Source organism: Zestomonas carbonaria (assembly GCF_904061905.1).
Classification (GTDB): domain Bacteria; phylum Pseudomonadota; class Gammaproteobacteria; order Pseudomonadales; family Pseudomonadaceae; genus Aquipseudomonas; species Aquipseudomonas carbonaria.
In genome coordinates, this window is record NZ_CAJFCI010000032.1 from 1 (window position 1) to 56,950 (window position 56,950).

The 56,950-nt window shown below is 67.4% G+C and carries 47 protein-coding genes (1 of these 47 cut by a window edge); 26 read left to right on the top strand and 21 right to left on the bottom strand.

What is annotated here, in order from left to right; all coding sequences use genetic code 11:
* Nucleotides 1–303: 303 nt before the first annotated feature.
* Entirely contained in the window at nt 304–1,707 is a 1,404-nt protein-coding gene (gene glnA / locus PSEWESI4_RS07850) for a glutamate--ammonia ligase (RefSeq protein WP_187670641.1), read from the bottom strand.
* Nucleotides 1,708–2,038: 331 nt separating this feature from the next.
* On the opposite strand from glnA, the gene thiI reads away from it, so the two are divergent.
* The 10 genes from thiI to PSEWESI4_RS07900 all read left to right on the top strand — a co-directional run bounded on the left by thiI (nt 2,039) and on the right by PSEWESI4_RS07900 (nt 16,248).
* A complete protein-coding gene (gene thiI / locus PSEWESI4_RS07855; RefSeq protein WP_187670642.1) occupies nt 2,039–3,493 on the top strand; it encodes a tRNA uracil 4-sulfurtransferase ThiI in 1,455 nt (484 codons plus the stop codon).
* A gap of 132 nt (nt 3,494–3,625) precedes the next feature.
* A complete protein-coding gene (typA, locus tag PSEWESI4_RS07860) occupies nt 3,626–5,443 on the top strand; it encodes a translational GTPase TypA (RefSeq protein WP_187670643.1) in 1,818 nt (605 codons plus the stop codon).
* A gap of 239 nt (nt 5,444–5,682) precedes the next feature.
* Entirely contained in the window at nt 5,683–7,743 is a 2,061-nt protein-coding gene (locus tag PSEWESI4_RS25535; RefSeq protein WP_187670644.1) for a methyl-accepting chemotaxis protein, read from the top strand.
* 129 nt (nt 7,744–7,872) lie between these two features.
* Complete coding sequence (locus PSEWESI4_RS07870; RefSeq protein WP_187670645.1) at nt 7,873–8,379, top strand: sigma-70 family RNA polymerase sigma factor; 507 nt, start codon at nt 7,873–7,875, stop codon at nt 8,377–8,379.
* Complete coding sequence (locus PSEWESI4_RS07875) at nt 8,376–9,329, top strand: FecR domain-containing protein (RefSeq protein ID WP_187670646.1); 954 nt, start codon at nt 8,376–8,378, stop codon at nt 9,327–9,329. Before PSEWESI4_RS07870 ends, PSEWESI4_RS07875 begins: the two co-directional genes overlap by 4 nt.
* 294 nt (nt 9,330–9,623) lie before the next feature.
* Nucleotides 9,624–12,044, top strand: a complete 2,421-nt coding sequence (locus PSEWESI4_RS07880; RefSeq protein WP_187670700.1) for a TonB-dependent siderophore receptor — start codon at nt 9,624–9,626, stop codon at nt 12,042–12,044.
* Nucleotides 12,045–12,064: 20 nt separating this feature from the next.
* Nucleotides 12,065–13,210 (top strand): PepSY-associated TM helix domain-containing protein, encoded by a 1,146-nt coding sequence (locus PSEWESI4_RS07885; protein WP_187670647.1) that lies wholly within the window; start codon nt 12,065–12,067, stop codon nt 13,208–13,210.
* Nucleotides 13,207–13,392, top strand: coding sequence for a hypothetical protein (locus tag PSEWESI4_RS07890; RefSeq protein WP_187670648.1), 186 nt, complete (start codon nt 13,207–13,209; stop codon nt 13,390–13,392). The genes PSEWESI4_RS07885 and PSEWESI4_RS07890 overlap by 4 nt, the downstream gene beginning before the upstream one ends.
* A 10-nt stretch (nt 13,393–13,402) precedes the next feature.
* The gene (locus PSEWESI4_RS07895; RefSeq protein ID WP_187670701.1) at nt 13,403–14,602 is read left to right on the top strand and encodes an MFS transporter; all 1,200 of its coding nucleotides are present in this window, start codon (nt 13,403–13,405) and stop codon (nt 14,600–14,602) included.
* A complete protein-coding gene (locus PSEWESI4_RS07900; RefSeq protein ID WP_187670649.1) occupies nt 14,599–16,248 on the top strand; it encodes an alpha/beta hydrolase family protein in 1,650 nt (549 codons plus the stop codon). Before PSEWESI4_RS07895 ends, PSEWESI4_RS07900 begins: the two co-directional genes overlap by 4 nt.
* A gap of 541 nt (nt 16,249–16,789) precedes the next feature.
* Here PSEWESI4_RS07900 and PSEWESI4_RS07905 read toward each other — a convergent pair.
* The 13 genes from PSEWESI4_RS07905 to PSEWESI4_RS07965 form a co-directional block, all read right to left on the bottom strand.
* Nucleotides 16,790–18,280 (bottom strand): right-handed parallel beta-helix repeat-containing protein, encoded by a 1,491-nt coding sequence (locus PSEWESI4_RS07905; protein WP_187670650.1) that lies wholly within the window; start codon nt 18,278–18,280, stop codon nt 16,790–16,792.
* A 4-nt stretch (nt 18,281–18,284) separates the two neighbouring features.
* Nucleotides 18,285–19,406, bottom strand: coding sequence for an alginate lyase family protein (locus PSEWESI4_RS07910; RefSeq protein WP_187670651.1), 1,122 nt, complete (start codon nt 19,404–19,406; stop codon nt 18,285–18,287).
* The gene (locus PSEWESI4_RS07915; protein WP_187670652.1) at nt 19,397–20,794 is read right to left on the bottom strand and encodes an alginate O-acetyltransferase AlgX-related protein; all 1,398 of its coding nucleotides are present in this window, start codon (nt 20,792–20,794) and stop codon (nt 19,397–19,399) included. Before PSEWESI4_RS07915 ends, PSEWESI4_RS07910 begins: the two co-directional genes overlap by 10 nt.
* Before the next feature lie 24 nt (nt 20,795–20,818).
* Entirely contained in the window at nt 20,819–21,460 is a 642-nt protein-coding gene (locus tag PSEWESI4_RS07920; protein ID WP_187670653.1) for an alginate O-acetyltransferase AlgF, read from the bottom strand.
* Nucleotides 21,461–21,478: 18 nt separating this feature from the next.
* The gene (locus tag PSEWESI4_RS07925; RefSeq protein WP_187670654.1) at nt 21,479–22,579 is read right to left on the bottom strand and encodes an alginate O-acetyltransferase; all 1,101 of its coding nucleotides are present in this window, start codon (nt 22,577–22,579) and stop codon (nt 21,479–21,481) included.
* 13 nt (nt 22,580–22,592) lie between these two features.
* Entirely contained in the window at nt 22,593–24,020 is a 1,428-nt protein-coding gene (locus tag PSEWESI4_RS07930; RefSeq protein ID WP_187670655.1) for an MBOAT family O-acyltransferase, read from the bottom strand.
* Nucleotides 24,021–24,035: 15 nt separating this feature from the next.
* A complete protein-coding gene (locus PSEWESI4_RS07935; RefSeq protein ID WP_187670656.1) occupies nt 24,036–25,499 on the bottom strand; it encodes an alginate export family protein in 1,464 nt (487 codons plus the stop codon).
* An 11-nt stretch (nt 25,500–25,510) separates the two neighbouring features.
* Complete coding sequence (locus tag PSEWESI4_RS07940) at nt 25,511–26,851, bottom strand: sel1 repeat family protein (RefSeq protein ID WP_187670657.1); 1,341 nt, start codon at nt 26,849–26,851, stop codon at nt 25,511–25,513.
* A gap of 5 nt (nt 26,852–26,856) precedes the next feature.
* Complete coding sequence (locus PSEWESI4_RS25280) at nt 26,857–28,020, bottom strand: PilZ domain-containing protein (RefSeq protein ID WP_187670658.1); 1,164 nt, start codon at nt 28,018–28,020, stop codon at nt 26,857–26,859.
* A gap of 17 nt (nt 28,021–28,037) precedes the next feature.
* Nucleotides 28,038–29,585 (bottom strand): glycosyltransferase, encoded by a 1,548-nt coding sequence (locus tag PSEWESI4_RS07950; RefSeq protein WP_187670659.1) that lies wholly within the window; start codon nt 29,583–29,585, stop codon nt 28,038–28,040.
* A gap of 175 nt (nt 29,586–29,760) precedes the next feature.
* Nucleotides 29,761–31,206 (bottom strand): mannose-1-phosphate guanylyltransferase/mannose-6-phosphate isomerase, encoded by a 1,446-nt coding sequence (locus PSEWESI4_RS07955; RefSeq protein WP_187670660.1) that lies wholly within the window; start codon nt 31,204–31,206, stop codon nt 29,761–29,763.
* A gap of 34 nt (nt 31,207–31,240) precedes the next feature.
* Nucleotides 31,241–32,551: a GDP-mannose 6-dehydrogenase gene (gene algD / locus PSEWESI4_RS07960; protein ID WP_187670661.1), complete on the bottom strand. Its 1,311-nt coding sequence runs from the start codon at nt 32,549–32,551 to the stop codon at nt 31,241–31,243.
* Between the two features lie 642 nt (nt 32,552–33,193).
* Entirely contained in the window at nt 33,194–33,595 is a 402-nt protein-coding gene (locus PSEWESI4_RS07965; protein ID WP_187670662.1) for a YkgJ family cysteine cluster protein, read from the bottom strand.
* A gap of 176 nt (nt 33,596–33,771) precedes the next feature.
* Between PSEWESI4_RS07965 and estP the strand changes: the two genes are divergently transcribed.
* The 5 genes from estP (at nt 33,772) to PSEWESI4_RS07990 (ending at nt 38,364) form a co-directional block, all read left to right on the top strand.
* The gene (gene estP / locus PSEWESI4_RS07970; protein WP_187670663.1) at nt 33,772–35,679 is read left to right on the top strand and encodes an esterase EstP; all 1,908 of its coding nucleotides are present in this window, start codon (nt 33,772–33,774) and stop codon (nt 35,677–35,679) included.
* Between the two features lie 149 nt (nt 35,680–35,828).
* The gene (locus PSEWESI4_RS07975; protein WP_187670664.1) at nt 35,829–36,839 is read left to right on the top strand and encodes a class 1 fructose-bisphosphatase; all 1,011 of its coding nucleotides are present in this window, start codon (nt 35,829–35,831) and stop codon (nt 36,837–36,839) included.
* A gap of 3 nt (nt 36,840–36,842) precedes the next feature.
* Nucleotides 36,843–37,445, top strand: a complete 603-nt coding sequence (locus PSEWESI4_RS07980) for a DUF924 family protein (protein ID WP_187670665.1) — start codon at nt 36,843–36,845, stop codon at nt 37,443–37,445.
* 110 nt (nt 37,446–37,555) lie between these two features.
* A complete protein-coding gene (gene bamE, locus PSEWESI4_RS07985; protein ID WP_187670666.1) occupies nt 37,556–37,810 on the top strand; it encodes an outer membrane protein assembly factor BamE domain-containing protein in 255 nt (84 codons plus the stop codon).
* Nucleotides 37,810–38,364 (top strand): lipocalin family protein, encoded by a 555-nt coding sequence (locus PSEWESI4_RS07990; RefSeq protein WP_187670667.1) that lies wholly within the window; start codon nt 37,810–37,812, stop codon nt 38,362–38,364. The genes bamE and PSEWESI4_RS07990 overlap by 1 nt, the downstream gene beginning before the upstream one ends.
* Before the next feature lie 58 nt (nt 38,365–38,422).
* Here PSEWESI4_RS07990 and PSEWESI4_RS07995 read toward each other — a convergent pair whose 3' ends face one another.
* On the bottom strand, nt 38,423–39,790 hold the full coding sequence (locus PSEWESI4_RS07995) for a formimidoylglutamate deiminase (protein WP_187670668.1): 1,368 nt from the start codon (nt 39,788–39,790) through the stop codon (nt 38,423–38,425).
* Between the two features lie 101 nt (nt 39,791–39,891).
* Here PSEWESI4_RS07995 and hutC point away from each other — a divergent pair, with 101 nt between their 5' ends.
* The 3 genes from hutC to PSEWESI4_RS08010 all read left to right on the top strand — a co-directional run bounded on the left by hutC (nt 39,892) and on the right by PSEWESI4_RS08010 (nt 41,753).
* Nucleotides 39,892–40,638: a histidine utilization repressor gene (hutC, locus tag PSEWESI4_RS08000; protein WP_187670669.1), complete on the top strand. Its 747-nt coding sequence runs from the start codon at nt 39,892–39,894 to the stop codon at nt 40,636–40,638.
* Nucleotides 40,635–41,222 carry a HutD/Ves family protein gene (locus PSEWESI4_RS08005; protein ID WP_187670670.1) on the top strand — a complete coding sequence of 196 codons (588 nt, stop codon included), beginning with the start codon at nt 40,635–40,637 and terminating at the stop codon, nt 41,220–41,222. Before hutC ends, PSEWESI4_RS08005 begins: the two co-directional genes overlap by 4 nt.
* A gap of 81 nt (nt 41,223–41,303) precedes the next feature.
* A complete protein-coding gene (locus PSEWESI4_RS08010) occupies nt 41,304–41,753 on the top strand; it encodes a c-type cytochrome (protein WP_187670671.1) in 450 nt (149 codons plus the stop codon).
* A gap of 494 nt (nt 41,754–42,247) precedes the next feature.
* Here the strand turns inward: PSEWESI4_RS08010 and PSEWESI4_RS08015 are convergent, their stop codons facing one another.
* Together PSEWESI4_RS08015 and PSEWESI4_RS08020 are read right to left on the bottom strand one after the other, a co-directional pair.
* Nucleotides 42,248–42,640: a DUF1090 domain-containing protein gene (locus PSEWESI4_RS08015; RefSeq protein ID WP_187670672.1), complete on the bottom strand. Its 393-nt coding sequence runs from the start codon at nt 42,638–42,640 to the stop codon at nt 42,248–42,250.
* A 74-nt stretch (nt 42,641–42,714) separates the two neighbouring features.
* A complete protein-coding gene (locus PSEWESI4_RS08020; RefSeq protein ID WP_187670673.1) occupies nt 42,715–43,059 on the bottom strand; it encodes a winged helix-turn-helix transcriptional regulator in 345 nt (114 codons plus the stop codon).
* Between the two features lie 133 nt (nt 43,060–43,192).
* On the opposite strand from PSEWESI4_RS08020, the gene PSEWESI4_RS08025 reads away from it, so the two are divergent.
* Nucleotides 43,193–43,432, top strand: a complete 240-nt coding sequence (locus PSEWESI4_RS08025) for a thioredoxin family protein (protein WP_187670674.1) — start codon at nt 43,193–43,195, stop codon at nt 43,430–43,432.
* Nucleotides 43,433–43,547: 115 nt separating this feature from the next.
* Here PSEWESI4_RS08025 and metK read toward each other — a convergent pair whose 3' ends face one another.
* A complete protein-coding gene (metK, locus tag PSEWESI4_RS08030; protein WP_187670675.1) occupies nt 43,548–44,738 on the bottom strand; it encodes a methionine adenosyltransferase in 1,191 nt (396 codons plus the stop codon).
* Nucleotides 44,739–44,754: 16 nt separating this feature from the next.
* A complete protein-coding gene (locus tag PSEWESI4_RS08035) occupies nt 44,755–45,768 on the bottom strand; it encodes an ArsR/SmtB family transcription factor (RefSeq protein ID WP_187670676.1) in 1,014 nt (337 codons plus the stop codon).
* Nucleotides 45,769–46,034: 266 nt separating this feature from the next.
* Between PSEWESI4_RS08035 and tkt the strand changes: the two genes are divergently transcribed.
* The 6 genes from tkt (at nt 46,035) to PSEWESI4_RS08065 (ending at nt 52,755) form a co-directional block, all read left to right on the top strand.
* On the top strand, nt 46,035–48,035 hold the full coding sequence (gene tkt / locus PSEWESI4_RS08040) for a transketolase (RefSeq protein WP_187670677.1): 2,001 nt from the start codon (nt 46,035–46,037) through the stop codon (nt 48,033–48,035).
* A 111-nt stretch (nt 48,036–48,146) separates the two neighbouring features.
* Nucleotides 48,147–49,220 (top strand): erythrose-4-phosphate dehydrogenase, encoded by a 1,074-nt coding sequence (epd, locus tag PSEWESI4_RS08045; RefSeq protein ID WP_187670678.1) that lies wholly within the window; start codon nt 48,147–48,149, stop codon nt 49,218–49,220.
* Nucleotides 49,221–49,224: 4 nt separating this feature from the next.
* Complete coding sequence (locus PSEWESI4_RS08050; protein ID WP_187670679.1) at nt 49,225–50,388, top strand: phosphoglycerate kinase; 1,164 nt, start codon at nt 49,225–49,227, stop codon at nt 50,386–50,388.
* Nucleotides 50,389–50,426: 38 nt separating this feature from the next.
* Nucleotides 50,427–50,756, top strand: coding sequence for an MliC family protein (locus PSEWESI4_RS08055; RefSeq protein WP_187670680.1), 330 nt, complete (start codon nt 50,427–50,429; stop codon nt 50,754–50,756).
* 157 nt (nt 50,757–50,913) lie between these two features.
* Entirely contained in the window at nt 50,914–51,978 is a 1,065-nt protein-coding gene (gene fba, locus PSEWESI4_RS08060; protein WP_187670681.1) for a class II fructose-bisphosphate aldolase, read from the top strand.
* Nucleotides 51,979–52,260: 282 nt separating this feature from the next.
* A complete protein-coding gene (locus PSEWESI4_RS08065; RefSeq protein WP_187670682.1) occupies nt 52,261–52,755 on the top strand; it encodes a M48 metallopeptidase family protein in 495 nt (164 codons plus the stop codon).
* A 7-nt stretch (nt 52,756–52,762) separates the two neighbouring features.
* Here the strand turns inward: PSEWESI4_RS08065 and PSEWESI4_RS08070 are convergent, their stop codons facing one another.
* Nucleotides 52,763–53,245: a GreA/GreB family elongation factor gene (locus PSEWESI4_RS08070; protein ID WP_187670683.1), complete on the bottom strand. Its 483-nt coding sequence runs from the start codon at nt 53,243–53,245 to the stop codon at nt 52,763–52,765.
* Between the two features lie 368 nt (nt 53,246–53,613).
* Here PSEWESI4_RS08070 and PSEWESI4_RS08075 point away from each other — a divergent pair, with 368 nt between their 5' ends.
* Complete coding sequence (locus tag PSEWESI4_RS08075; protein ID WP_187670684.1) at nt 53,614–55,005, top strand: amino acid permease; 1,392 nt, start codon at nt 53,614–53,616, stop codon at nt 55,003–55,005.
* Nucleotides 55,006–55,262: 257 nt separating this feature from the next.
* Here the strand turns inward: PSEWESI4_RS08075 and yccS are convergent, their stop codons facing one another.
* Nucleotides 55,263–56,950, bottom strand: the 3' portion of a protein-coding gene (gene yccS, locus PSEWESI4_RS08080) for a YccS family putative transporter (RefSeq protein ID WP_187670685.1). It continues 484 nt past the right edge of the window; the window shows 1,688 of its 2,172 coding nt (coding positions 485–2,172); its start codon lies off the right edge, out of view; its stop codon occupies nt 55,263–55,265.

The following is a 56,950-nucleotide window of genomic DNA, read 5'->3' on the forward strand; positions in this document are numbered from 1 at the left end:
CTCCCCTCTCCCATTTATGGGAGAGGGGCCGGGGGAGAGGGGACGTTCGTGTGGATGGATGGTGCCGTAGAAACGTAGCCCGGATGCAATCCGGGCTACTCGGGGTGCTCTGCTCGTAGGATGGGTTGAGCGAAGCGATACCCATCGGCATGGGTTCGATGGGTATCGTCGCTGCGCTCCTCGACCCATCCTGCGGAGAGTCGTTGTTTTTGGATTCCCACGTTCGCGGGAATGACGGGGCGGCCGCTGGAGCGCCCATGAAAAAGGCCACCCGAAGGTGGCCTCATTTTCAGCGGGGCTGGATCAGACGCTGTAGTACAGGTCGTATTCCAGCGGGTGCACGAAGGTGCGCACCTTGATTTCTTCTTCGCTCTTCAGCTCGATGTAGGCATCGATGAAGTCGTCGCTGAACACGCCGCCCTTGGTCAGGAACGCGCGGTCGGCGTCCAGGGACTCCAGGGCTTCCTTCAGGCTGCCGCAAACCTGCGGGATTTCCTTGGCCTCTTCCGGCGGCAGGTCGTACAGGTTCTTGTCGGCGGCGTCGCCGGGGTGGATCTTGTTCTGGATGCCGTCCAGGCCGGCCATCAGCAGGGCGGCGAAGGCCAGGTAGGGGTTGGCGGCCGGGTCCGGGAAGCGCGCTTCGATGCGGCGGGCTTTCGGGCTGTTGACGTACGGGATACGGATCGAGGCGGAACGGTTGCGGGCGGAGTAGGCCAGCATCACCGGCGCTTCGAAGCCTGGCACCAGACGCTTGTAGGAGTTGGTGGACGGGTTGGTGAAGCCGTTCAGCGCCTTGCCGTGCTTGATGATGCCGCCGATGAAGTACAGGGCGGTCTCGGACAGGCCGGCATAGCCTTCGCCGGCGAAGGTGTTCTTGCCGTCCTTGGAGATCGACAGGTGCACGTGCATGCCCGAGCCGTTGTCGCCGTACAGCGGCTTCGGCATGAAGGTCACGGTCTTGCCGTAGGCGTCGGCGACGTTGTGCACGCAGTACTTCAGGGTCTGCACTTCGTCGGCCTTGGCGACCAGGGTGTTGAACTTGACGCCGATCTCGTTCTGGCCGGCGGTCGCCACTTCGTGGTGGTGGACTTCGACCACCAGGCCCATTTCTTCCAGGGCGTTGCACATGGCGGTGCGGATTTCATGGTCGTGGTCGACCGGCGGTACCGGGAAGTAGCCGCCCTTCACGCCCGGACGGTGGCCCTTGTTGCCGCTTTCGATGTCGGCGTCGGTGTTCCAGGAAGCCTGCTCGGAGAAGATCTTGAACATCGAGCCGGAGATGTCGGACTTGAACTTCACTTCGTCGAAGATGAAGAACTCCGGCTCCGGGCCGACGAACACGCTGTCACCGATGCCGGTGGACTTCAGGTATTCCTCGGCGCGCTTGGCGATGGCGCGCGGGTCGCGGTCGTAGCCCTGCATGGTGCTCGGCTCGATGACGTCGCAGACCAGGATCAGGGTCGGCTCTTCGGTGAACGGGTCGAGCACGGCAGTGCTGTCGTCCGGCAGGAGGATCATGTCGGAGGCTTCGATGCCTTTCCAGCCGGCGATCGACGAGCCGTCGAACATCTTGCCGTGCTCGAAGAAATCGTCGTCAGCGTCACGGGCCGGCATGGTCACGTGCTGCTGCTTGCCTTTGGTATCGGTGAAGCGCAGGTCAATCCACTTCACGTCGTGTTCTTTAATCAGTTGAAGCGCCTTCGACATGGTGTCCTCCAGAAGATGAGGGCCTGTTTGGGCGGCCCCCTGAATAACGGTTGAAGCCGGGGCGGATACTCCGCCAAGGCAACCTGCCTCACAAGGGAGCAAATTGCGTGCCAGTGCTCCAGATTGGGTTTGCCCCCTGAAACGCAGCACTGACGGGGGCTGTGGCGGTGCGAGAGGGTTCAAGACTGCACGGTTTTGGTGCTGATTGTTTTGAGCGTGATTCTTTTTGGTGCGCTCGCATGTTCGTTGCACGTGCCTGATTAAACCTTGAGCAATTTCCGCTATAATCCGCGCCCCTGTTTTTCGGCCCCGCCCTCGCGCGCTCTTTTTCATGAAGCTGATCGTCAAAGTCTTTCCGGAAATCACCATCAAGAGCCGGCCGGTGCGCAAGCATTTCATCCGCCAGTTGGCCAGGAACATCCGTGCGGTGCTGCGCGACCTCGATCCGCAACTGGTGGTGAGCGGTGCCTGGGACAACCTGGAAGTGCAGACCGGGCAGCAGGAGCCGAAGCTGCTGCGCGAGATGATCGAGCGGCTGCGCTGCACGCCGGGCATCGGCCAGTTCCTGGAAGTGCACGAATACCCGCTGGGCGACCTCGACGACATCGTCGAGAAATGCCGGCTGCACTACGCCGACCAGCTTCCCGGCAAGATCTTCGCGGTGCGCTGCAAGCGCGCCGGCAAGCATTCCTTCACCTCCATGGACGTCGAGCGCCATGTCGGCAGCCAGTTGCGCCAGCAGTGCGGCGCCGCCGGCGTCTCGCTGAAGCACCCGGAAGTCGAGGTGCGCATGGAGATCCGCGACCAGCGCCTGTTCGTCGTGCATCGCCAGCACGACTGCATCGGCGGCTACCCGCTGGGCACCATCGAGCAGTGCCTGGTGCTGATGTCCGGCGGTTTCGATTCCACCGTGGCGGCCTACCAGATGATGCGCCGCGGCCTAGTCAGCCACTTCTGCTTCTTCAACCTCGGCGGCCGCGCCCATGAGCTGGGGGTGATGGAGGTCGCCCACCACCTGTGGAGCCGGTACGGCCGTTCGCACCGCGTGCTGTTCGTCAGCGTGCCCTTCGAGGAAGTGGTCGGCGAGATTCTCGGCAAGGTCGACGACAGCCACATGGGAGTGATCCTCAAGCGCATGATGCTGCGCGCCGCGAGCAGCATCGCCGAGCGCCTGCAGATCGACGCGCTGGTCACCGGCGAGGCGATTTCCCAGGTGTCCAGCCAGACCCTGCCGAACCTCGCGGTGATCGACTCGGCCACCGACAGGCTGGTGCTGCGCCCGCTGATCGCCGCGCACAAGCAGGACATCATCGACACCGCCTACGAGATCGGCACCGCCGAGTTCGCCAAGCACATGCCCGAATACTGCGGCGTCATCTCGGTCAACCCGACCACCCGCGCCAAGCGCGACCGCGTCGAATACGAGGAGCGCCAGTTCGACATGGCGGTGCTCGAACGCGCCCTGGAGCGCGCGCGGCTGGTGGCCATCGACCGGGTGATCGACGAACTGGGCGAGGACGTGCAGGTCGAGGAAGTGAGCGAGGCGCTGCCGGGGCACATCGTCCTCGACATCCGCCACCCGGACGCCGTCGAGGACGAGCCGCTGGAACTGCCCGGCATCGAGGTACAGGCCCTGCCGTTCTTCGCCCTCAACAACAAGTTCAAGCACCTCGACGACACCCGCCAGTACCTGCTGTATTGCGACAAGGGCGTCATGAGTCGTCTGCATGCCCATCATCTATTGAGCGAGGGGCATACCAATGTGCGCGTTTACCGTCCGGCTTAAGCAGCCCGGGCTGTTCGGCGGCAGCATCCGCCATCGCCCTCCCGATCGTGGGTACCGCTGAGCCCTGCTTATTGCTTTTCATATTGGCCGCACAGACTGGCGGCAAACCGAATCCCTAATCGAGACGAACCCGTGATCGAAAATCTCCGCAACATCGCCATCATCGCCCACGTCGACCATGGCAAGACCACCCTGGTGGACAAGCTGCTCAAGCTGTCCGGCACCCTCGACCGCAAAGAAGCGGAAAGCGAGCGCGTGATGGACTCCAACGACCAGGAAAAAGAGCGCGGCATCACCATCCTGGCGAAGAACACCGCCATCAACTGGAACGGCCACCACATCAACATCGTCGACACCCCCGGCCACGCCGACTTCGGTGGCGAGGTGGAGCGCGTGATGAGCATGGTCGACTCCGTGCTGCTGGTGGTCGACGCCCAGGACGGCCCCATGCCGCAGACCCGCTTCGTGACCCAGAAGGCGTTCAAGGCCGGCCTGCGCCCGATCGTCGTGGTCAACAAGATCGACCGTCCGGGCGCGCGTCCGGACTGGGTCATCGACCAGATCTTCGACCTGTTCGACAACCTCGGCGCCACCGATGAGCAACTGGACTTCCCGATCGTCTACGCCAGCGCCCTGAACGGCATCGCCGGCCTCGACCACGAGAAGATGGACGACAACATGGACGCGCTGTTCCAGGCGATCCTCGACCACGTGCCGGCGCCGAAGGTCGACGTCGACGGTCCGTTCCAGATGCAGATCTCCCAGCTCGACTACAACAGCTTCCTCGGCGTGATCGGCATCGGCCGCATCGCCCGCGGCAAGATCAAGGCGAACTCGCCGGTGGTCGCCATCGACGCCGAAGGCAAGAAGCGCAACGGCCGTATCCTGAAGATCATGGGCCACCACGGCCTGCAGCGCGTCGAAGTACCGGAAGCCGAAGCCGGCGACATCGTCTGCGTCAGCGGTTTCGACGATCTGTTCATCTCCGACACCCTGTGCGACCCGGCCACCGTCGAGGCGCTGCCGCCGCTGACCGTCGACCAGCCGACCGTGAGCATGACCTTCCAGGTCAACGACTCGCCGTTCGCCGGCAAGGAAGGCAAGTTCGTCACCAGCCGCAACATCAAGGAGCGCCTGGAGAAGGAACTGCTGCACAACGTCGCCCTGCGTGTCGAGCAAGGCGATTCGGCCGACAAGTTCAAGGTCTCCGGACGTGGCGAGCTGCACCTGTCGGTGCTGATCGAGACCATGCGCCGCGAAGGCTTCGAGATGGCCGTGGGCCGTCCGGAAGTGGTGATCATCGAGAAGGACGGCGAGAAGCAGGAGCCGTACGAGAACGTCACCATCGACATCGAGGAGCAGCACCAGGGCCCGGTGATGGAACAGATGGGCCTGCGCAAGGGCGACATGACCAACATGATCCCCGACGGCAAGGGCCGTATCCGCCTGGAATACACCATTCCGGCGCGCGGCCTGATCGGCTTCCGCAACGCCTTCCTGACCATGACCTCGGGCACCGGCATCCTCACCAGCACCTTCAGCCACTACGGCCCGATCAAGGCCGGTGAAGTGGCCCACCGCCAGAACGGCGTGCTGGTCTCCATGGCCACCGGCACCGCGCTGACCTACTCCCTGGAAACCCTGCAGGATCGCGGCAAGCTGTTCCTGTCCCCGGGCGAGGAAATCTACGAAGGCCAGTTGGCCGGCATCCACAGCCGCGACAACGACCTGGTGATCAACCCGACCAAGGCCAAGAAGCTCGACAACATGCGCGCTTCCGGCAAGGACGAGACCATCCAGCTCACCCCGGCGCTGAAGTTCACCCTGGAACAGGCCCTGGAGTTCATCGACGAAGACGAGCTGGTGGAAGTGACGCCGAAGTCGATCCGCCTGCGCAAGAAGTTGCTCAACGAGAACGACCGCAAGCGCTACGAGCGCAGTAAGGTCTAAGGGCAGCGGCAAGCTTCAAGCGACAAGCTGCAAGAAAGCAAAGCCCCGCCGGAGCGATCCGGTGGGGCTTTTTCGTTCTCGCTTGGCGCTTCCGTGCACGTCGATGACGCATCCCTGTCCATGCCCGGCTCATGGTCCCGGCAAGACGTCCGATATGAAGGGATGTGTCTCGAAACGTCGCGCGGCCTGGCCCGGCAATTGCTGGTTCTCGCCGTTTCGTCCGATCAAGGAGTTCGACGATGAACGCGCTATTGCTGCCCGGAGTGAGCGCCCTGGAGCGCTTCAGCTTCGCCCGCAAGTTCCAGTTGCTGGCCCTGCTGTTCATCCTGCCGCTGGCCTATGCCGCCTGGTCCATCGGCAGCACCTACCTGAACAAATTGGCGCTGGTCGACGGCGAGCGCTCCGGCGTGGTGCAGTTGCGCGCGCTGGACCAGGTCGAGCTGGAGCTGGTGCGCCAGCGCAACCTCACCGCGCGCTGGAAGTCCAGCGAGCGCAACCGCCAGGCCAGCGCCGAGACCCAGGCCGCCCTCGCGCGCCTGCAACAGGGCGAGCAGGCGCTGGACCAGGCGTTCGCCCGCCTGCGCGAGGTGTTCGCCGGGCAGGGCGCCAGCGAGCGTTCCGGGGCCATCCTCGACACGCTGCCGGCGCAGTTCGACACGCTGCGTAGCGAGGCGCTGGGCGGCATCGGCTGGTGGCCGGACGCCTACGAGCGCTTCGGCCAGGCCCTGCAACTGACCGGCCGGCTGCGCGAGCAGGTGGCCACCGACAGCGGGCTGATCCTCGATCCCTGGCTGGAAACCTACCTGCTGATGCAGGTGGCCACCCAGGGCGCGCCGCGCCTCCAGCAACAGCTCGGCGTGCTCGCCAGCGTCGGCCAGGGCGCCGTGGTGGCCGGCCAGTTCAGCCTGCAGAGCCGCCTGCAATTGCGCGAGATCCGCAGCGCCACCAGCGAGTCGCGCCTGCAACTGGGCAAGCTCGGCGAAAACCTCGAAGGCATCCTGCCGGCGTCGTTGCAGGACTGGCGGCAGAGCTACCAGCAGAGCCTGGCCGGGCTGGACGGCTGGCTGAAGCAGCTCGACGGGAAGATGTTCGGCGAGGGCGGCATCCAGTTGAGCACGGCCGAATTCGAGCAGGGCATGGATGGCGCCCAGGAGCAGATCCGGAACTTGCAGGCGGCGACCCTGGCCGGTCTCGATGCGCGCCTCGGGCAATATCATGCCGAAGCCATGCGGGCACTGGTCCTGACCTTCGGTGCCTTCGGCGCGCTGGTGCTACTCGCCCTCTACGCGCTGATCTGCCTGCAGGCCAGCGTGCGGGCCAGCACCGCGCGGATCACCTCGCTGGCGCAGTCGCTGCGCGATGGCGACCTGCGGCGCCCGGTGACCGTGCACGGGCGCGACGAGCTGGCGCTGATCGGCCAGGCGCTCAACGAGGCGCTGATGCAGATGCGCGACTCGCTGCAAGGCGTCGACCGGGAAACCAACGGCCTGGGCGACACCGTGGTGGTGCTCGGCGAGCAGGCGCAATCGGCCCTGCGCGCGGTGGAGCAGCAACAGCAGCAGGTCAGCCAGATCGCCACCGCCGCCACGCAGATGGCGGCCACCGCCCAGAGCGTGGCGGAAAGTTGCGAACGGGCCGCCCAGGAAGCCACCCAGACCCGCGACGTTGCCGAGCGGAGCAGCCAGAGCAGCCGGCAGACCACCGCCAGCATGCGCCAGCTCACCGCGCGCCTGGGTGAGACCGCAGACGCGCTGGCCCGCCTGCGCGAACAGGCGCAGCAGATCGACCGGGTGGTGGACGTGATCAAGGGCATCGCCGAGCAGACCAACCTGCTGGCCCTGAACGCCGCCATCGAGGCGGCGCGCGCCGGCGAGCAGGGGCGCGGCTTCGCCGTGGTGGCCGACGAGGTGCGCAGCCTGTCGCAGCGCACCCAGGAGTCGACCCGCGAGATCAGCGCCACGGTCGAGGCGTTGCAGCAGGTGGTGCAGCAGTCGGTGGAGCTGATGCACAGCGCCTGCGGCCAGGCCGAAGTGGATGCCGGCGCGGTGACCGGGCTGGGCGAGCATCTGGTGGAGATTTCCGGCGCCGTGCAGCGGGTCAGCGACATGATCGCGCAGATCGCCACCGCGGTTGAGCAGCAGGCGGCCACGGCGGAGGAAGTCAGCGGCAACATCCAGCAGGTCGACCAGGCCGCCGCCAGCCTGCTCGAAGGCGCCCGCGCCGTGCACGGCGTGGCCGACCGACTGAACGACGGCAGCCGCAGCCTGGCGCGCAACACCGCGCACTTCCAGTTGGGCTGAGCGCCACCACGGAGGGCGTGCGCCCTCCGTCGGCGATCCTTGTGGAAGGACGCCACTGATAGATATTATGAGAGGCATTCTCAATTGAGTGCACTGGCGCCCAGCGCCACTCCTGCAGGCGGGGCGCCCATGTCCGCGGTCGACAGCTCTCTCCACGACGCCGTGCGTCACCTCTACAACGACCACCACGGCTGGCTCTACGGCTGGCTGCGCAAGCGGCTGGGCTGCGCCGATAACGCCGCCGACCTGGCCCAGGACACCTTCGCCCGCATCCTCGCCTCCCGCCGGGTGCTGGAAGCCCGCGAGCCGCGCGCCTACCTGACCACCGTGGCCAAGGGGCTGATGATCAACTGGTACCAGCGCCAGTCCCTGGAGCGCGCCTACCTGGATGCCCTGGCGTGCCTGCCGGAAGAACTGGCGCCGCCGCCGGAGCAGCGCCTGATCGTCCTGGAAACCCTGCACGAGATCGATGCGCTGCTCGCCAGCCTGCCGGACGGGGTGCGCAGCGCCTTCCTGCTCTCGCAGATCGAGGGTTTGAAATACGAGGACATCGCCCGCGAGCTCGGCGTGTCGCTCGGTTCGGTCAAGCGCTACATGCAGCAGGCCTTCCGCCAGTGCCTGGAGTTGATGACGTGAGCGAGACCTCCATTCCCCCGGCGATCCTCGACGAGGCCGCCGCCTGGCTGGTGCGCCTGCACGGCGACGAGTGCAGCGAGGCCGACCGCCAGGCCTGCGCCCAGTGGCGCCTGCGCAGCCAGCAGCATGCCCGTGCCTGGGAGCGCGCCGAGCGCCTGTTGCTGCGCCTCGGCAGCCTGCCGCCGGAGCTGGCGATGCCAGCACTGGGGCGCGAGCGTGGCCTGGACCGGCGCCGTGCGCTCAAGCAACTGGCGGTGCTGCTCGGCGCCGCGCCGCTGGCCTGGGGAGCCTGGCGGGAGAAGCCCTGGCAGGAATGGCTGGCCGATCAGCGCACCACGGTGGGCGAGTTGCGCGAGCTGACGCTGCTCGACGGCAGCCGCCTGACCCTCAATACCGCGACCGCCGTCGACCTGCGATTCGACGCTGACCAGCGCCTGGTGCGCCTGCTCCAGGGCGAGCTGCTGGTGGAGACCGCCAGCGACCCGTCGAGCCCGCCCCGGCCGTTCCTGGTGGCCACCGCCGAAGGCCGCCTGCGCGCGCTCGGCACCCGCTTCGGCGTGCGCCAGGACGATGGGCACACGCACCTCTCCGTGCTCCAGGGCGCGGTGGAGGTCAGTCCGTTGCAGGGCGCCCGGCGGGTGATCGAGGCCGGGCGGGGCGGCGAGTTCCGCGCCACCGGTTTCAGCGCGCTGACGCCGGTGGATGCCGGCTCGGTCGCCTGGACGCGCGGCATGCTGATGGCCGACCGCATGCCGCTCGGCGAATTCGCCGCCGAGCTGGCGCGCTACCGGCGCGGCGTGGTGCGCTGCGATCCGGCGGTGACCAGCCTGCCGGTCTCCGGCGCCTACCCGATCCGCGACCGCGCGCGAACCCTGGCGATGTTGCAGGCGACCTATCCAATCCGCGTTGAGGCGGTCACCGATTACTGGATCACCCTCGGGCCGGCGTAGCCCGGATGCAATCCGGGACCACGGAGTTGCCGGTATTCCCGGATTGCATCCGGGCTACGGGCTGTTTATTGGGTCCCCGCGTTCGCGGGGATGACGGTTGAAGAACTGGGAGGTCTCATCTCACCTCGTCACTCCCGCGAACGCGGGAGCCCAGAAAACGACGAGATCGCCGCTCCCGCCGGCCGTCGTCGAAAAAAATTGCGCATGGGGTGAGACCTTTTCGGGTTTCGGCTGGCAAGGGAAGGAAACCACTCACTGCCATGGCCCCATCGGCCGAAAGGAACTTGCCGCATGATCGCTGTCCGAACACCCCGTTCCGTCTTCCGCCCCTTGTCGCTGGCGATTCGTGGTGCGTTGCTGTCGCTGGCGCTGGGGGCCGTCCTGCCGCCGTTGCAGGCCGCCGAGGCGCCCGCCGCCGACGAGCTGCGCAGCTACGCCATCGCACCCGGCCCGCTGGGTCGCAGCCTGGCGGCCTTCGCCAGCGAGGCCGGGGTATCGCTGTCGTTCGACCCGGCGCTCACCGACGGCCTGCGGAGCCCCGGCCTGCAAGGCCGCTATTCCGCGGCCGGGGGCCTGCTCCGGCTGCTCGACGGCAGCGGCCTGCAACTGCTGCCGCGCGCGGACGGCAGCTACACCCTGGTGCGCGCGGCGAATACGGACGGTGCCCTGGAAGTGCCGGCCTCGCTGGTCACCGGCCTGGCCGCCGGCCCGGAAGCCCTGCCGGTGGAATACGCCGGCGGCCAGGTGGCCCGTGGCAGCCGCCTGGGGATGCTGGGCAATACCGACGTCATGAGCGCGCCGTTCAGCGTGGTCAGCTACACCGCCCAGACCATCGAGGACCAGCAGGCGCGCAGCGTCGCCGACCTGCTGGTGGCCAACGATACCTCGGTGCGGGTGGTCGGCGGCCGTGGCGATATCGTCGATACCTTCACGGTGCGCGGCTTCCCGGTGAACAGCGCCGACACCGCCCTCAACGGCCTGTACGGGGTGCTGCCGTTCTGGCGGGTGCCGATCGAATTCGCCGAGCGCGTCGAACTGCTCAAGGGCCCGAACGCCCTGCTCAGCGGCATGTCGCCAGGGGGCAGCGTCGGCGGTGCGATCAACATCGTGCCCAAGCGCGCGGCCGACGAGCCGCTGTCCCGCGTGACCCTGGACTGGAGCGAGGATTCCCAGGTCGGCGCCCATGTCGACGTCGGCCGCCGCTTCGGCGAGGACAACGCCTTCGGCGTGCGCTTCAACGGCGTCTACCGCGACGGCGATACCGCGCTCGCCAACCAGAGCCGCGAATTCCCGATGATGGCGCTCGCGCTGGACTTCCGTGGCGAGCGCCTACGCCTGTCCGCCGACCTGCTGTACCAGAAGGAGAGCTTCGAGGGCGTGGCGCGGCCGGTGCTGCCCGGCACCGCCACGCGCATGCCCGATGCGCCGGACTCCAGCACCCGCTTCGGCATGCGTGACTCCTACCTGGACCAGGAAGACTACTCGCTGGTGACCCGTGGCGAGTACGAGCTGAGCGACGACCTCACTGCATTCGCGGCCATCGGCGGGCGGCAGAGCGACTACGAGACCATCGCCTCCAACAGCTTCCTGGTGGGCAACGACGGCGACCTGTTCAACGCGCTCGCCCGCCAGCGTGCCGACCGGCGCAGCTACTCCGGCGAGGCCGGCCTGCGCGGTGCGTTCGACACCGGCGCGGTCCGGCACGACTGGACGTTCAGCGGCAACCGCTTGTACACGCGGGAAGGGCTGGTCTACCTGTTCGACGGCATGCAGCCGGGAAACCTCTACGAGAACGCGCCGCACATGCCGGTCCCCGACTATTCGGCGCTCGACGGCAGCATCCCCAAGACCGCCGAGAGCGATCTCAGCGGGGTGGCGCTCAGCGACCGGCTGTCGCTGTTCGAGGAGCGCCTGCAGTTCACCCTGGGCATCCGCCACCAGCAGATCAAGGCCAAGACCTACGACTGGGACACGGGCGTGCGTACCGCCACCTACGACGAGAAGGTCTGGACGCCGATGCTGGGCGTGCTGGTCAAGCCGCTGGACGAGCTGTCGCTGTACGCCAACTACATCCAGGGGCTCAGCCAGGGCGAGACCGCGCCGCCCACGGCGCAGAACGCCGGAGAGATGATGGCGCCATACAAGGCCAGGCAGTACGAGATCGGCGCCAAGTACGACTTCGGCAGCCTGCTGGCCACCATCGCGCTGTTCCAGATCGAGAAGCCCAGCGGGTTCGTCGATGCGGGCAACGTCTTCCGTTCCGACGGCGAGCAGCGCAACCGTGGCCTCGAACTCAGTCTCGCCGGCGAACTGCGCGAGGGGCTGCGGGTCCTGGCCGGCGCCACCTACCTGGTGCCGGAGCTCAGCAAGGCCGCCAATCCCGATGAGGAAGGCAACGACGCGCCGGGCGTGTCCCGCAAGCAGGCCAACCTCGGCCTGGAATGGGACACGCCGTTCCTGGCCGGGCTGACCCTCAACGGCCGGCTGATCCATACCGGCCAGGCCTACCTGGATGCCGCCAACCAGATCGACGTGCCCAGTTGGAACCGCCTGGACCTGGGCGGCAGCTATCGGTTCCAGGCCGGGGGCACGCCGCTGGTGGCGCGCGCCAATCTGGAAAACGCGACGGGCGAGGACTACTGGCTGGCATCGAGCGGCTACGCGACGCTCAGCCTGCCGCGCACCCTGACGCTGTCGCTGACCGCTGACTTCTGATCGACGAGGCGCCTGAGAAAATGACCTCCCGAACCCTGCGTGCCTGGTACGCCCTGCACAAGTGGAGCAGCCTGGTCTGCACCCTGTTCATGCTGATGCTCTGTATCACCGGGCTGCCGCTGATCTTCAGCCACGAGATCCAGCACGCCCGGATGCCCGAGCCCCAAGAGGTGGCGCCGGGCACACCGGCCCCGGCGCTCGACGACATCGTCGCCGCCGCCCTCGAGGCGCGTCCCGGCGAGGTGGTGCCGTACCTGTTCTTCGACGACGAGGAGCCGCTGCTGATGGTGGCGTCGGCGGCGGACTACATGTCCGCGCCGGACGACTTCCACTACCAGATATTCGACCTGCGCAGCGGCCAGAAGCTGGACGTGCCGCAGCCCACGGAAGGCATCATGTACATCCTCTTCAAGCTGCACGTGGACATGTTCGCCGGCCTGCCCGGCATGCTGTTCCTCGGCCTGATGGGGCTGCTGCTGGTGGTCTCGATCATCAGTGGCGTGGTGCTCTATACGCCGTTCATGCGCAAGCTGGATTTCGCCACCGTGCGGGTCAGGCGCGGCAGCCGCGTGCGCTGGCTCGACCTGCACAACCTGCTCGGCATCGTCACCGTGGTGTGGCTGCTGGTGGTCGGCTTCACCGGCTCGATCAATACCCTGGCGACGCCCATCGAGCGCATGTGGCAGGCCAGCGAACTGGTGGAGATGGCCGCCACCCATCGCGACCGGCCGGTGCCGACGCAATTGGCGTCCGTCGACGAGGTGGTCGGCAACGTCCGCCGCGCGCTGCCGGAGATGCGCGTCACGACCGTGGCGTTTCCCGGCGGCCCGTTCGCCAGCCCGCACCATTACGGCATCTACCTGACCGGCGACACGCCGGTGACCAGCCGCCTGCTGACGCCGGCCCTGGTGGACGCCGGCAGCGGCGAGGTGACCGCGGTGCGCGAGATGCCGCTGTACGCCAAGATCCTGTTCATTTCCCAGCCGCTGCACTTCGGCGACTACGGCGGCATGCCGCTGAAGATCGTCTGGGCGCTGCTCGACATCGTTTCCATCGTCGTCCTCGTCAGCGGCCTGTACCTGTGGCTCGGCCGACGCAAGGCGCCGCTGGAGAAACGCCTGGCCGAGCTGGACGCCGGCGGACTGGTAACGGAGAACACCCCATGAAACGCGGACTCTGGATGATCTTTCGCTGGCCGTTGCTGATCGCCGTGGTCAGCGGCTTCGGCCTGGTAGCGGCGCTGCTCGGCGACGGTTTCTACGACCTGCTGTCCTGGCTGTCCCTCGGTATCCCGCTCGTGTTGATCGGCTGGGTCTGGGCGCGCTTGCCCAGGTCGGGGGAGAGATGACGTGACCGCCATGACCGAGCGTCCCGCCGCCTGCGAGTCGACCCGCTTCAGCCTGCGGCCGCTGATGTTCGAAGCGTTCGTCTGCACCATCGCGATGATGTCCTTCGTCGCCCTGATCGGGCCGATCGCCCGGGTGCTGGGCCTGGCGCCCTGGCAGGCCGGCACGGCGGTGACCGTCGGCGGCATCGCCTGGGTGCTGCTGGCGCGGGTCTGGGGCGCGGCCAGCGACCGCCGTGGACGACGGCGGGTATTGCTCCTGGGGCTCGCTGGCTTCGTGCTGAGCTACGGTGCGCTGTGCGCCTTCGTGATCGGCGCATTGCAGAACACGGCGCCGGTGTGGCTGGCGTTCGCCGGCATCGTCCTGCTGCGCGGGCTGTCCGGCGGCTTCTACGCGGCGGTGCCGGCCTGCTCGGCGGCGCTGGTCGCCGACCACGTCGAACCGCAACGGCGCGCGGCGGCCATGGCCGGTCTCGGGGCCGCCAGCGCCGCCGGCATGGTGGCCGGGCCGGGGCTCGCCGGACTGCTGGCCGCCCGTGGGCTGGAGCTGCCGCTGATCGTCACCGGCCTGCTGCCGGCCATCGCGCTGCTGGTGCTGTGGCGCTGGCTGCCGCGTGACGAGCGCCACGCGCCGGCCGACGCCGTGCCGCTGAAGATCGGCGACCCGCGCCTGCGCCGGCCGCTGGCGGTGGCCTTCGTGGCGATGTTCAGCGTCACCATCGCCCAGGTCACGGTCGGCTTCTTCGCCCTCGACCGCCTGCGACTGGCCGCTGCCGACGCCGCCCAGGCGGCCGGCATCGCCCTCACCGTGGTGGGCGTGGCGCTGATCCTCGCCCAGATGGCGGTGCGCGCCCTCGACTGGCCGCCGGCGCGGCTGATCCGTATCGGCGGGCTGGTTTCGGCCGCCGGCTTCGGGGCGGCGATGTTCGCCGTCGGCGCGCCGCTGCTGTGGGCCAGCTATTTCGTCGCGGCGGCGGGGATGGGCTGGGTGTTCCCGGCGGTTTCCGCCCTCGCCGCCAACGCGGTGCAACCGCATGAGCAGGGCGCGACGGCGGGCACCATCGGCGCCGCGCATGGTCTCGGCATGATCGTCGGGCCCTTGGTCGGCACGCTGGTCTACCAGCTCGACAACGGCGCGCCCTATGCCCTGATCGCCGTCCTGCTGGCCGCCACCGCGCTGTGGCCGGCGCGCCGCACAACGGAGGTGCGATGATCCTCTCCGACATCCTGTTGATCGCCGCGCTCCTGCTGTTCCTCTGCGCCTGGTGGCTGCCGGGCTTTCCCGAGCGTGGCCGGGTGCTGTGGCTGGCGGCGACGGCCGTGCTCGCCGTCGGCCTGTTCGGCATCCGGGACGACCGCTGGCAGGCCGGTGCTGGCGCGGCGCTCGGGGCGCTGTTCCTGCTGGTGCTGCTGATTGGCCGCCTGCGTCGCTCCGGGCAGCGTGGCGTGCCGGTGTGGTCGGGGCTGCTGTTCAGCCTGCTCGGTGGGTTGGCGGTGGCACCTCTCTGGCTGTTCCCGGTGGCGGACCTGCCGCCACCCAGCGGCCCCCAGGCGGTCGGCGTGCGCGACTTCGAACTGATCGACCATGGCCGCCCGGGAGTCTTCAATGCCGGCCCGGACGAGCCCCGGCGCCTGCTGGTACGCGCCTGGTATCCGGCCTCCCCGGCTCCCGGCGCGAAGCCCCGGCGCTACTTCGACGAGGAGGAGGCGAAGACCACGGCGCGCGGCTTCGGCGCGCTGTTCGGCTTCCCGCCGCTGCTTGCCCATCTCAAGCACATGCGCACCAATGCCTTCGAGGGTGCGCCGATTCGCGCTGGTGCCGGCAAGCTGCCGGTGGTGTTCTTCAGCCACGGCTACACCGCCTACACCGCCGCGAACTGGGCGCTGATGGAAGACCTCGCCAGCCACGGCTACGCGGTCTATTCGGTCCAGCACAGCGGCGACGCCTCGCCGACGCTGCTCCCCGACGGCGAGGTGCTGCCGATGGACCCGGCGCTGCTCGAACACATGCGCCATGTGCTGGAGAGCGGGTTTTCGGAGGTGATGGTCCGTGGCTACGCGTCCGGGGATTTCGACGAGCGCCTCGACGGCCAGTTGCGCACCGCGCTGGAGATTCCGGCGCCCGGCAACCGTGCCATCGTCGTCAGCGCGCCGGTCTGGCTGGCCGACCGCCTGTTCGTGCACGACGCCTTGCAGGCCGGCGCCGTGCCGGCGAGCGTCGCCGACCTGGTGGCCGCCAGCGACTTCACACGCACCGGCGAGATGGGCATGTCCTTCGGCGGCTCGACCACGGGCGCGGTGTGCATGGTCGACCGGCGTTGCGCGGCGGCGGTCAACCTCGACGGCGGCGATTTCCACTTCACGCCGTTCGCCGCCGACATCCCGGTGCCGCTGCTGATGCTCCACGCCGACCTGGGCGGTTTCTACCGGATGCTGGGCGTGGAACCGACGGGCGAGCTGCGCGGTTTCAACGACTTCTCCTACGAGCGCTTCGAACACGCCGGGCAACGCGGCGACCTCTACCGGCCGGTGCTGAACGGCGCGGTGCATGCCGGCTTCACCGACAACGCCCTGCTCGTGCGCCGCCCACTGCGCGACCTGGCGGCCGGGACGGCGCCGGTCGAGGTGCTGATCGGCGCGACCAACGCGTTCGTCCTCGGCTTCTTCGACAAGCACCTGCGGGGGCTCGACAACGGCTTTCCGCAGGCGCAGTACGAGCGTTATGCCGGCTGGGTTGAGCCCCACGATACCTCGGCGGTGCGTGCGTGGTGGCTGGCCAAGCCGGAGGCGGAACGGGCGGCCTTGGAGCGGCGTATCGAGGGGATGCGGGAGGTGGTTCGGAGGAGGGGTGGGGGATAGGGGTTGTTCTTGACTCCGCTCCCTCACCCCAGCCCTGGCTGCGCGCCCCGCTCCGGAGGGAGAGGGGGCCGTCCGAGTAGGCGGAGAGTATTGCGGAGTTCCTGAGAGGTAGACGGGCCATGCCCGCGATTTGCAGTGCGTAGGATGGGTTGAGCGGAGCGATGCCCATCGGTGTCGTCCTGACGTCCGCCCCTCACCCCAACCCTCTCCCGAGGGGAGAGGGGCTGTCCGAGTAAGCGGAGAGTATTGCGGAGTTCCTGAGAGGTAGGAGCGGGCCATGCCCGCGATTTGCAGTGCGTAGGATGGGTTGAGCGGAGCGATACCCATCGGTGTCGTCCTGACGTCCGCCCCTCACCCCAACCCTCTCCCAGGGGGAGAGGGGGCTGTCCGAGAGAGCCGGGAGCACGGTGCTTGACCCCTGCCTCGGAACAATCTCCCCTCTCCCATTCATGGGAGAGGGGCTGGGGGAGAGGGGCCGTTCGTGTGGCTGGGTAGTGTCGTAGCCGAGCGAAGCGATACCCATCGTACTACCCGCGCGGCGTCAACCCGGCGGGCAACTCATCGGTGCCGGTTCGGGTGGGCCTTTGCGGCGCAGGGCCGGGCGTACCTCGATGAAGCAGCCCGGCGCCCGCGCGGCGTCCAGCAGCAGGCTTTGCAGTGGCAGCAGGTCGCCGGCCAGGGCCTGTTGGTTCGGCGGGGCGAGTTGCAGGTGGTTGTCGCCGAGCAGCAGGCTTTCCTGGCCTTCGACGCGGATCAGCGCCTTGCCGATGCCGCCCAGGTGGTTGCCGACCAGTACCAGGCGGCCGCCGCCGGGAGCCGGGTGGCGGAAGCTGATGGCGTATTCGGGGCTGGCGTCGATGCGGTTTTCCAGCACGTGGGCCTGCCTGACGTTGTGCGCGTCGATGCCGCTGTAGCCGCTGTGGAGGATGTGGTTGCGCAGCAGCAGCAGGCGTCCTTCGCTGCCGCTGTCGCGCAACTGGATGGCGCTGCCGGTCGGGATGCCGAGCAGGTTGCCGGCGATCAGCAGGTCGCCGCGTTGTTCGCTGACTTCGATGCCGGCCTTGCCGGTGGCGCTGATCACGTTGTCTTCGAGGCGGCCCTGGCTGCGCCCGCGGACGCGGATGCCGCTGTGGTTGCGCACCTGGTCGATGCGATTGCTGAGCACGGCGAGCTGGCTGTCGTTCAGGTCGAGGGCGTATTGCTGGAGGCGTTCGAAGCGGCTGTCCTCGATGCGTACCAGCGCCGCGCTGGCGTCCACGGCGGTGGAGAGTTCGTCGAACAGGCTGTCGTGCACCCACAGGCGGCCGGGCGGTACGGAGGGCCCCTGCTCCCGGCTGCGGGCGACGCCGAGGCCACGGGCCAGGTGGGCGTTGTAGCCGAGGCGGGAGAGGGTGGAGTGCTCGACCAGGGTGAGGCTGCCGGCCCAGGCCATGATGAAGGGGCGGAAGCCCGGCTCGGCGGTTTCCGCGTGTTCGCCGCTCCAGCCCTGCACCAGGGCGTGGCGCAGCCGCAACTGGCCCTGGTTGATCAGCGCGGCGCCGCTGTTGGCGTTCAGGTAGAGGTTGGCGTTGTCCACCAGCAGCGCGGCGTCGGCGGCGATCAGCAGCGGGTAGCTGAGCAGGTAGCCGTCCTTGTGCGGGCGCAGGATCGCCGGGTTGCCCACGGCCTTGTGCAGTTGCGCCAGGTCGATGCGCCCGCCGCTGATGCGCAGGGCCTGGGGATGGGCGGCCTGGTAGCCGGCGATCGAGCGGAACAGGCCGTTGTGCACGAAGGGTTCGAACGGCCAACTGCCGGACTGGGCGGAGAACAGGGTCAGCCGCGAGACGCTGGCGCGCCCGGCGGGCAGGCGGCTGGCGAATTGTTCGGCGGTGGGGGCTGCGGGGAGTTCGGCGAGCAGGTGGCGCAGTTCGGCCTGCTGCTCGCTGCCGGACAGCAGGTGAAGTGGCTGAGCCTGCTCGGCGCCGGCCAGCGGGGTGGCGGTCAGGGCGGCGAGCAGTAGCCAGCGCCGTGCGCGGGAGCCGAGATCGGGCATGGGGTCACCTGCCTTGGAGGTCCGGGTAGAAGGGGGCGATGCGTCCGCCGATCTGGCTGTAGCCGTCCACCGCGCCATCCTCGGCGCGGTACAGGCGGCGGGCCAGTTCGTGTTCGGGCGAGTGGCTGAGGAAGGGGATCAGCCAGGCCATCTTGTAGGGCTCCACCGGGCTCTGCCGCTGGCCGTTCAGTTCCGTCAGGCGCTGCGGGGCGAGCACGCTGGTGGCGGCGAAGTTGGCGAGCAGGGCGAGGCGGCGTTCGTCGTCGGCGCTCAGTCGCGCGCCGTTCACGCGCAGGGCGTCGGCCAGCAGCACCAGCGGCACCAGCGCGTAGTGGGTGTAGTTGGCGGCCAGCTTGCCGCGCGCCAGTTCGTTGGGCAGGTAGGCGTACTGGCCGTCGGCGCCGGGGGTGATCTGTTCCAGGGCGCGGCGCATGATCTTTTCGCCGAGGTCCAGGTAGCGCGGCTGGTCGAGGATCATCGCGGTGGCGGCCAGGGCCCAGGCGGCCCAGTAGTCGTGGTTGTTGAAGTAGCGGAAGCCGGGCTCCAGGCGCGGCGCGTAGTCGTCGACCACCAGGCTGGCGAGGTCGTCCAGCCACTGCCGTTGCTCGTGGCTCAACTGCAACTGGCCGTGGCTGAGGGCCTGGGTCTTGAGGATCACCGCGGCGATTGCCGCCAGGCTCCACTTGCGCACGGCGATGCCGGTCTTGCTGGCGTCGCGGCTGGTCAGCGCGCCCGGTTCGGCCCAGGCCTGCAGCCACTGGTCGATGCAGGCCAGGGCCATGCTGGCGTGGCCGGGGGTTTCCGCGCGCAGGTAGTAGTCGGCGAAGCTCACCAGGGTCTTGGTGTATTCGCCGGCGCTGCGATAGGCGCGTTGCGAGGCTTCCGAGGCGGGCCTGGCGCTCAGGGTGGATTTGCTCTGGTCGCTCTGGTCGTACTTGCTGTCGATCTGCAAGGGGCCGGTGTAGGCCGCCGGCGCCGGTTTTCGGCAGCTCAGGCCGTGGTAGTCCAGCGCCGCCGGGGCGGGGCCGGTGGGTTGCCAGATCGAGCGCAGCGCGGCGTCGCCGGGGGCCGCGCCGAGGAGCAGGCCGGAGGCGAGCAGCAGGGCGCCCAGGTGCTTCACAGGCATAGCTGCACCTCCAGCGTGGTCGGGGTTTCCAGTGGCGCGACCGGTTCCATGAACACCGACAGCAGGTTGGCGCCACGGTGTTCCTTGGCGCGGCTCAGCTCCAGGTAGTAGCGGCCGCCGTCGACGATGCCTTCGCGGCGGTACCACACCTTGTCGCGGCTGCCGTTGTCGTAGTAGGTGATGATGTAGAAGTCCTTGACGTTGCGGTCGCCGATGTCGATCTGCAGGAAGCCGGGCAGGTCGTGCAGGTCCTGGCGCTTCTGGCCGGCGTTGCTGAGCAGTTCGATGCGCTCGCCGGTGCGCAGCCCGGGCAGTTCGTGGCGGGCGCCGGCCAGCACCCTGGGCGAGTGCGCGCAGCCGCCGTTGATGGCGGGGACCAGTTGCCGGTAGCTGAGTGGGGTTTCCAGGCGGAAGTTGGCCGGCAGTTCCCAGATGATCATCCTGGGCGGCGCCTTGGGATCGTATTCCTCGGAGTGCAGGTACTGGATCAGCGAACCGTCCTGGCCGGCGCCGGGCAGGGCGTAGTTGAGGATGTCGACGCTCAGGTATTCCTTGAGGTAGCCCTCGAAGTTGTAGTTCTTCGCCTCGTCGTCGCGGGTGGCGGAGTTGCTGGTGCCGACCAGCACCACTTCGGGGGCGGCGCTGTCGTCGAACAGCGCGCTGGCGTCGCCGTCGGCGGGGATGGTCTGGAAGCCGCGCACGTACTGGAAGCCGAAGTTGTTGCCGCAGATGCGCTTGAGGCCACGGCTCATGGTGCCGTCCTTGGGCACCATGACGCCCGGTTCGGTGCGGTAGCTCTTCTTGGTCAGACCGGCGTAGAACGGCTGGCCGGCTAGGCTGTCGGCGATGATGCGCGCGGTGACCTTGGCGCCGGTCGGCGTCCAGTGGTGGTCGCGGCGGAAGAAGAAGTCCGGCTGCGGCGGTGTGTCCACCAGCGGCAGGATGTCCGGCACCACCGCGCCGCCCTGGCGCAACTGGTCGAGGAAGGTGGCGAGGTTGCGCCGGGCGAGCGGGTAGTCGAAGCCGTAGGCGTATTCCGGGCGGACCTTGTCGCGGTGCATCAGGCCACGGGTCGGTTGCACGGCGATCACCACGCGGATGCCCTTGGCGGCGAAGGTGGACATCAGCCGGGCGAACTCCGGACGCATCGCCGCCGGGATGCCGAAGTCGTTGGTCAGGTCCACGGCGGAGCGGAACAGCCATTTGTCCTTGCCGGGGGCGAGCACCTCCAGGGCCTTCATGATCCCTTCCGCATAGTGTTCGGGATCGCCCAGGCCGGGGCAGATCAGGCAATCCAGGTCGCACTCCCCGTTCTCCCCGGCGGCGGCCGGACGGGCCAGCGCGAGGGCAACGAGGAGGATGGCGAGTGCGCGCATCAGCATGTTCATGACCGGCCGGCCTCGTGTGCGGGGCTATTCGATGGCGTCAAGGCTGTTGGCCTGGCTGATGGCCCGGTAGCTGCCGCCATCGGGGATCACCAGGTAGCTGTAGGAGCGGCCCTTCTTGAGGAACTGTTCGTCGAACCGGGCCACGCTCTGCTCGCCATTGAATGCGGCGAAGCCGATCTTGATCTCGTTCACCGGGCGCACGCCGCTGTGGTTCTTGGCGACGTTGTCGACGATGGCGTGCTTGCCGTCCTGGGTCTTCAGCGCCAGCGGCTGGTCGGTGAGGTTGTAGAAGGCCACCAGGGCTTTCTTCGGATCGTCGCTGTAGGGGTCGACGATGCTCTGCAGGCTGCTGCCGTCGTAGACCAGGGTGTAGGCCGAGTTGCCTTGCAGGTTGGCGTCCTGGCTGGTCTGGTTGACGGTGATCTTGCGATTGCCGGGCGCGATGAACACATAGGCGCCGAGCTGGCCGGCGTTGACCTTCTGCGCGCTGGCCTTGCCGCTGAGCAGGACTTCGGCGGGCGCGCCGCTGAGGTTGAGGACCCGCACGTAGGCGGAGCCGGCCGGGGCGACCGGACCGTAGAGGGCGGCGTTGCCGTCCTGGGCCTGAGCGGCCAGCGGCGCGAGCAGCAGCAGGGACAGCAGGCAGCGTTGAATGAGCACGTTCATGGGGGCACCTCCGGGGTTTCAGAAGAACTGGTTCATGATGGCTTGCCAGCTTTGCGAGCTGGCTTGCTGGGTCAGCAGGGTGCGCACCGGGAATTCCCAGATCACCGTCTTGATCTCGCCGTTGGCCAGGTATTCGCCGGCGAGGAACTCCTCCATGGCGTAGAAGGGGCCACGCGCTTCCACGGCGGTGGTCAGCAGGTCGCTCTTGAGGTGTTCCTTGAGGAAGCCGGGGAAGTTCCAGTCCTCGATCTTGGTGTAGCTGGAGCCGACCAGCATGATCGACTGCTCGCTGTCGCCGAACAGTTGGTCGGCGTCGACCCGCTGCTCGGCCTGGCTGGTTTCGTACACCGGGATGGTGTCGGCGGCGAACACCTGCGGCTCCAGCCACTCGCTGAAGCGCACGAAGTTGAGCAGGTCGCCGGCGATGGTTTTCTCCGCCACCCGCTCCGAGCGATAGCCTTGCCCGCCGACCAGTTCCGGATGCAGGCGGGCGAATTCCCTGGCGGCCAGGCTGGCGCCCTGCGGCGTCCAGTGGGTGTCGGTGCGCAGGAACAGCGGCTGCTCTGCCTTGCTGGCGAGGAAGCTCTGGCGCACCGGCGCCACCTCGATGTCCATGCGCCGCAACTGCTCGACGAATTCGCCGTAGAGCCGCGGGGTGCGCGCATCGAGGGACGGTGCCCGGTCGGCATAGATGTCCACCTTCATCGGCACCGGGATCAGGATCAGCCGCTTGCCGTGCTCGCGCAGGTGGGCGCCGACCTCGGCGATGCGCTCCAGGTGCCGGGCCAGCACCTGCTGGTGGGCGTTGGGCACCTTGTATTCCTCGTTGGTGAACAGCCAGCCATCCTTGCCCAGCACCACGCCGCTGGAGCCCTCGCGGAACAGCAGGTACTGGAGGTTGGCCCAGGCTTCCACCGACACCGCGCGCAGCGGGAATTCGCGGTCGTAGGAAGCCTCGAACTTGCGGATCAGCTCGCCGTCGAGGAACAGCGTCAGGGCCTGCTCCTGGCTGCGCAGGAAGCTCACCGACTTGGGCAGTGAGTACAGGAGCATCGCGGCGAGCATGAGGCAGAAGGCGATGCCGTTGAGCTTGCTGGCGGATGTCATCACGGGAAACATGGCGATCTCCTCATCAGAACTGGAAGTACAGGAACGGCGAGAAGGAATTGGCGGCCAGGCGGCTGATCGACAGGCCGAAGGCAGCCCACAGCAGCACGGCGCTCAGGCCGCCGACGTGCTGCATCAGGTAGCCCTCCTTGTGGCCGGCGTAGAAGCGGCGGTTGAGCACGCCGGCGCCGACGATCCAGGCCAGCGCCACCAGCACGAAGGACATGGTCAGGGCGGAGGTGCCGATGTAGTACAGCTCCAGGCCGCCCAGCCCGCGCAGGCCGAGCATGCCGATGTAGATCTCGATGGCGCGGTCCAGGTTGCCGGCGACGAACAGCGGCATGCAGAACACCACCATGGTCATGGCGAGCAGGTTGCGCCAGAGCTTGTAGGGGGCGTCGATCTTGGTGGTCAGGCCGAGCTTGCGTTCCAGCACCATGAAGAAGCCGAAGTACAGCCCGAAGCCGATGAAGGAGAAGCTCGCGCCGTGCCAGAAGCCGGACAGCATCATGGTCAGGAACAGCGCGCCATCGGCGCCGACCTTGCGGCTGCGGACGATCGGCAGGTAGACGTAGTCGCGCAGGAAGTCGGCGAGGGTCAGGTGCCAGCGTCGCCAGAACTCGGTGAGGCTCTGGCAGAGGAACGGCTGGTTGAAGTTCTCCGGGAAACGGAAGCCCATCATCATGCCGAGGCCGATGGCCATGTCGCTGTAGCCGGAGAAGTCGAAGTACAACTGCAACAGCGACACCGCCACGCCGAACCAGGCGTCGGCCATCTGCAGGTCCGGCTCGCCCATGAACAGGGTGTTCATCGGCGCCAGCGAGTCGGCGATCAGCACCTTCTTGACGAAGCCGAGCATGAAGCGGCAGGCACCCAGGGAGAACAGCTCCAGTGAGTGGGTGCGCTGGCGCAACTGCTGGTCCATCTGGTTGTAGCGCAGGATCGGCCCGGCGATCAGTTGCGGGAACAGGGCGATGAAGGCGGCGAAGTCGACGAAGCGGTTGGTCGGCTCGGCCTGCTTGCGGTAGATGTCGACGATGTAGCTGATCGCCTGGAACACGTAGAAGGAGATGCCCAGCGGCAGGATGATGTGTTCCAGGGTGAAGGTGTTGATGCCCAGCGGCGCCAGCGCGGCGGCGATCACCTCGACGCCGAAGTTGGCGTACTTGAAGTAGCCGAGGGCGGCCAGGTCGCCGATCACCCCGACGGTCAGCAGGCGGAAGGCCAGGCGCTTGTCGTCACGGTCCAGGCAGGCCTTGATGCGCAGGCCGAACCAGTAGTTCCAGTAGGAAATGGCGACGAACAGCAGCAGGAAGTCCGGGCGCCACCAGGCGTAGAACAGGTAGCTGCCGAGGACGATCACGTAGGACCGCCAGGAGTCCTTGACCAGGTAGTAGACGATCAGGAACACCGGCAGGAACAGGAACAGGAAGACGTTCGATGTGAAGATCATGGCCGCACCTTTCCGTTAGTAGCGAAGAACCGCGCCGAAGGAGAGTTGGTAGTCGTCGTCCAGACCACGGACGGCGTTGCCGGCCAGGAAGTAGCCGGCGCTGAACAGCAGGTCGAGGTTGAGTTGCCGGCCCTGGATGGCGAAGGGGAACATCTCCCAGTAGTAATTGAGGTCGAGCACCTGGCCGAGCGACTTGCTGCCGGTGATCGGGTTGGCCTGCCCCGGCGCCGTGGGTGGCGCCAGCAGTTCGGGGGAGATGCGCAGCGGCAGGTCCTGGTCGGGGTCGCGCAGGTACAGGTCGGAGACCCGCACGTCGAAGTAGTGGCGTGGCTGCGGGCGGGTTTCCACGGCGATGCCGTAGAACGCCAGGTTGCGCAGGTTGACGCTGATGAAGGAGCCGAGCAGGCCGCTGGAATAGGTCTCGCGGCCGCTGACCCGGTCCGATTGCAGTTCGTTGAAGCCGAAGCCGTCGAACTCGTCGTCAGGCTTGTCGGTGATCCCGGCGCGCAGGGCGATGCGCGGCTGCCAGGGCCAGTCGTCGAAGCGCTTGCCGAGGTCGCCGACCAGCGCCCAGCCACGGCTGTCGTGGTGCTCGCTGGTCTCGGCCGGCGCGGCGCTGGTGGCGCGTACCCGGCCGGCGAGCAGCGCCAGTTCCACCCGGTAATCGCTGATCGGGCCCCAGTCCAGGTCGTCGCCGTGGGCGAACAGGCCGAGGCGGCCGCCCTTGAAGTCGGTCGGGTCGTCCGGGTCGGCGCCGGAGTGGTCGTACTCCAGCAGCACGCGCGTGCCGGCCCAGTGCTTGGCCTGCCAGCGCCAGGCGTATTCGCCGAAGCCGTAGAGGATCGAACGGGCGCCGTCGTCCAGGCTGTTGGAGTCGCTGTTGTAGTAGAAGAAGCGCTGGCCGACGGCGAAGAAGCCGCTGGCGAAGTCGTCGCTGTAGTCGAAGCGCAGCGATTCCAGGCTGTCGTCCCACCACATGCCGTAGTAGTCGGCATAGCGCTGGCGGCCCAGGGCCAGGGAGAAGCGCGGGTCGTCGCCGATCAGGTTGCGGCGCAGGTAGAACTCGCGCAGCTCGGCGCTGAAGTGCTCGACCTGGCGCCGCTCGCGGTCCAGGTCCTGCTCCTGGAACGGCGTACTGGCCTGGCTCGAGTTGTAGTTGAACCAGGCGCGCACGAAGCCCTGCCAGACCGGCCACTGGCGCTCCGGGCTGAACCACGACAGCGAGGGTTCGTAGCGCAGGCCGTAGAAGGGCTCGTAGTCCTCGCTGAGGTTCGAGTCCTGCGGGCCGTAGCCGCCCTGCACGGTGAACTTGTGGCCGATCTCCAGGGTGTCCGCCGCCGGCGCGGCGTCTCCGGCCGGCACGCTTTCCCCGGCGGGTGCCGTGGCTTCCCCGCTGTCTTCCGCCCGCGCCAGGCCGCAGCCGAGCAGCAGGGCCCAGCCCAGCCAGTGCGCGGTGTGCTTGCCGATGTTCCTTGGCATGTGGTGGTTCCTCATAGCTGGACCTTGACGTTCTTCAGGATGTCGCTGCGTGCGCGCTGGGCGTCGGCCAGTTCCTGCTGGCTGATCTCGCCCTCCAGTTCGCGGAGGAACTTGCGCGCGCCCAGTTCGCCGTAGTCCACGGCGATACGCGCGTAGGCGTAGGCCTTGACCCGGTCGTTGCAGATGCCCTTGGCGTGGGCGTAGAGGTTGGCGATGCGGTAGAAGGCCGAGGCGAAGCCCTGTTCGGTGAGCTGCTGGTAGGCCTCGATCGCCTTGAACTGGTCCACCTCGTCGAGGCCGCCCATGCTGTGCAGTTCGCCGAGGTTGAGGTAGGCGTTCTGGTAGCCCTCGGCGAGCAGGCCGAGGATCAGTTCGTGGGCCTTGAACGGATCGAGGGTCGGCCAGGCGCGGACCATGTAGGCCGAGGCGCGCAGGGCTCGTCCCTGCTGCGACTGCACGGCCTCGATGCGGTCGATAAGGGCGAACACCTCGGCGGGCTGGTAGTGGCTGGCCGAGGACATCATGTAGCTGGCCTTGGACTGCATGGCCGCCACCGAGCCGCGCCCGCTGGCGTGGTCCAGCCAGGCCAGCACGTCCGGGTCGTGCTCGCGGGCGATGCTGCTGAGCAGACTGCCGATGGCCTGCGTCACCGGCATCGGCAGCTCGTCCATCCGCGCCATCAGCTCCTTGGCGTAGGCCGGGAACAGCTCGTCCTGGCGGTCGCCGAGGCTGTAGTAGTAGCGCTCCACCGCGCGCGCGTCGTCGAGCATCGCGCGTCGCCAGTAGCTCTCGGCCATGGACTTCCGGCCCTGCTGTTCGGCCAGTGCGGCGCGGTAGGTGAGGGCCCGGCAGTCCTCCACGCAGGCGCGCTCGTAGAGTTCGATCAACTGCTGTGCCCGCTCCGCCGGGAAGTCCTCGGGATAGACCAGGAACACCTCGAGGGTATTGGACAGGGTGCGGAAGTCGCGGGTCTGCGGGTAGCGCCGCACGGCGTCCTGGAAGAACGCCTGGTTGTGCGCGCGGTACAGGGTGTTGCCGGCCACCAGCGCGGCCAGGCGGCTGAGCGCGCCGAGTTCGCCGCGCCCCTGGTCGAAGGCGCTCTGGTACAGCCCGATGGCCTCCTGGACCCGCTGCGTGTCGGCGGAGCCGGACAGCCGTTCGGCGAGCAGCAACTGCGCACCGCGCTCGCCCCGCTCGGCCAGGGCGCGCAACTGCGGCTCGACCTCGGCGCGCGGGTCCTGGTGCAGGCGATAGCGGATCTGCGCCAGGCTGTCCGCCTGCGCCGCGCCTGCCAGCAAGGCTGCCAGGGCGGCGGCGCAGAACCGCGGGGCGAGGGACTTCGCGCGGCTCATGGCGGCTACTCCCGGCGCAGCTCGGCCAGCAGCCCGGAGAACGGCAGGCCGAGGTAGACGTCCACCGCCAGCGGCTTGCGGTAGGCTTCGCGCGGCAGCGGTTCGGCGGGCTGGATGGTCAGCACCAGGGCCTGGTTCTCGCTGTCCAGGGCCGAGTCGACCACGGTGCCGGCGATCGGCTCGCCGCCGCCGAACAGGCTCAGCTCGACCCGGGAGACGCGGTTGACGTCCTTGAGCCGGTCGAAGGGGAAGCTGGCCTGGACGAACAGGCCCTCGTCCACAGGCAGCAGGTGTGCCAGTTCGTCGTACTTGTAGGCGTAGCCGTCCGGGCGCTTGGTGGGGAAATACACCTCGCAGTCGCAGGGGCTGGCGATCACCGTCTCCACCAGCGAGCGGTTGAGCAGCGCTTCGGCGTCGGCCGGAGCGAGGCGGGCCAGGGCTTCCAGGTCGGACGGGGTGTTGATGCTGGTGGCCAGTTGGGTGGAGACGCTGGCGATCGGCTGGCCGACGGCGACCCGGGGTTGCCGAGGATCGACCAGCAGCTTGACGTAGCCGTTCTCCGGCATGCTCACCACGTAGGCGTTGGCGCTGACCAGCGCCTGGCTGGCGGCGACGTGGAAGAACAGCAGGTACAGCTTGTGCAGCAGCAGGCTGGCGACCAACAGGCCGGCGGCGAGGAACAGCAGGCTGCCGAAGGCGGCGCGCAGGCGCTCCCAGAGGCTGCGCGAGGTGCTCGCCTTGTGCTTGCGCTGCTTGATGTAGTTCTCCCGCTGCAAGACGTGGAGCAGGCCGTTGATGTCGGCGATCTCCCCGGACATGTAGGCGCTGATCAGGTAGCGCAGGATGTCGCGCTTCTGCTCGTCCAGCTCGATGAACTCGGTGCCGACCAGGGGGCCGCGCTGGGACACCACCTTGATCCTGGCGTCGATGTTCAGCACCACCGCGTTGAGGCGCAGGTGGATCGAGGCGTACAGCAGGCTGCCGATCTTCAGCGGCTGCTCGCAGTTCAGGCCGAGGCCGCCGAGGGAGATGTCCTCGATCTGGCACTCGGTGGGTGGGATGCCGCCGCCGCTCAGGGTGACCTTGGCGGGAATCTTGGTGCGCACGTACTGGCGTTCGTCGATCGCCTCGTGGACCACATTGGCGGACAGGTTTCCGACAGTGCTCATGGGTGTTCGCCTCGCGCTCAGGGTTGGGTGGCTTGCAACAGCAGGGCGACGGCTCCGAAGAACAGCGCGACGGAGGACGCCAGCATGGTTTTCGAGGTCAGGCGGTTGAGGGCCAGGTCGAGCCCGGCGGCACCGCCGCTGAGAGTGGTCTTCTGACGGGTCCAGCTCTGCTGGTCCATGTGGAACATGGCGTGGATCTTCATCAGCGAGCCGAGGATCTGGTTGTAATAGAGAACCAGCGGGTAGAGCGGATCGACCCGGTGCCCGGAGAACGGCATCAGCAGCGTCACCAGGGTCCGCGAGAGCAGGATCCAGAACAGGTAGACCACCAGGAACTGCGCGCCGTAGAGCAGCGCGGCCGTCAGCGAGGCGGTCAGCCCGAGCAGGCTGGTCCACATGGAAACGCGTTGGTCGTAGAGCACGTACATGGCGAACATCCCCAGTTGGCGGAAACCCAGCAGGCGGGTGGCGCGGAAGTTCTGGCGCAGCGAGTTGCCGTACCAGCGGAACATCAGTTGGCGGGTGGCGCGCAGGAAGTTCTTGTCTGGCGGATGCTCGACGGTGAGGGTGTTGCTGTCGGGGACGTAGAAGGTGTCCCAGCCGGCGCGCATCAGGCTGAACCAGGAGGACTTGTCGTCGCCGGTGAGGAACTGGAAGCGGCCGAGGCGCCAGTGTTCGAGGAAGTCGGCCTCGACGTCGCGGATGAACTCCGGGTCGGTCATCACCCGCGCGCGGAAGAACGACAGCCGCCCGGTCATGGTCAGCACGCGCCGCGACAGGGCCATGGAGCACATGTTGATGTGGCGCTGGGCGAAGCGCAGCGAGTGCCACTCGCGGATCAGCTTGCCGCCCTCGACCTCGCAGAATTCGTTGGTGGTGATGCCGCCGACGTCGGGCAGGTAGGCGAAGAACTTCACCGCGTTGGCCACGCAACCGGGCAGCAGCATGGTGTCGCCATCGACCACGCCGACCACCGCGTCGTTGCCCGGCATGCGCCGCGACAGGGCGCGGAAGGCATGGGCCAGGCCGTCGCGCTTGCCGGTGCCACGGGCCCGCACGATGAGCAGGCGGATGTCGTCGCGGCCCTGCACCTCGCGGCGCATGATCTGCTTGATCAGGTCCTCGTCGCCCTTCTCGACGATGGAGGCGATCACCGTGCACGGCACCGGCAGGCGCTGGATTTCCCGGAATACCGACTGGTAGACCTTGAAGGTGGTCTGCGCGGGGATGCGGAAGCTGGTCACCACCATGAACAGTTGCGACGGCAGAGCCGCGTCGCCCATGCGTTCCACCGCCCGGCGCATGGCCGGGAAGCGCCAGTGCAGGAAGTACATGCCACGCAGGTAGTGGGCGATGGCATTGCCGTAGCGCCAGGTGCCGAGGGCGCCGAGCAGCAGGATGAAATGCTTGTGCCGTGGGTCGAGCAGGCTCGGATCGAGCAGTTCGGAGAGCAGCACCAGGCAGGCGAACAGCAGGCTCCAGCCGAACAGACGCACGCTGAAGTCATGCCAGCGCGTCGCCGCGCCAGCCGGGCTCGCCGTGATTCTTGCCGTTCCTGTAGTCATGGACATCCCCCTTCTTCCCGAAAGGCCGAGTGCGTTCGATCCATGGCAGTCGAAGATGGCGCGGCGCCCCTTGGGCGCTTGCCCGAGCCTGCCTCTTGGAGGCGGCGCCGTCGGTGCGGCGCTTCTGGCTCGTCGGCGGCGCTGCCGGCAACTCGTGCCGGCAACGCGCCGTGGTTCAGGTCTTCACCGGCTCGCCCTCGCGTTGCTTGCCGGTGCGCCCGTAGACATCTTCCAGGCGCTGGATGTCGTCCTCGCCCAGGTAGCTGCCGGACTGCACTTCGATGATCTCCAGGGGGATCTTCCCGGGGTTGGCCAGGCGGTGCACCGAGGCGATGGGGATGTAGGTGGACTGGTTCTCGGTGAGCAGGAACACTTTGTCGTCGCAGGTCACCTGGGCGGTGCCGGAGACCACGATCCAGTGCTCGGCGCGGTGGTGGTGCATCTGCAAGGACAACTGCGCGCCGGGCTTGACGGTGATGTGCTTGACCTGGAAACGGCTGCCGTTGTCCACCGAGTCGTAGGCGCCCCACGGGCGATAGACCTGGGTGTGGTTGTGCGCCTCCTGGCGGCCCTGGGCGGCGAGCGTGTTGACCAGTTGCTTGACCTCCTGGCTGCGCTCGCGATGGGTGATCATCACCGCATCCTTGGTTTCCACCACCACCAGGTCGTCCAGGCCGACCAGGGTGACCAGCTTGCCGGTGCCGTGCACCAGGCAGTTGTGGCAGTCCTGCAGCACCACGTCGCCCTGCAACGCGTTGCCGTGCTCGTCCTTGCCCTGCACGTCCCATAGCGACGACCAGCAGCCGACGTCGTTCCAGCCGGCGTCCAGCGGTACCACGCAGGCGCGCCCGGTCTTCTCCATCACCGCGTAGTCGATGGAGTTGTCCGGGCAGCAGGCGAAGGTGGCTTCGTCGATCGCCACGCTGTCGCCCTCGTGCTTGCTGCGCTCCAGGGCCAGCAGGCAGGTGTCGTAGATGTCCGGCTCGTGGCCTTTCAGTTCTTCCAGGTAGCGGCTGCAACGGAACAGGAACATGCCGCTGTTCCAGAAGTAGTCGCCGCTGGCGACGAACTCGCTGGCCTTGGCCGAGGAGGGTTTCTCGACGAACCGTTCGACCGCCAGCACGCCCGGCGGAAGGTCGTCCCGGGCGGGGCGGCTCTTGATGTAGCCGAAGCCGGTTTCCGGTTTGCTGGCCGGTACGCCGAACAGCACCATGGCGCCCTGTTCAGCAGCGATGGTGGCCAGCGCCAGGGCGCGTTGCAGGGCCTTCTGGTCTTCGACCACATGGTCGGCGGGGAGCACCAGCAGCAACTCGTCGCGACCCTCGGCGACCAGCTTCATGGCGACCATGGCGATCGCCGGCGCGGTGTTGCGGCCGAAGGGTTCGAGCAGCACCGCCTGGGCGCTGCAGCCGATACCGGCGAGCTGTTCGCTGACGATGAAACGGTGCTCCTCGTTGCACACCACGATGGGCGCGCCCATGCCCTCGGCGTCGAGGCGCATCAGGGTCTGCTGGAACAGCGTCCGCTGTCCGGTCAGCGCCAGGAACTGCTTGGGATACAGCTTGCGCGACAGGGGCCAGAGACGGGAACCGCTACCACCCGACAGGATGACTGGAATCATGTTCGTATCCTCCAAAGGGGACGCCCGTGGGCGTCTACCAGCAGATGCCTTCGCTGCCGTTGCGGCTGGTGTGCGCCATGAAGCCGACCAGGTCGACGATCCGCTTGCCTTCCGGGGCGTTCTCGACCAGCTCGCGGAAGCGCTCGTCGGCGTTGCCGAGGACGATCAGGTCGGCACGCTCGACCACTCGCTCCAGATCGCTGTCGAGCAGCGACGAGACGTGGGGGATCTTCGACTCGATGTACTCCTTGTTCGCCCCGTGGACCCGCGCGTACTCGACGTTGCGGTCGTAGATGCTGAGGTCGTAGCCCTTGCCGATGAGCATTTCGGCCAGTTCCACCAGCGGGCTCTCGCGCAGGTCGTCGGTGCCGGCCTTGAAGCTCAGGCCGAGCAGGGCGACCTTGCGCTTGTCGTGGTTGGCGATGATGTCGAAGGCGTTCTGCACCTGGCTGGCGTTGCTGCGCATCAGCGAGCCGATCAGCGGCGCCTCGACGTCGAGCTGGCTGGCGCGGTAGTTCAGCGCGCGCACGTCCTTGGGCAGGCACGAGCCACCGAAGGCGAAGCCGGGCTTCATGTAGTAGCGGGAGAGGTTGAGCTTGTGGTCCTGGCAGACCACGTCCATCACCTCGCGGCCATCGACGCCGACCGCCTTGGCGATGTTGCCGATCTCGTTGGCGAAGGTGACCTTGGTGGCGTGCCAGACGTTGCAGGTGTACTTGATCATCTCGGCGACTTCGATGTCCTTGCGGATGATCGGTGCATCCAGCTCTTCGTAGAGCGTCTGCAACAGGTCGCCGGAACGGCTGTCCAGCTCGCCGATCACGGTCATCGGCGGGTAGTTGTAGTCCTTGATCGCGGTGCTCTCGCGGAGGAATTCGGGGTTCACCGCGACGCCGAAATCGACGCCGGCCTTCTTGCCCGAGCATTCTTCGAGCACCGGGATCACCACGCGGTTGAGGGTGCCCGGCAGCACCGTGCTGCGCACCACGACGGTGTGCCAGCCACCCTTGTCGCGCAGCGCCTCGCCGATTTCCGCGCACACCGATTCGATGAAGTGCAGGGCCAGGTCGCCGTTGCGCTTGCTCGGCGTGCCGACGCAGACGAACGACAGGTCGCTGTCGCGCACCGCCGCCTGGACGTCGGTGGTGCCGCTCAGCGTGCCGGCCTTCACGCCCTGCTCCAGCAGGGCCTCCAACCCCGGCTCGACGATCGGCGACTTGCCCTGGTTGATCAGTTCGATCTTGGTCGGCGAGATGTCCACGCCGATCACCTTGTGCCCTCGTGCCGACAGGCAGCCGGCGCATACGGCACCGACGTAGCCCAACCCGAAAATGCTGATACGCATTGACCCATCTCCCTTGGTGATCAACTTCGAGGCGAACGCAGGCCACCTGACGCGCGCCAGTTGAAATTCAGTTCGGGCAGTTAGCAGCAATCGCCACGACTACGGTGGCGTGGAACATGAAGCGGGCAACTGCAGGGTCTGCAGCTACGGTCTGCCGCCGGCTTCTTGTTAGTACGGGCAGGGGTAATGGCCGCTGCGACGAGTACACCTGGCGGCAATGCGGGAGCCGCGCGCTCGTCGAGGGGAGGATGATTGTTGTCGTTATGTTGGCTTCTTGTACGGCTCCCGTCGGCGACGCATCTCCTGTCGCGTCGGGAACACGGGCTTAAAACTGCATGGCGTTCGGCTGCAAGTCAATAACTTGGCATATACCGATTAGCGCTAAGTAATTCGATTATTATTTGTCAAAAAAATGGCGATCAGTTTGCTGTCGCGCCCAACCAGGACCTCGTGACGACCGTAGGGTGCGAGCATTGTCTACCCCACCGAGCGCATCGGCCCTGGTAGGGGGCACCGCTTGCCGGGAGCGGGCACGGAGTCTGGCTGGGAGCATGGGTGCTGCCTTCCCGCCGGTGCGCATGGCGCACCCTACGACCAGCCGCGAGCGTTGCCCCCGCCGTGCGTATCGGCACCCTGCCGAAGCTAGGCGGGTCGCTTTGGCCGGAACGCGCAATATCCCGGGCGTGGGCCGATCTTCGGGTGGTTGCGGCAGGTGTCCGGGCGTCGCTCGTAGATGCTGCACAGGCGGGTCTTGCGGTCCAGGTACAGGCAGTCGTTGTTGCTCATGCGCACCAGGGTGTAGATGCCGGTCTTCTGGTTGAAACGCTCGACCACGCCGTCCTTGATCAGGCGCTTGGCGATGTTCCTGGCCGGTTCGCTGCGCTCGAACTCGTCCACCACGCCGATGCGCAGCAGGTCGTTGAAGCGCACCTCGACCGGCAGGGTGCAGCAACTGGAGACGCAGCTACCGCACAGGTTCTTCTCGTACTTGATCCAGGTTTCGGTGCGCTCGAGGTCGGCGCCGACGATCAACAGCTTGTTCATGGGGGATGCTGAGGAGGGTTGCGGGGGCGGCATGATAGCGGCGCTGGTGAAAAAGTGAACAGGCGCATGCGCCGGCGGTCGTGATATTCACGGCGGATATGGGACTGGCGGCGCGGTGTCGACAGGCTAAAGTGGAACAGACGTCCATCTTCCAATAACAATCAAGGACCTCATCGATGAATACAACGTTGTTCCGGCTCGCTCCGGTATGTCTGCTTTCGTTGTTCTCCACCTCCCTTCTCGCCGCGCCTTCCTACAGCGGACTGGTCGTCTTCGGCGACAGCCTCAGCGATGCCGGGCAATTCCCCGACCCGGACGGCCCGCCCAACGCCACTTCGCGCTTCACCAACCGGGTCGGCCCCACCTACCAGCACGGCAGCGGAGAGGTGTTCGGCAATCCATCGCCGGTGCTGCTCGGGCAGATGCTGGACGTCGGCGGCCTCGGGGCCTCGACGTCCCCGGTGAACGCCGCCCAGGGCCTGCCGGATGGCGACAACTGGGCGGTGGGCGGCTACCGCACCGACGAAATCTTCGCCTCGATCACCCAGCCGGGTGGCTCGATCATCGGCTCGCGTACCCGCGACGGCTACCTGGTGGACCTCGCCAATCGCGGCCTGAGCCTCGATCCCAACACGCTGTTCTACGTCAACGGCGGCGGCAACGACTTCCTCCAGGGGCGCGTCCTCAACGAAGTCCAGGCGCAGGAAGCGGCCGTGCGGCTGGCCGACAGCGTGCGCGCGCTGCAAGGCGCCGGGGCGCGCTACATCATGGTCTCGCTGCTGCCGAACGTCGGCACCACGCCAGCGCTGGCCGGCACCCCGCTGGCCGAGGCCTTCGGCGCCCTGGGCACGGCGCTGAACACCGAGCTGCTCGCCCAGTTGCGGACCATCGACGCGGAAATCATCCCGCTCAACGTGCCGCTGCTGTTCAGCGAGGTCGTCCAGGACGCGGCGCGCTTCGGCTTCGATACGAGCCAGGACCTGGTCGGCACCTGCTTCGACGGCTGCGCCAACCCGAATGCCACCTGGGGCATCGGCAGCGCCACGCCGGACCCGAGCAAGCTGATCTTCAACGACAGCGTGCACCCGACCACCGCCGTCCACCAGATCTTCGCCGACTACGCCTACTCGCTGCTGGCCGCGCCCTGGGAGCTGACCCTGCTGCCGGAGATGGCCCACGGCACCCTGCGCGCCCACCAGGACCGCCTGCGCGCGCAATGGCAGGCCGATTGGGAAGCCTGGCAGCCGGTCGGCCAGTGGCGCGGCTTCGTCGACGGCGGCGGCCAGCACCTGGACTTCGACGGCCAGGGCAGCGCCTCCGGCGGCGACGGCACCGGCTACAACCTGAACCTCGGCACCAGCTACCGGCTCGACGAGGCCTGGCGGATCGGCCTGGCCGCCGGCTTCTACGGCCAGGAGCTGGAGGCGGGGGCCGCCGATTCCGACTACGACCTGCGCAGCTATCTCGCCAGCGCGTTCGTCCAGTACCAGCACAACCGTTGGTGGGGCGAGGCGGCGCTGACCGGGGGCTACCTCGATTACCACGACCTCAAGCGCAAGTTCGACATGGGCATCGCCACGCGCAGCGAGAAGGGCGATACCGATGGCTCGCTGTGGGCGTTCGGTGGCCGCTTCGGCTACGACATCGCCGAGCCGGGCAGCGACTGGCACCTGAGCCCGTTCGTCAGCGCCGACTATGCGCGGGTCGAGGTGGACGGTTACGTCGAGAGCGGCGCCTCGTCGACGTCGCTGCGTTTCGACGACCAGACCCGCACCTCCAAGCGCCTGGGCGTCGGCCTGCAAGGCCGCCTGCAAGTGTCGCCGGCCACCGCGCTGTTCGCCGAAGTGGCCCAGGAGCGGGAGTACGAGGACGACACCAGCGACCTGCGGATGTCGCTGAACAGCCTGCCCGGCATCGACTTCAACCTGCAGGGCTACACGCCCGACGACAAGTTGCAGCGCGTCAGCGTCGGCTTCAGCCAGCAACTGTCGCCCGGCCTGGCCCTGCGCGGGAGCTACACCTTCCGCAAGAGCGATGACGACGAGCAGCAGGCGCTGGGGGTGGCCCTGAGCCTGGATTTCTGAGCGCGACGAAACGCGGGAACTCGGGGGGAATGGGCGTGTCAGCAGCTACTCCCGGCTGCCGGCGCGCCCAGGTTGTCGGCGCCGGGAGGCATCGATACCCGTTCCGCGTTAAACTGCTCGGGTTTTTTCTTCCCCCTCTGGAGCCTTCCATGTCCCGCGTCACCCTCAGCCGCTATCTGATCGAGCAGACCCGCAGCAACAACACTCCGGCCGATCTGCGCTTCCTTATCGAGGTGGTGGCGCGCGCCTGCAAGGAGATCAGCCACGCGGTGTCCAAGGGCGCGCTGGGCGGCGTGCTCGGCAGCATGGACACCGAGAACGTGCAGGGCGAAGTGCAGAAGAAGCTCGACGTGCTATCCAACGAGATCCTCCTCGAAGCCAACGAGTGGGGCGGCCACCTGGCCGGCATGGCCTCCGAAGAGATGGACAACGCCTACCAGATCCCCGGCAAGTACCCGAAAGGCGCCTACCTGCTGGTGTTCGACCCGCTGGACGGCTCCAGCAACATCGACGTCAACGTCTCGGTCGGCACCATCTTCTCGGTATTGCGCTGCCCGAACGAATGCTTCAGCCAGAACGACGCCCTCGGCGAGGAAGCCTTCCTGCAACCGGGCACCCGCCAGGTCGCCGCCGGCTACGCCATCTACGGCCCGCAGACCATGCTGATGCTGACCCTCGGCGATGGCGTCAAGGGCTTCACCCTGGACCGCGAGCTGGGCAGCTTCGTGCTCACCCACGACAGCATCCGCGTGCCGGAAAGCACCGCCGAGTTCGCCATCAACATGTCCAACGAGCGCCACTGGGAAGCCCCGGTCAAGCGCTACGTCGGCGAACTGCTGGCCGGCAAGGAAGGCCCGCTGGGCAAGAACTACAACATGCGCTGGATCGCCTCGATGGTCGCCGACGTGCACCGCATCCTCACCCGTGGCGGCATCTTCATGTACCCGCGCGACGGCCGCGAGCCGGAGAAACCCGGCAAGCTGCGCCTGATGTACGAGGCCAACCCGATGTCCTTCATCATCGAGCAGGCCGGCGGCGCCGCCACCAACGGCCACCAGCGCATCCTCGACATCCAGCCGGAATCCCTGCACCAGCGCGTGGCGGTGTTCCTCGGCTCGAAGGAAGAAGTCGAGCGCGCCACCCGCTACCACCAGGAGTGACCCGTGCCGGCCGCCTGGCAACCGTTGCTCGACTGGTGGTTCGGCGCCGGCGGCGCGGCCGCCGAGGTGGCCGGGCAGCGCCAGAGACTGTGGTTCGGCAAGCGTGACAGCCAGGACGCCGAGGCGCGCGAGCGCTTCGGCGAGTGGGTCGGGCAGGCGCTGGACGGCGGGCTCGGCGACTGGGCGGCGACGCCCGACGGCTGGCTGGCGCTGATCCTGCTGCTCGACCAGTTGCCGCGCATGATTTATCGCGACAGCCCGCGCGCCTTCGCCGGCGACGCCCGCGCCCAGGCGCTGGTCGCCGAGGGGCTGGAAAAGGGATTCGAGGCGGGGCTGCCGCCGATCCGCCAGGTGTTCGTCTACCTGGTCCTCGAGCATGCCGAGGACCTTGCCCAGCAGCAGCGCAGCGTCGAGCGTTTCCAGGCCCTGCTGGACGCCGCGCCGGCCGCCGAGCGCGAGCTGTTCGCCGGCTTCCTCGACTACGCCGAGCGCCATCGCGAGGTGATCGCCCGCTTCGGCCGCTATCCGCACCGCAACGCGGCCCTCGGTCGCCCCTCGACGGCGGAAGAATTGGCCTACCTGCAGGAACCCGGCGCGGGTTTCTGACTCCAAGGGGCTTCCGTCCGACCGGTTGGGGTCTATTGCGGTTTCGGCTCGTGACGAAGCGTCAATAGACCCTATGCTCAGTCTGTCGACCCCAGTCCGAGGAGATGTCCATGTCATTGCGCCGTTTCGCCCTGCTGGCGATCTGCGTGGCCCTGGCCGCGTGCAGCAAGGTCAACCAGAAGAACTATTCCCAGCTCAAGGCCGGCATGCCCAAGGCCGAAGTGGAGCAGTTGCTCGGCAGCCCCACCGAGTGCTCCGGCGCGGCCGGTTTCAGCAGTTGCACCTGGGGCGACCAGAAGACTTTCATCAGCGTCCAGTACGCTGGCGACAAGGTGCTGATGTTCTCCGGCAAAGGTTTGAAGTGATGGTTTTACGCGTTTCCCTGATCCTGTGTGCCGCGCTGCTCCTGGGCGGCTGCGCCAACTCCGGCACCGGCCCGGTGCCACCGAAGACCGCCGGCAAGGTCGACCTCGGGCGCTACCAGGGCGCCTGGCACGAGCTGGCGCGCCTGCCGATGTTCGCCCAGCGCGCTTGCGTGCAGGCCGAAGCCCACTACCGCCTGCGGGACGACGGCGGCCTCGACGTGCTCAACCGCTGCCGCACCGCCAAGGACGAATGGCGCGAATCCAGCGGCCAGGCCGCGCCGCGCAAGGCCGGCGACACCGACAAGCTGTGGGTGCGTTTCGACGGCTGGGCCTCCGGGCTGGGCAAGGGCGACTACTGGGTGCTCTACCTGGACGACGACTACCGCACCGCGCTGGTCGGCACCCCGGACCACGACTACCTGTGGCTGCTCTCGCGGACCCCCGAGGTAACGCCGGAAGTCCGTGCCAAGCTGCTGGACGAAGCCAAGCGCCGTGGCTACGCCATCGACAAACTGATCTGGCGCGCACCGGACAGCGCGATCTCGTCCCGCTGATCTTCCCACGTGCGTATCGGCACGCACCCTACGGCCGTCACGAGCGTTATCTGCCCCGTCAGGCGCCCAACACCTCGCGCAACACCTGGGCGAAGGCGCGGGCGGTCTGCTCCTCGGCGGCGTGGTGGCCGTTGCGGACCACCCAGCGGCCGCCGACCATCACGTCGCGCACCTGGCGGTCGCCGCCGGCGAACAGCCAGCGGTTGAGCAGGGCGTCGTCCTGGCTGGTGGCCAGGTAGGGATCGTCGCCGTCCAGCACCAGCCAGTCGGCGCGCTTGCCCACCGCCAGGGCCCCGACCGGCTGGCCGAGGGCCTGGGCGCCGCCGGCCAGGGCGGCGTCGTAGAGGGTGCGGCCGATCATCGGCTGGTCGGCGCGGTACAGGCGGTTGCGGCGCTGGTCGCGCAGGCGCTGGCCGTATTCCAGCCAGCGCAATTCTTCCGCCACGCTCACCGACACGTGGCTGTCCGAGCCGATGCCCAGGCGTCCACCCTGGTCCAGGTAGTCCACCGCCGGGAAGATGCCGTCGCCCAGGTTGGCCTCGGTGGTCAGGCACAGCCCGGCCACCGCGCCGCTGCGGGCCATCACGGCGACTTCGCCGGGCTCGGCGTGGGTGGCGTGGACCAGGCACCAGCGCGCGTCCACCTCGACATTCTCGTACAGCCACTGCAACGGACGGCGGCCGCTCCAGGCCAGGCAGTCGTCGACTTCCTTCTGCTGCTCGGCGATATGGATGTGGACCGGGCAATCGCCATGCTCGGCGACCAGCACCTCGGCAATCTGCTGCGGAGTGACCGCGCGCAATGAGTGGAAGCACAGCCCCAGCCCTTGCAGCGGCTGGCCGGCGAGATGCCCGCGCAGGCGTTCGAGCAGCGCCAGGTAGGCGTCGGTGCCGTTGATGAAGCGCCGCTGCCCCTCGTTGGGCGCCTGGCCGCCGAAGCCGCTGTGGCTGTACAGCACCGGCAGCAGGGTCAGGCCGATGCCGACGTCGCGGGCCGCCTGGCTGACCCGCAGGGCCAGTTCGGCCGGGTCGGCATAGGGACGGCCGTCGAGGTCGTGGTGCACGTAGTGGAACTCGGCGACGCCGGTGTAGCCGGCCTTGAGCATCTCGATGTAGAGCTGGCGGGCGATCACCTCGATGTGTTCCGGGCCGAGCCTGCCGACCAGCCGGTACATCAGCTCGCGCCAGGTCCAGAAGCTGTCGTTGGGGTTGCCGGCCACCTCGGCGAGGCCCGCCATGGCGCGCTGGAAGGCATGCGAATGGAGGTTGGGCATGCCCGGCAGAACGGGCCCGTGCAGGCGTTCGGCGCCTTCGCTGCTGGCGTCCGCCACGACGCTGCCCAGCAGGCCGTCGGCATCGACTTCGAAACGGACGTTGCGCGCCCAGCCTTCCGGGAGGAGGGCGCGTTCGGCGTAATAGGTCGGCATAATCATGCTCCTGCACGCATGGATTTATTTGTATATACATATACAGACGTTCGGGGCGTGCGTAAACTGCCGCCTACGCCATCTCGCCAAGGAGCGCCCAGATGCCGAAACCACAACCCATGCCATTGGCCGCGCAGCTCGGGGACGTGCCCGCGCCCCTGTACGCGCGGGTCAAGCAGATGATCACCCAGCAGATTCTCAACGGCACCTGGCCGCCGCATCACCGCGTCCCGTCGGAGAGCGAGCTGGTCAGCGAGCTGGGTTTCAGCCGCATGACCATCAACCGCGCCCTGCGCGAGCTGACCGCCGAGGGGTTGCTGGTGCGCATGCAGGGGGTGGGCACCTTCGTCGCCGAACCCAAGGGCCAGACGGCGCTGTTCGAAGTGCACAACATCGCCGACGAGATCGCCAGCCGGGGCCACACCCACCGCGCCGAGGTGATCGTCCTCGAAGAGGTCAGGGCGACCCCCGAGCAGGCCATGGCCCTGGACCTGCGCGAAGGCCAGCGGCTGTTCCATTCGCAACTGGTGCACTTCGAGAGCGGCGTTCCGGTGCAGATCGAGGAGCGCTACGTCAACCCGGCCGTGGCGCCCGACTACCTGGGGCAGGACTTCACCCGCATCACCCCCAACGCCTACCTGATGGCGCTGGCGCCGATGACCGAGGGCGAGCACGTGGTCGAGGCGGTGCTCGGCACCCCCGCCGAATGCAAGCTGCTGAAGATCGACCGCGGCGAGCCCTGCCTGATGATCCGCCGCCGCACCTGGGCGGGACGCGTCGCGGTGGCCAGCACGCGGCTGCTCTACCCGGGTTCGCGTTACCGACTGGAGGGACGATTCCACTCATGATGCATCTGCTACGTGCCGCCGATTACCCACGCATGCCGTGGAAGAATGGCGCCGGCACCACCCTGGAAATCACCCGCGACGCCGGCGAAGGCCTGGACGGCTTCGGCTGGCGTCTGTCGATCGCCGATGTCGGCGAGTCCGGCGGTTTTTCCGCCTTCACCGGCTACCAGCGGATCATCACCGTGCTGGAAGGCGCCGGCATGCGCCTGACGGTGGACGGCGTGGAGTCCCGCGAACTGCGCGCCCTCGACCCGTTCGCCTTCTCTGGCGACAGCGCCGTGGATTGCCGTCTGCTGGATGGCGCGATCCGCGATTTCAACCTGATCTACTCGCCCAGCCGCTACCGTGCGCGGCTGCACTGGCTGCGGGTGGACGGCGCGCAACGGCTGTTCGGCTCGGCATCGACCTGGCTGCTGTTCAGCGCCGGCGACGGTTTGCGCGTCAGCCTGGAAGGCCGCGACTGCGGCACGCTGGGGCGCTACGACTGCCTGCACGTCGAGCGCGAGGCGGGGTTGGCCGAGCTGTGCCTGGCGGCCGATGGCGCGGTGGATTGCTGCCTGATCGAGCTGGCGCCTGCGAGTTGACCTGCGGCAACGTACCGCGTTTGGCATTCCGGGGCAGGGCGGGGATACTGTCGCCCGCCGTTTAGCCCGAACCCTGATGCAATGACCGTGAAGACCCTCGCCATCGCCCTGCTGGCCAGCCTGCTGCTGACCGGCTGCGGGCAGATCGACCCGAATTCACCGCTCGGCCAGCGCAAGGCGTTGTTCAAGCAGATGCTGAAGACCAGCGAAGACCTGGGTGGCATGCTGCGCGGGCGACTGGCCTTCGACGAGCAGCGCTTCGCCGAAGGCGCCGTCAGGCTGGACCAGTTGTCGCGCCAGCCCTGGCAGCACTTCCCGCAGGTCGAGAAGGACGACAGGAGCAACGCCAGGGACGAAGTGTGGCAGCGCCAGGAGCGCTTCCAGGAACTGGTTGACGAGATGGAAAGCAGCACCGCCGCGCTGGTCGAGGCAACCACCCGCCCACCGCTGGAGCCGGCCCGACTGGGCGCGCCGATGCAGCGTGTGGAGGATGCCTGCGAGGCTTGTCACAAGGAGTTTCGGGCTTTCTAGGTTGTGGTGGACTGGCTTGGGCTGTGGAAGGGGAATCAGGTCCGCTCCCTCACCCCAGCCCTGGCTGCGCGCCCCGCTCCCGAGGGAGAGGGGGCTTGTCCGGCGAACGCCGAAAGTCCGAGTCAGAACATAGCCCGGATGAAATCCGGGTGGCGGAATGGTCGGCATCTCGGGTCAGGGTTGGGTCGCAGAGACTTCCAGCAACGCAGACTGCTCCCTCTCCCATTCATGGGAGAGGGAGCGTGGTTTCGTGATCAGCCAAGGCTCCGCCCCTCACCCTAACCCTCTCCCGGAGGGAGAGGGGACTAGACCGAGTGGGAGGAAACCACTCGGAGCTACGGTCAGGCACGGACGAACTCCCTCTCCCCTCGGGAGAGGGCTGGGGTGAGGGGCTGAGTGTCTTCCCCCACTAATGCTGTCCCCAGCGCACGCCGCACACGCCAACCCAATCCCAACACGAAAACCCCCGGCAAACTCCTACCGGCCAACCAGCCTCACCGCTCCAACTCCGCCTCAGCCTTCCGCAATTCCTCCCGCGCCTCGGCCAGTTTGTTCCGGCGTTTCTCGATCTTTTGCAGGTCGTCGCCATCGTCCATCTCTTCGCGCAGTTCGGCCTCGCGTTCGCTGACCTTGTGGCGGGCCTCGCGCACCTTTTCCTCGCGGGCCTTGCGCAGGGAGCCGTCGTCGCAGTGTTCTTCGACCTCGCGCAGGGCCTTTTCCAGGCCGGCCTGGCGGTGGTGGTTGCTGTGGGCGCGGGCTTCTTCGAGCTTCGTCAGGATGTCCTCGCGCTTGGCCGCACAGCCGGTGCTTTCCCCGGCGGACGAGGCCAGCGGCAGGGCGGCGCAGGTGGCGAGCAGGAAGGCGGGCAACAGATGACGCGCAAGCATGCGGTATTCCTCGGGTAGCCAATGTATAGGGTTTGCATTATCGACCATCGTGGCACGGACGCTGTTGATACAGGTCAGGAGCGCCCGGCTCTTCCGGTCTGGTCGAGATGGCGGATTCGGCCGATCAGCTCGACCAGTTCGCGGCCGAACGGGGTCAGCAGGTATTCGGTGCGCGGCGGCGACTCGGCGTAGCGGATCTGTTCCAGCAGGCCATAGTGGGTCAGCTTGCGCAGGCGCTCGTTGAGCACCTTGGTGGAGAGGCCGGGGATGTGTTTCTGCAAGGCGCCGGGGCGGTTGATGCCGTCCCCGGCGGCGACCAGCACGCTGACCGACCATTTGCAGCCGATCACTTCTTCGAGGCAGCGATAGACCTTCGCGTCGTCCAACGGCGGGGAAACTTTTTTTGCCTGAGTTTTCATCGATTCTCACCAGAAAGTGCGTGACTCACCGATTCGTACCCGCTTTGCAGGCGGGAGCGCGGGGCATAGGTTGACCTTAGCGCAGCACCGCCGAAGCGGCCGCGCGCAATCGCCAACGGCTTGGAGAAGACCCATGAAAAGCACAGCTCTGTTCTATCACGCGGGTTGCCCGGTGTGCGTCGACGCCGAGCGGCAGGTGGCCCAGGCCCTCGACCCGGCGCGCTTCCAGGTGGAGATCGTGCACCTGGGCGAGGCGCCGGCGCGGGTCGCCGAGGCGGAAAGCGCCGGGGTGCAGTCGGTGCCGGCGCTGGTGATCGACGGCAACGTCTACCACATCAACTTCGGTGCGCCGTTGTCGGCGTTGAAGGGATAAGGCGCAGCGACGGATGGATGTTTCCGATCACCGGTGAGCGGTGCGCACGGCGCGCCCGGCGGCAATGAAAAACGCCGCCCGCCGGGAAGGCGGGCGGCGTTCTTCCAAGGCCGGATCAGAGACCGGCGGCGTCGCGCAGGGCGGCGGCCTTGTCGGTGCGCTCCCAGGTGAAGGTGGTGAAGGTGTCGCCGTTCACCGTGATTTCCTGCGGGATGCGTCCGAAGTGGCCGTAGGCCGCGGTGGCGCGGTACATCGGGTGGAGCAGGTCGAGCATCTTGGTGATCGCGTACGGGCGCAGGTCGAAGTGCTCGCGGACCAGTTGGATGATCTTGCTGTCGGCGATCTTGCCGGTGCCGAAGGTGTTCAGCGAGATGGAGGTCGGCTGGGCCACGCCGATGGCGTAGGACACCTGGATCTCGCAGCGCTCGGCGAGGCCGGCGGCGACGATGTTCTTGGCCACGTAGCGGCCGGCGTAGGCGGCCGAGCGGTCGACCTTGGACGGGTCCTTGCCGGAGAACGCGCCGCCGCCGTGGCGGGCCATGCCGCCGTAGGAGTCGACGATGATCTTGCGCCCGGTCAGGCCGCAGTCGCCCACCGGGCCGCCGATGATGAACTGGCCGGTCGGGTTGATGTGGAACTGGGTGTCCTTGTGCAGCAGTTCGGCGGGGATCACGTGCTTGACGATCAGCTCCATCACCGCTTCGCGCAGGTCTTCGTACTTGACGTCCGGGTTGTGCTGGGTGGACAGCACCACGGCGTCGATGCCGACCACGCGGCCGCCTTCGTAGCGGCAGGTGACCTGCGACTTGGCGTCCGGGCGCAGCCACGGCAGCAGGCCGGACTTGCGCGCCTCGGCCTGGCGCTCGACCAGGCGGTGGGAGAAGCAGATCGGCGCTGGCATCAGCACGTCGGTCTCGTTGCTGGCGTAGCCGAACATCAGGCCCTGGTCGCCGGCGCCCTGGTCTTCCGGCTTGGAGCGGTCGACGCCCTGGGCGATGTCCACCGACTGCTTGCCGATGATGTTGATGATGCCGCAGGTGGCGCCGTCGAAACCGACGTCGGAGCTGTCGTAGCCGATGTCGACGATCACGTCGCGGACCAGTTGTTCGAGGTCGACCCAGGCGCTGGTGGTCACTTCGCCGGCGACGATGGCCACACCGGTCTTCACCAGGGTTTCGCAGGCCACGCGGGCGTGCTTGTCCTGGGTGATGATGGCGTCGAGCACCGCATCGGAGATCTGGTCGGCGATCTTGTCCGGATGACCTTCGGACACGGACTCGGAAGTAAACAGGGAGTAGTCGCTCATCTATCGGTTCCTATCTTTACCGGTGGTGAGTGATGAGGCCCGTGGGCCTTGTGTAATCCGGCTTGGCAAAGTGCCGCACTTGAATCTGAAAACCGTTCTTCAAGCCGATGTACAGGCTTTCACCGGTGACCAGCCCGGCGTTTTCGGCCCACTGGGCCAGGTCGTCCTGGTCGAACCCCAGCCAGAGGTCGCCACAGGTCTCGCGCGCCCAGCCCTGGTCGTGGCTGCACAGCTCGGTGACCAGCAGGCTGCCGCCGTCCTTCACCAGCCGCGCCAGTCGGCCGAGCGCTTCGGCCGGGTCGGCGAAATGGTGCAGGACCATGTTCAGCACCACGCAATCCGCCGACGCCGGTTCGTCATTCAAGGCATCGGCGAGTTTCAATTCGACGTTGCCCAGGTGTTCCTCGTCGCAGCGCGCCCGCGCGAGCTCCAGCATCGCCGGGCTGTTGTCCAGCGCCGTCACCCGGCTGAAGCGCCGCGCCAGCTCGGGCAGGAAACCGCCGTCGCCGGGGCCGACCTCCAGCGCCGTGGCGCCGGGTTCGAAGCCCAGCGCGTCGAGCAGTGCCAGCACGCTGTCGCGGTATTGCGGCAGGCCAGCGATCAGGTCCTGCTGGGCCTGCAGCTTTTCCGTCGCCCGGGCGAAGAAGTCGCGGCTGGCGGCGGCGCGCTGGGCGTGCACGGCGGCGATGCGCTGGCGCACCTCGGCCGGCAGTTCGAGCTCGTCGACCTCATCGAGCAACGCCGCGTGCAGCGTGCCACCGAGCAGCTCGCCCTGGGCCAGGGCGCGCCGGTAGAAGATCGCGTTGCCCTCGCGGCGCGTGGCCACCAGGCCGGCCTGGGCCAGCACCTTGAGGTGATGGCTCATGCCCGACTGGCCGATGGCGAAGATCTGTGCCAGCTCCAGCACGCCGAACGAATCGTTGGCCAGCGCGCGCAGCACGTTCAGGCGCAGCGGGTCGCCGCCGGCCTTGCACAGGGCGGCCAGCTCGTCGCACGGCTCGTAACGGACTTGGGGAACGCGCAGGCTCATAAGGCGCGCAGTCTAGTCGGTCATTTTTCATACAGCAATAGCTGTATCAAAAGTTTTTGATATTGGGGCTGTCTATTGGATTCCCGCGTTCGCGGGAACCCAGAAAAAGGAACCCGGAAAACGAACAAGGCGCTTGCCCGCCGTCGAACCGTCATTGCCCCAATCCACCGGCTAGGCGAAAATAGCCGCCTTTTTCGCGCAAGACCCCGGCCACCGTGAGCGCCGGGTGCTTGCCAGCCGTGACTACAGCCCGCAGGAGATCAGTAATGCCCAGCCGTCGTGAGCGTGCCAACGCCATCCGCGCCCTCAGCATGGATGCCGTGCAGAAAGCCAACAGCGGCCACCCCGGCGCCCCGATGGGCATGGCCGACATCGCCGAAGTGCTGTGGCGCGACTACCTCAAGCACAACCCGGGCAACCCGGCCTTCGCCGATCGCGACCGCTTCGTGCTGTCCAACGGCCACGGTTCGATGCTGGTCTACTCGCTGCTGCACCTCACCGGCTACGACGTCACCGTCGACGACCTGAAGAACTTCCGCCAACTGCACAGCCGCACCCCGGGCCACCCGGAATACGGCTACACCGCCGGCGTCGAGACCACCACCGGGCCGCTCGGCCAGGGCATCGCCAACGCCGTCGGCTTCGCCATCGCCGAGAAGACCCTGGCCGCGCAGTTCAACCGCGAAGGCCACACCATCGTCGACCACCACACCTACGTGTTCCTCGGCGACGGCTGCATGATGGAAGGCATCTCCCATGAAGTCTGCGCGCTGGCCGGCACCCTCGGCCTCGGCAAGCTGATCGCCTTCTACGACGACAACGGCATCTCCATCGACGGCGAGGTGCACGGCTGGTTCACCGACGACACGCCGAAGCGCTTCGAAGCCTACGGCTGGCAGGTGATCCGCAACGTCGACGGCCACGACGCCGACGAGATCAAGATCGCCATCGACACCGCGCGCAAGTCCGTCGACCAGCCGACCCTGATCTGCTGCAAGACCACCATCGGCTTCGGTTCGCCGAACAAGGCCGGCAAGGAGGAGTGCCACGGCGCGCCGCTGGGCGCCGAGGAAATCGCCCTGACCCGCGCCGCGCTGGGCTGGAACCACGCTCCGTTCGAAGTGCCGGCGGACATCTACGCCGAGTGGGACGCCAAGGAAGCCGGCGCCGCCCGCGAAGCCGAGTGGAACCAGCGCTTCGCCGCCTACCAGGCCGCCTATCCCGAGCTGGCCGCCGAGTTCCTGCGCCGCCTGAAGGGCGAACTGCCGGCCGACTTCTCCGCCAAGGCCGCCGCCTACGTGCAGGAAGTCGCCGACAAGGGCGAGACCATCGCCAGCCGCAAGGCCAGCCAGAACGCGCTGAACGCCTTCGGCCCGCTGCTGCCGGAGTTCCTCGGCGGTTCCGCCGACCTGGCCGGCTCCAACCTGACCCTGTGGAAGGGCTGCAAGGCCGTTTCCGACGAGGACGCCTCGGGCAACTACCTGCACTACGGCGTGCGCGAGTTCGGCATGAGCGCGATCATGAACGGCATCGCCCTGCATGGCGGCTTCATCCCCTACGGCGCGACCTTCCTGGTGTTCATGGAATACGCCTGCAACGCCGTGCGCATGGCCGCGCTGATGAAGCAGCGCGTGCTGTTCGTCTACACCCACGACTCCATCGGCCTCGGCGAGGACGGCCCGACCCACCAGCCGATCGAGCAACTGGCCAGCCTGCGCTGCACGCCGAACCTCAACACCTGGCGCCCCTGCGACGCGGTGGAGTCGGCAGTGGCCTGGAAATCCGCCATCGAGCGCACCGACGGTCCCAGCGCGTTGGTGTTCAGCCGCCAGAACCTGCCGCACCAGCCGCGCGACGCCGCGCAGATCGACGCCATCGCCCGTGGCGGCTACGTGCTCAAGGACAGCGTCGGCGAGCCGGAACTGATCCTCATCGCCACCGGCTCGGAAGTCGGCCTGGCGGTCGCCGCCGCCGACAAGCTGAGCGAGCAGGGCCGCCAGGTCCGCGTGGTGTCCATGCCGTCCACCAACCTGTTCGACCAGCAGGACGCCGCCTACAAGCAGAGCGTGCTGCCGGTGGAAGTCGGCGCGCGCATCGCCATCGAGGCCGCCCACACCGACTTCTGGTACAAGTACGTCGGCCTCGAAGGCCGCGTCATCGGCATGACCAGCTTCGGCGAATCCGCCCCGGCGGCGGCGCTGTTCGAGCACTTCGGCTTTACCGTCGAAAACGTGCTCTCGGTCGCCGACGAACTCCTCGAAGACTGAAAGACGCTGGAGGCTGGAGGCTGGAGGCTGGACGACAGGCGGCGCCGAGCTGCTGTTTCGTCCAGCCTCCAGCCTCCAGCCTTCGAGCGGCTTGCACACAGGCAAGCTCAGATGCAGCAGATTCCGCTCTTTCGCGTCGCCCTCAACGGCTACGGCCGCATCGGCCGCTGCGTGCTGCGCGCGCTCTACGAGCGTGGCGCGGATGCCGGTTTCGAGGTGGTGGCGCTCAACGACCTGGCCGACCTGGCCAGCCTCGAATACCTGACCCGCTTCGACTCCACCCACGGCCGTTTCCCTGGCGAGGTGCGCGTCGAGGGCGACGACCTGCGCATCAACGGCGACCGCCTGCGGGTGCTGCGCGAGGCGACGCCGGAAGCCGTCGACTGGGCCGGCCTCGGCATCGACCTGGTGCTGGAGTGCTCCGGCGCCTACCACACCCGCGCCGACGGCGAGCGCTTCCTGGCCGCCGGGGCGCCGCGCGTGCTGTTCTCCCAGCCGATGGCCAGCGAGGCGGACATCGACGCCACCGTGGTCTTCGGGGTCAACCAGCGTTGCTTGAGCGGCGCCGAGAGGCTGGTTTCCAACGCGTCCTGCACCACCAACTGCGGGGTGCCGCTGCTCAAGCTGCTCAACGAGGCGGTCGGCCTGGAGTACGTGTCGATCACTACCATCCACTCGGCGATGAACGACCAGCCGGTGATCGACGCCTACCACCACGAGGATCTGCGCCGCACCCGCTCGGCCTTCCAGTCGGTGATCCCGGTGTCCACCGGTCTGGCCCGTGGCATCGAACGCCTGTTGCCGGAACTTGCCGGGCGAATCCAGGCCAAAGCCGTACGTGTGCCGACGGTCAACGTCTCGGCGCTCGACATCACCCTGCAGACCGCCCGCGACACCAGCGCGGCGGAGATCAACCGGGTGCTGCGCGACGCCGCCGAACAGGGCCCGCTCAAGGGCCTGCTGGCCTATACCGAGCTGCCCCATGCCAGTTGCGATTTCAACCACGACCCGCATTCGGCGATCGTCGACGGCAGCCAGACCCGTGTTTCCGGCCCCCGGCTGGTCAACCTGCTGGCCTGGTTCGACAACGAATGGGGTTTCGCCAATCGCATGCTCGACGTCGCCGATCACTATCTGCGCGTCGCTGCCCAATCCACCGTTCCACCAGCCCCCGTGAAGGACTGATGCCATGACCGTTCTGAAGATGACCGACCTCGACCTCCAGGGTAAGCGCGTGCTGATCCGCGAAGACCTCAACGTGCCGGTGAAGGACGGCCAGGTGAAGAGCGACGCGCGCATCGTCGCCTCCCTGCCGACCATCAAGCTGGCGCTGGAGAAGGGCGCGGCGGTCATGGTCTGCTCGCACCTGGGTCGCCCGACCGAGGGCGAGTTCAGCGAAGAAAACAGCCTCAAGCCGGTCGCCGGCTACCTGAGCAAGGCGCTCGGCCGCGAAGTGCCGCTGGTCGCCGACTACCTGGGCGGGGTGGACGTGCAGCCCGGCCAGGTGGTGCTGTTCGAGAACGTGCGCTTCAACAAGGGCGAGAAGAAGAACGCCGACGAGTTGGCGCAGCAATACGCCGCGCTGTGCGACGTGTTCGTGATGGACGCCTTCGGCACCGCCCACCGCGCCGAGGGCTCGACCCACGGCGTGGCCAGGTTCGCCAAGGTCGCCGCGGCCGGCCCGCTGCTGGCCGCCGAGCTGGACGCGCTGGGCAAGGCGCTGGGCAACCCGCAGCGGCCGATGGCGGCCATCGTCGCCGGCTCCAAGGTGTCCACCAAGCTCGACGTGCTGAACAGCCTCAGCCAGATCTGCGACCAGTTGATCGTCGGCGGCGGCATCGCCAACACCTTCCTCGCCGCCGCCGGCTACAAGGTCGGCAAGTCGCTGTACGAGGCTGACCTGGTGGACACCGCCAAGGCCATCGCCGCCAAGGTCAGCGTGCCGCTGCCAGTGGACGTGGTGGTCGCCAAGGAATTCGCCGAGACTGCCGAGGCGACCGTCAAGGCCATCGCCGACGTCGCCGACGACGACATGATCCTCGACATCGGTCCGCAGACCGCCGCGCACTTCGCCGAATTGCTCAAGTCCAGCAAGACCATCCTCTGGAACGGCCCGGTCGGCGTGTTCGAGTTCGACCAGTTCGGCAACGGCACCAAGGCCCTGGCCCTGGCCATCGCCGAGAGCCCGGCGTTCTCCATCGCCGGTGGCGGCGACACCCTGGCGGCCATCGACAAGTACGGCGTCGGCTCGCGGATTTCCTACATTTCCACCGGTGGCGGCGCTTTCCTCGAGTTCGTCGAGGGCAAGGTGCTGCCGGCCGTCGAGGTGCTGGAGCAGCGCGCCGAGGCGTGATGCCTGTAGACCGGCCATCGGACCGGAAAGGAGATGCAATGAAAGCGTGGATTGGTTTGATCGCCCTGCTGATGCTCGGCGCCTGTTCCAGCAGCTCGGTGCCGCCGGAGGAAACGGAGGGCGGCTGGACCCGCTGGGTCTGCGACAGCAAGGCCGAAGTGCTCTGGCGCTTCGCCGACGACAGCCGTGACGTCGTCGACCTGCGCCTTGGCGGCAGCGACATGGTCCACCGGCTGCACCAGGGCCCGGCGGGCTCGGGTGCTTTCTACAGCGACAACGTCATCGCCTTCCACACCAAGGGCGAGGAAGGCCTGGTCTACTGGGTGAACAACGACGACCTGATCGGCCGCGGCTGTCAGGCGCCTTGACAGCAGCTACAAGCTGCAAGGCCGCAAGCTGTAAGTAAAAGCTCTTTCTTGCCGCTTGTAGCTTGCCGCTTGCCGCTGCGTTTAATGCTTGAACCCCGCCTGCCCCTGGGGCAGGCTTTGCACGATTAACGACCCCCAAATCGGGAGACAGGAAACCATGGCACTCATCAGCATGCGCCAGATGCTGGATCACGCCGCCGAATTCGGCTACGGCGTGCCAGCCTTCAACGTCAACAACCTGGAACAGATGCGCGCCATCATGGAAGCCGCCGACAAGACCGATTCGCCGGTCATCGTCCAGGCCTCCGCCGGTGCCCGCAAATACGCCGGCGCGCCCTTCCTGCGCCACCTGATCCTCGCCGCCATCGAAGAATTCCCGCACATCCCGGTGTGCATGCACCAGGACCACGGCACCAGCCCGGACGTCTGCCAGCGCTCGATCCAGCTCGGCTTCAGCTCGGTGATGATGGACGGCTCGCTGCGCGAGGACGGCAAGACCCCGGCCGACTACGAATACAACGTGCGCGTCACCCAGCAGACCGTCGCCTTCGCCCACGCCTGCGGCGTGTCCGTGGAAGGTGAACTGGGCTGCCTGGGCAGCCTGGAAACCGGCCAGGCCGGCGAGGAAGACGGTGTCGGCGCCGAGGGCATCCTCGACCACAGCCAGATGCTGACCGATCCGGAAGAGGCCGCCGACTTCGTCAAGAAGACCCAGGTCGACGCCCTGGCCATCGCCATCGGCACCAGCCACGGCGCCTACAAGTTCACCAAGCCGCCGACCGGCGACATCCTCGCCATCGACCGCATCAAGGAAATCCACAAGCGCATCCCCAACACCCACCTGGTGATGCACGGCTCCAGCTCGGTGCCGCAGGATTGGCTGGCGATCATCAACGAGTACGGTGGCGACATCAAGGAAACCTACGGCGTGCCGGTCGAGGAGATCGTCGAAGGCATCAAGTACGGCGTGCGCAAGGTGAACATCGACACCGACCTGCGCCTGGCCTCCACCGGCGCCATCCGCCGCTTCCTGGCGCAGAACCCGAGCGAGTTCGACCCGCGCAAGTACTTCGCCAAGACCATCGAAGCCATGCGCGACATCTGCATCGCCCGCTACGAAGCCTTCGGCACCGCCGGCAACGCCTCCAAGATCAAGCCGATCTCCCTGGAGGGCATGTTCCAGCGCTACGCCAAGGGCGAGCTGGCCGCGAAGGTCAACTGATCCTCGCAGCGTGACCCGGAGCCCCGCATCGCGGGGCTCTTTCGTTTTTCAGGTGGGTTGGAGGCATGGTGCGTCCGGTATCGGGGGATGTGTGGGTTTGCGGTCCGCCCCTGATCCTCCGCGGCCCGCCCAGCCCTCTCCCGGAGGGAGAGGGGGCTATCCGGTGCTCCCCTCTCCCTCCGGGAGAGGGGCTGGGGGTGAGGGGCGGTATTATCAGTCACTCTCGTAGCGAGTTAGAACGGTCGCGCAGCACATCCACCACTGGGCGCCGGAGAATCTGTCATGACCCCACTCAAATACCTCCAAGCCTACCCACCCCAATTGCAGGACCAGGTTCGCCGCCTGATCGACGGGAACCGCCTGGGCGAGTACCTGGAAAAGCGCTACCCCGGCCGTCACCAGATACAGAGCGACAAGGCGCTGTACACCTACGTCGCGGCGCTCAAGCAGGAGCACCTGCGCAACGCGCCGGGCATCGACAAGGTGCTCTACGACAACCGCCTGGACCTCACCCACCGGGCCCTCGGCCTGCACACCGCGGTGTCCCGCGTGCAGGGCGGCAGGCTCAAGGCCAAGAAGGAAATCCGCGTCGCCGCGCTGTTCAAGGAGGCCGCGCCGGAGTTCCTGCGGATGATCGTCGTCCACGAGCTGGCGCACCTGAAGGAGGCCGAGCACAACAAGGCCTTCTACCAGCTCTGCGAATACATGCTGCCGGACTACCACCAACTGGAGTTCGACCTGCGTATCTACCTGACCTGGCGGGAACTGGCGGACTGAATCCCGCTCACTCGACCCGCAGGATCTCCAGGCTGCGCGCCTGCCGGCCGCTGCCGATGCTCACCTCGTCGCCTTCACCCTTGCCCAGCAGGCCCTGTCCCAGCGGCGCGCGGGGGCTGATCACCCGCACTTCCGAGTCGCCCAGGCGGACCTTGAGGCCGGCGCCGTCCGGGCCGAGGAAGAACTGCTGCTCGACGCCCTGGTCGTCTACCAGCACCACCCAGGCGCCGAGCTGGATGCCCTGCCGCGCATCGAACGGCCGCAGCGGCAGATTGCGATAGGCGGCGAGCGCCTGGCGGATTTCCTCCACGCGGCGGGATTGCCCGGCGGCCAGGTAGGCGGCCTCCAGGCCAAGGGTGTCGTACTTGTTCTCGGCGATGTTCTCTTCGTGGGTCGCCGCCTCATGGGCGCTCTGCGCCGCGCGCACGGCCAGGGCGAGATCGTTCTGCAGGGTGGCGATGATCAGGTCGAGGAGTTCGGCTTTACGCATGGCGGTGGCGGTGGCGCGTGGCGATGGCGGAAGGAGCGGTGATTGTAGCCGTTGCGACGATGCAGGCGGCGAACCGGGGGAACCGCCTTTGCGGACGGCCGTACCAATCAAACGTGCCCTGTAATGGGGCGTTTCGACGGCAGCTTTTCCTGCTCGATGAGAATGTCACAGGATATTTCCCCGTTTTGACCGTGCATGTCGCGTGCTTGGTTGCCTGTCCGCCGGCCCCTCTTTAAAACGCCCGGTCACTCAGGAAGCCCCTGAACAACCCTTTGCTGGACGCCGCTCGATCAGCGGCCGACAGCGCAACGCCGCCCGGGTCATCCACCCGGACCGGCTTCGGCCTTTACAAAAATAAAAGGTTATCCATGTCCCAGAAAGATGAACTCCAGCGTGGGCTGGGCGAACGCCATATTCGTCTCATGGCCCTCGGCGCCTGCATCGGCGTCGGTCTGTTCCTCGGTTCCGCCAAGGCCATCCAGATGGCCGGTCCGGCGATCATGCTCTCCTACATCCTCGGCGGCCTGGCGATCCTGGTGATCATGCGCGCCCTCGGCGAGATGGCCGTGCACAACCCGGTGGCCGGCTCCTTCAGCCACTACGCGAAAGAATATCTCGGCCCGCTGGCGGGCTTCCTCACCGGCTGGAACTACTGGTTCCTGTGGCTGGTGACCTGCGTGGCGGAAATCACCGCCGTGGCCATCTACATGCAGATCTGGTTTCCCGACGTGCCGCGCTGGATCTGGGCGCTGGCCGCGCTGGCGAGCATGGGCGCGATCAACCTGGCCACGGTCAAGGCGTTCGGCGAGTTCGAGTTCTGGTTCGCGCTGATCAAGATCGTCACCATCATCGCGATGATCCTCGCCGGCGCCGGGATGATCGTCTTCGGCTTCGGCAACGACGGTATCGCCACCGGCATCGCCAACCTGTGGAGCCACGGCGGCTTCATGCCCAACGGCATCCAGGGCGTGCTGATGTCGCTGTCGATGGTGATGTTCGCCTACCTCGGCGTGGAGATGATCGGCCTCACCGCCGGCGAAGCGAAGAACCCGCAGAAGAGCATCCCCGGCGCGATCAGCTCGGTGTTCTGGCGCATCCTGCTGTTCTACGTCGGCGCGCTGTTCGTGATCATGTCGATCTACCCGTGGAGCGAGATCGGCACCCAGGGCAGCCCGTTCGTGATGACCTTCGAGCGCCTCGGCATCAAGACCGCCGCCGGCATCATCAACTTCGTGGTGATCACCGCCGCGCTGTCCTCCTGCAACGGCGGCATCTTCAGCACCGGGCGCATGCTCTACAGCCTGGCGAAGGACGGCCAGGCGCCGAAGACCTTCGCCCACACCTCGAAGAACGGCGTGCCGCGCAACGCGCTGCTGCTGTCCATCGGTGCCCTGCTGTTCGGCGTGGCGCTGAACTACCTGGCGCCGGAGAAGGTGTTCGTCTGGGTCACCTCCATCGCCACCTTCGGCGCGATCTGGACCTGGGGCATGATCCTCCTCGCCCAGCTCAAGTTCCGCCGCAGCCTGTCCGCCGCCGAAGTCGGCAAGCTGCAGTACCGCATGTGGCTGTACCCGGTGAGCAACTACCTGGCGCTGGCCTTCCTGGCCATGGTGGTGGTGCTGATGGCATTCTTCGAGGACACCCGCATCGCCCTGTTCATCGGCCCGGCCTTCCTGATCCTGCTGGTGGTGCTGTACCGCACCCTCAAGCTGGGCGAGAAGGTTCGCGAGGAAAGTGCCGTGGGTGATGCGGCCTATTGATCGCTCGCTGTGTGGATGAATGAGAAGCCCCGCCTTTGTGCGGGGCTTTTTGTTTTTTGGTTCGAGGTGGTTGGAAAGGCTGTGCCAGATCGAGGCACAGCCCCTCACCCTAGACCTCTCCCAGGGGGAGAGGGGACTGTTCGGAGTTGCGGATATGTACGTGCTTGAACCTATCCCCGGACAAGCTCCCTCTCCCTCCGGGAGAGGGTTGGGCGGGCCGCGTAGGATGAGGGGGGACTTGATCCCAGCACCACGCCTCACCCCCGCTTCTGCACATGCGCCACCAGACTGCGCAACGGCGCCAGTTGGCGGCAGATCAGCGCCAGTTCGGTCTGCACCAGGCGATGACCATCATCCAGTTCGCCGGGAATCTGTTCCAGTTGCTTGGCCAGGGCTTCTTCTTCGTCGGACTGCACCGCCACCGGCTGGCCGCTGGTCAGGTTCGCCGCCAGTTCGTCGAGGGTCGTCGCCAGGCGTTCGGCGGCGTTGTCGAGCAGGCTGTCGCTGGCGTCCTCGGGAAGCGTCTCGCGGTGCGCGCCGAGGGCCGACAGGTAGCTGAGCAGGGTGTGCGAGAGGACCAGGAAGCGGAAGCCGGTTTCCGCGTCCTTCCGGAAGTGGCCGGGCTCCAGCAGCATGTTGCCGAGGGTGGTGGACAGCGCCGCATCGGCGTTGTGGGCGTTGCGCCGGGCCAGGCGGTAGGCGAGGTCGTCGCGCTTGCCGGTTTCGTACTGGCGCATGATCTCGCGCAGGTAGCGGGCATTGCAGCTCAGGGTGTTGGCCAGCACCGCGTCGAGCCGGCGGCCCTGCCAGTCGGGGAGGATGAGGAACACCGCCAGGGCGGCGATCAGGCTGCCGATCAGGGTATCGACCAGGCGCGGCACGAGCAGGCCGTAGCCGTCGCCGACCTGGTTGAAGCAGAACAGCACCAGCAGGGTGATCGCCGCGGTGGCCAGGGTGTAGCGGGTGGCGCGGGTGGCGAAGAACACCACCCCGGCGACCACCGCGAACAGCGATTGCAGCAGCGGGTCGGGGAACAGGTCGAACAGCGCCCAGCCGACGGCGAGGCCGAGCAGGGTGCCGCCGATCCGCTGGACCAGCTTGATCCGCGTGGCGCCGTAGTTGGGCTGGCAGACGAATACCGTGGTGAGCAGGATCCAGTAGCCCTGCTCGGGGTGTATCCAGTGCAGCACGCCGTAGCCGGCGACCAGCGCCACGGCCATGCGCAGGGCGTGGCGGAACAGCAGCGAGGTCGGCGTCAGTTGCAGGCGGATGCGCTCGATGGCGTCCCTGAAGCTGCGCGGCGAGCGGTCGAACAGGCTGGCGTCCTGTTCCTCGGCCAGCGTGTCGGGGTTGTCGGCGCCGGCGAGATGGCGTTCCAGGGTGGAGAGGTTGCCGGTCAGCGCACGCAGGGCGCGCAGCAGGTCGCGCCAGGCCGGGTTGTCCTGCGCGTGCAGGTAGTCCAGCGAGGCTTGCAGGTCGGCCATCGCCTGGGCGCTTTCGGCGCCGTACTCGAACGGCTGGCGGAGCTGGATCGCCTCGCCGAGGTCGCGGCAGGCGCGCGCCTGGAGGGTGAGCAGGCGCTGGCAGCGGTACATCACGTCGCTGTGGAAGAACGCCTCGGTCAGGGCGTTGTAGGGATAGTGCGAGGAACTGGCGCGCTCGTGGATGTCCTGGGCCATGAAGTACAGCTTCAGGTAGCGGTTCACCTGGGTGCCGGGCCGGGACTTGCCGATGCGGTTCAGCAGGGTTTCCTTGGCGACGTTGAGCGCCGACACCAGCTTGCCGTTCTGCCGCGCCACCTCCAGGCGCCGCGCCTCCATGTCGAGGCCGCGCAGGGGCTCCAGCAACTGCGCCTTGAGCTTGAGGTACAGGCCCAGCTCGCGATACACGCGGGCCAGGCTGTGCTGCACCGGCTGATGGGCGAACAGCGCGTTCCAGAGCACCG

Bases quoted from the DNA above. Each gene is read 5' to 3' on its own strand.
- glnA (WP_187670641.1), bottom strand. From the start codon at position 1,707: ATGTCGAAGGCGCTTCAACTGATTAAAGAACACGACGTGAAGTGGATT.
- thiI (WP_187670642.1), top strand. From the start codon at position 2,039: ATGAAGCTGATCGTCAAAGTCTTTCCGGAAATCACCATCAAGAGCCGG.
- PSEWESI4_RS25535 (WP_187670644.1), top strand. From the start codon at position 5,683: ATGAACGCGCTATTGCTGCCCGGAGTGAGCGCCCTGGAGCGCTTCAGC.
- PSEWESI4_RS07870 (WP_187670645.1), top strand. From the start codon at position 7,873: ATGTCCGCGGTCGACAGCTCTCTCCACGACGCCGTGCGTCACCTCTAC.
- PSEWESI4_RS07885 (WP_187670647.1), top strand. From the start codon at position 12,065: ATGACCTCCCGAACCCTGCGTGCCTGGTACGCCCTGCACAAGTGGAGC.
- PSEWESI4_RS07890 (WP_187670648.1), top strand. From the start codon at position 13,207: ATGAAACGCGGACTCTGGATGATCTTTCGCTGGCCGTTGCTGATCGCC.
- PSEWESI4_RS07895 (WP_187670701.1), top strand. From the start codon at position 13,403: ATGACCGAGCGTCCCGCCGCCTGCGAGTCGACCCGCTTCAGCCTGCGG.
- PSEWESI4_RS07900 (WP_187670649.1), top strand. From the start codon at position 14,599: ATGATCCTCTCCGACATCCTGTTGATCGCCGCGCTCCTGCTGTTCCTC.
- PSEWESI4_RS07905 (WP_187670650.1), bottom strand. From the start codon at position 18,280: ATGCCCGATCTCGGCTCCCGCGCACGGCGCTGGCTACTGCTCGCCGCC.
- PSEWESI4_RS07910 (WP_187670651.1), bottom strand. From the start codon at position 19,406: ATGCCTGTGAAGCACCTGGGCGCCCTGCTGCTCGCCTCCGGCCTGCTC.
- PSEWESI4_RS07915 (WP_187670652.1), bottom strand. From the start codon at position 20,794: ATGAACATGCTGATGCGCGCACTCGCCATCCTCCTCGTTGCCCTCGCG.
- PSEWESI4_RS07920 (WP_187670653.1), bottom strand. From the start codon at position 21,460: ATGAACGTGCTCATTCAACGCTGCCTGCTGTCCCTGCTGCTGCTCGCG.
- PSEWESI4_RS07925 (WP_187670654.1), bottom strand. From the start codon at position 22,579: ATGTTTCCCGTGATGACATCCGCCAGCAAGCTCAACGGCATCGCCTTC.
- PSEWESI4_RS07930 (WP_187670655.1), bottom strand. From the start codon at position 24,020: ATGATCTTCACATCGAACGTCTTCCTGTTCCTGTTCCTGCCGGTGTTC.
- PSEWESI4_RS07935 (WP_187670656.1), bottom strand. From the start codon at position 25,499: ATGCCAAGGAACATCGGCAAGCACACCGCGCACTGGCTGGGCTGGGCC.
- PSEWESI4_RS07940 (WP_187670657.1), bottom strand. From the start codon at position 26,851: ATGAGCCGCGCGAAGTCCCTCGCCCCGCGGTTCTGCGCCGCCGCCCTG.
- PSEWESI4_RS25280 (WP_187670658.1), bottom strand. From the start codon at position 28,020: ATGAGCACTGTCGGAAACCTGTCCGCCAATGTGGTCCACGAGGCGATC.
- PSEWESI4_RS07950 (WP_187670659.1), bottom strand. From the start codon at position 29,585: ATGACTACAGGAACGGCAAGAATCACGGCGAGCCCGGCTGGCGCGGCG.
- PSEWESI4_RS07955 (WP_187670660.1), bottom strand. From the start codon at position 31,206: ATGATTCCAGTCATCCTGTCGGGTGGTAGCGGTTCCCGTCTCTGGCCC.
- algD (WP_187670661.1), bottom strand. From the start codon at position 32,551: ATGCGTATCAGCATTTTCGGGTTGGGCTACGTCGGTGCCGTATGCGCC.
- PSEWESI4_RS07965 (WP_187670662.1), bottom strand. From the start codon at position 33,595: ATGAACAAGCTGTTGATCGTCGGCGCCGACCTCGAGCGCACCGAAACC.
- estP (WP_187670663.1), top strand. From the start codon at position 33,772: ATGAATACAACGTTGTTCCGGCTCGCTCCGGTATGTCTGCTTTCGTTG.
- PSEWESI4_RS07975 (WP_187670664.1), top strand. From the start codon at position 35,829: ATGTCCCGCGTCACCCTCAGCCGCTATCTGATCGAGCAGACCCGCAGC.
- bamE (WP_187670666.1), top strand. From the start codon at position 37,556: ATGTCATTGCGCCGTTTCGCCCTGCTGGCGATCTGCGTGGCCCTGGCC.
- PSEWESI4_RS07990 (WP_187670667.1), top strand. From the start codon at position 37,810: ATGGTTTTACGCGTTTCCCTGATCCTGTGTGCCGCGCTGCTCCTGGGC.
- PSEWESI4_RS07995 (WP_187670668.1), bottom strand. From the start codon at position 39,790: ATGCCGACCTATTACGCCGAACGCGCCCTCCTCCCGGAAGGCTGGGCG.
- hutC (WP_187670669.1), top strand. From the start codon at position 39,892: ATGCCGAAACCACAACCCATGCCATTGGCCGCGCAGCTCGGGGACGTG.
- PSEWESI4_RS08005 (WP_187670670.1), top strand. From the start codon at position 40,635: ATGATGCATCTGCTACGTGCCGCCGATTACCCACGCATGCCGTGGAAG.
- PSEWESI4_RS08010 (WP_187670671.1), top strand. From the start codon at position 41,304: ATGACCGTGAAGACCCTCGCCATCGCCCTGCTGGCCAGCCTGCTGCTG.
- PSEWESI4_RS08015 (WP_187670672.1), bottom strand. From the start codon at position 42,640: ATGCTTGCGCGTCATCTGTTGCCCGCCTTCCTGCTCGCCACCTGCGCC.
- PSEWESI4_RS08020 (WP_187670673.1), bottom strand. From the start codon at position 43,059: ATGAAAACTCAGGCAAAAAAAGTTTCCCCGCCGTTGGACGACGCGAAG.
- PSEWESI4_RS08025 (WP_187670674.1), top strand. From the start codon at position 43,193: ATGAAAAGCACAGCTCTGTTCTATCACGCGGGTTGCCCGGTGTGCGTC.
- metK (WP_187670675.1), bottom strand. From the start codon at position 44,738: ATGAGCGACTACTCCCTGTTTACTTCCGAGTCCGTGTCCGAAGGTCAT.
- PSEWESI4_RS08035 (WP_187670676.1), bottom strand. From the start codon at position 45,768: ATGAGCCTGCGCGTTCCCCAAGTCCGTTACGAGCCGTGCGACGAGCTG.
- tkt (WP_187670677.1), top strand. From the start codon at position 46,035: ATGCCCAGCCGTCGTGAGCGTGCCAACGCCATCCGCGCCCTCAGCATG.
- epd (WP_187670678.1), top strand. From the start codon at position 48,147: ATGCAGCAGATTCCGCTCTTTCGCGTCGCCCTCAACGGCTACGGCCGC.
- PSEWESI4_RS08050 (WP_187670679.1), top strand. From the start codon at position 49,225: ATGACCGTTCTGAAGATGACCGACCTCGACCTCCAGGGTAAGCGCGTG.
- PSEWESI4_RS08055 (WP_187670680.1), top strand. From the start codon at position 50,427: ATGAAAGCGTGGATTGGTTTGATCGCCCTGCTGATGCTCGGCGCCTGT.
- fba (WP_187670681.1), top strand. From the start codon at position 50,914: ATGGCACTCATCAGCATGCGCCAGATGCTGGATCACGCCGCCGAATTC.
- PSEWESI4_RS08065 (WP_187670682.1), top strand. From the start codon at position 52,261: ATGACCCCACTCAAATACCTCCAAGCCTACCCACCCCAATTGCAGGAC.
- PSEWESI4_RS08070 (WP_187670683.1), bottom strand. From the start codon at position 53,245: ATGCGTAAAGCCGAACTCCTCGACCTGATCATCGCCACCCTGCAGAAC.
- PSEWESI4_RS08075 (WP_187670684.1), top strand. From the start codon at position 53,614: ATGTCCCAGAAAGATGAACTCCAGCGTGGGCTGGGCGAACGCCATATT.